This is a genomic window from Halostella limicola, assembly GCF_003675875.1.
In the GTDB taxonomy this organism is placed as follows: Archaea; Halobacteriota; Halobacteria; order Halobacteriales; family Natronoarchaeaceae; genus Halostella; species Halostella limicola.
The window spans coordinates 1-56,132 of sequence record NZ_RCDI01000004.1; the positions used below are offsets into that span (position 1 = coordinate 1).

Annotated in this window: 52 protein-coding genes and 1 pseudogene; 25 read left to right on the top strand and 28 right to left on the bottom strand. The window is 68.3% G+C overall.

The window, feature by feature from the left end:
- Positions 1 to 300: pseudogene (locus D8670_RS16920) on the bottom strand (7,8-didemethyl-8-hydroxy-5-deazariboflavin synthase subunit CofH); the annotation flags it as partial.
- Positions 301 to 496: 196 nt separating this feature from the next.
- Here D8670_RS16920 and thrC point away from each other — a divergent pair.
- Entirely contained in the window at positions 497 to 1,756 is a 1,260-nt protein-coding gene (thrC, locus tag D8670_RS16925; RefSeq protein ID WP_121819310.1) for a threonine synthase, read from the top strand.
- 124 nt (positions 1,757 to 1,880) lie between these two features.
- On the opposite strand, the gene D8670_RS16930 is transcribed toward thrC, so the two are convergent.
- A complete protein-coding gene (locus D8670_RS16930; RefSeq protein WP_121819311.1) occupies positions 1,881 to 2,918 on the bottom strand; it encodes an LLM class flavin-dependent oxidoreductase in 1,038 nt (345 codons plus the stop codon).
- A gap of 160 nt (positions 2,919 to 3,078) precedes the next feature.
- A complete protein-coding gene (locus tag D8670_RS16935; protein WP_121819312.1) occupies positions 3,079 to 4,719 on the bottom strand; it encodes an N-acyl-D-amino-acid deacylase family protein in 1,641 nt (546 codons plus the stop codon).
- 128 nt (positions 4,720 to 4,847) lie between these two features.
- Here D8670_RS16935 and D8670_RS16940 point away from each other — a divergent pair, with 128 nt between their 5' ends.
- Positions 4,848 to 6,080 carry a Zn-dependent hydrolase gene (locus tag D8670_RS16940; protein WP_121819699.1) on the top strand — a complete coding sequence of 411 codons (1,233 nt, stop codon included), beginning with the start codon at positions 4,848 to 4,850 and terminating at the stop codon, positions 6,078 to 6,080.
- 110 nt (positions 6,081 to 6,190) lie between these two features.
- Here the strand turns inward: D8670_RS16940 and phnE are convergent, their stop codons facing one another.
- The 4 genes from phnE to npdG all read right to left on the bottom strand — a co-directional run bounded on the left by phnE (position 6,191) and on the right by npdG (position 9,535).
- Positions 6,191 to 7,081, bottom strand: coding sequence for a phosphonate ABC transporter, permease protein PhnE (gene phnE, locus D8670_RS16945; protein WP_121819313.1), 891 nt, complete (start codon positions 7,079 to 7,081; stop codon positions 6,191 to 6,193).
- The gene (locus D8670_RS16950; protein ID WP_121819314.1) at positions 7,074 to 7,883 is read right to left on the bottom strand and encodes a phosphonate ABC transporter ATP-binding protein; all 810 of its coding nucleotides are present in this window, start codon (positions 7,881 to 7,883) and stop codon (positions 7,074 to 7,076) included. The genes phnE and D8670_RS16950 overlap by 8 nt, the downstream gene beginning before the upstream one ends.
- A complete protein-coding gene (phnD, locus tag D8670_RS16955; protein ID WP_121819315.1) occupies positions 7,880 to 8,785 on the bottom strand; it encodes a phosphate/phosphite/phosphonate ABC transporter substrate-binding protein in 906 nt (301 codons plus the stop codon). Before phnD ends, D8670_RS16950 begins: the two co-directional genes overlap by 4 nt.
- An 81-nt stretch (positions 8,786 to 8,866) precedes the next feature.
- Entirely contained in the window at positions 8,867 to 9,535 is a 669-nt protein-coding gene (gene npdG / locus D8670_RS16960) for an NADPH-dependent F420 reductase (protein WP_121819316.1), read from the bottom strand.
- A 225-nt stretch (positions 9,536 to 9,760) separates the two neighbouring features.
- On the opposite strand from npdG, the gene D8670_RS16965 reads away from it, so the two are divergent.
- The 8 genes from D8670_RS16965 (at position 9,761) to yqeB (ending at position 18,726) form a co-directional block, all read left to right on the top strand.
- The gene (locus D8670_RS16965; RefSeq protein ID WP_121819317.1) at positions 9,761 to 10,297 is read left to right on the top strand and encodes a (2Fe-2S)-binding protein; all 537 of its coding nucleotides are present in this window, start codon (positions 9,761 to 9,763) and stop codon (positions 10,295 to 10,297) included.
- Positions 10,290 to 12,737 (top strand): xanthine dehydrogenase family protein molybdopterin-binding subunit, encoded by a 2,448-nt coding sequence (locus D8670_RS16970; protein WP_121819318.1) that lies wholly within the window; start codon positions 10,290 to 10,292, stop codon positions 12,735 to 12,737. The genes D8670_RS16965 and D8670_RS16970 overlap by 8 nt, the downstream gene beginning before the upstream one ends.
- A gap of 363 nt (positions 12,738 to 13,100) precedes the next feature.
- Positions 13,101 to 13,646, top strand: a complete 546-nt coding sequence (locus D8670_RS16975; protein WP_121819319.1) for a (2Fe-2S)-binding protein — start codon at positions 13,101 to 13,103, stop codon at positions 13,644 to 13,646.
- A complete protein-coding gene (locus tag D8670_RS16980) occupies positions 13,643 to 16,108 on the top strand; it encodes a xanthine dehydrogenase family protein molybdopterin-binding subunit (RefSeq protein WP_121819320.1) in 2,466 nt (821 codons plus the stop codon). The genes D8670_RS16975 and D8670_RS16980 overlap by 4 nt, the downstream gene beginning before the upstream one ends.
- A 68-nt stretch (positions 16,109 to 16,176) precedes the next feature.
- Positions 16,177 to 16,548, top strand: coding sequence for a DsrE/DsrF/TusD sulfur relay family protein (locus D8670_RS16985; protein ID WP_121819321.1), 372 nt, complete (start codon positions 16,177 to 16,179; stop codon positions 16,546 to 16,548).
- Positions 16,545 to 16,898 (top strand): DsrE family protein, encoded by a 354-nt coding sequence (locus D8670_RS16990; RefSeq protein WP_121819322.1) that lies wholly within the window; start codon positions 16,545 to 16,547, stop codon positions 16,896 to 16,898. The genes D8670_RS16985 and D8670_RS16990 overlap by 4 nt, the downstream gene beginning before the upstream one ends.
- A 2-nt stretch (positions 16,899 to 16,900) precedes the next feature.
- The gene (locus D8670_RS16995; RefSeq protein ID WP_121819323.1) at positions 16,901 to 17,146 is read left to right on the top strand and encodes a DsrH/TusB family sulfur metabolism protein; all 246 of its coding nucleotides are present in this window, start codon (positions 16,901 to 16,903) and stop codon (positions 17,144 to 17,146) included.
- Positions 17,143 to 18,726, top strand: a complete 1,584-nt coding sequence (gene yqeB / locus D8670_RS17000) for a selenium-dependent molybdenum cofactor biosynthesis protein YqeB (RefSeq protein WP_121819324.1) — start codon at positions 17,143 to 17,145, stop codon at positions 18,724 to 18,726. The genes D8670_RS16995 and yqeB overlap by 4 nt, the downstream gene beginning before the upstream one ends.
- Here the strand turns inward: yqeB and selD are convergent.
- The gene (selD, locus tag D8670_RS17005; RefSeq protein WP_121819325.1) at positions 18,716 to 19,744 is read right to left on the bottom strand and encodes a selenide, water dikinase SelD; all 1,029 of its coding nucleotides are present in this window, start codon (positions 19,742 to 19,744) and stop codon (positions 18,716 to 18,718) included. The genes yqeB and selD overlap by 11 nt on opposite strands.
- A gap of 3 nt (positions 19,745 to 19,747) precedes the next feature.
- A complete protein-coding gene (locus tag D8670_RS17010; RefSeq protein ID WP_121819326.1) occupies positions 19,748 to 19,996 on the bottom strand; it encodes a sulfurtransferase TusA family protein in 249 nt (82 codons plus the stop codon).
- Positions 19,997 to 20,093: 97 nt separating this feature from the next.
- Between D8670_RS17010 and yqeC the strand changes: the two genes are divergently transcribed.
- The 4 genes from yqeC (at position 20,094) to D8670_RS17030 (ending at position 23,820) form a co-directional block, all read left to right on the top strand.
- Complete coding sequence (gene yqeC, locus D8670_RS17015; RefSeq protein ID WP_121819327.1) at positions 20,094 to 20,870, top strand: selenium cofactor biosynthesis protein YqeC; 777 nt, start codon at positions 20,094 to 20,096, stop codon at positions 20,868 to 20,870.
- Between the two features lie 80 nt (positions 20,871 to 20,950).
- Complete coding sequence (locus tag D8670_RS17020; protein ID WP_121819328.1) at positions 20,951 to 21,997, top strand: PLP-dependent cysteine synthase family protein; 1,047 nt, start codon at positions 20,951 to 20,953, stop codon at positions 21,995 to 21,997.
- 36 nt (positions 21,998 to 22,033) lie between these two features.
- Positions 22,034 to 22,678 (top strand): nucleotidyltransferase family protein, encoded by a 645-nt coding sequence (locus D8670_RS17025; RefSeq protein ID WP_121819329.1) that lies wholly within the window; start codon positions 22,034 to 22,036, stop codon positions 22,676 to 22,678.
- Between the two features lie 332 nt (positions 22,679 to 23,010).
- Positions 23,011 to 23,820 (top strand): GNAT family N-acetyltransferase, encoded by an 810-nt coding sequence (locus D8670_RS17030; protein WP_162994340.1) that lies wholly within the window; start codon positions 23,011 to 23,013, stop codon positions 23,818 to 23,820.
- Between the two features lie 16 nt (positions 23,821 to 23,836).
- Here the strand turns inward: D8670_RS17030 and D8670_RS17035 are convergent, their stop codons facing one another.
- The 3 genes from D8670_RS17035 to D8670_RS17045 form a co-directional block, all read right to left on the bottom strand.
- Positions 23,837 to 24,076, bottom strand: a complete 240-nt coding sequence (locus D8670_RS17035) for a DUF2061 domain-containing protein (protein ID WP_121819331.1) — start codon at positions 24,074 to 24,076, stop codon at positions 23,837 to 23,839.
- 254 nt (positions 24,077 to 24,330) lie between these two features.
- A complete protein-coding gene (gene ade, locus D8670_RS17040) occupies positions 24,331 to 25,995 on the bottom strand; it encodes an adenine deaminase (protein WP_121819332.1) in 1,665 nt (554 codons plus the stop codon).
- A 184-nt stretch (positions 25,996 to 26,179) separates the two neighbouring features.
- Complete coding sequence (locus D8670_RS17045) at positions 26,180 to 27,565, bottom strand: uracil-xanthine permease family protein (RefSeq protein WP_121819333.1); 1,386 nt, start codon at positions 27,563 to 27,565, stop codon at positions 26,180 to 26,182.
- 155 nt (positions 27,566 to 27,720) lie between these two features.
- Between D8670_RS17045 and D8670_RS17050 the strand changes: the two genes are divergently transcribed.
- Positions 27,721 to 28,938 carry a molybdopterin molybdotransferase MoeA gene (locus D8670_RS17050; protein WP_121819334.1) on the top strand — a complete coding sequence of 406 codons (1,218 nt, stop codon included), beginning with the start codon at positions 27,721 to 27,723 and terminating at the stop codon, positions 28,936 to 28,938.
- A gap of 37 nt (positions 28,939 to 28,975) precedes the next feature.
- Here the strand turns inward: D8670_RS17050 and D8670_RS17055 are convergent, their stop codons facing one another.
- Both D8670_RS17055 and D8670_RS17060 read right to left on the bottom strand, forming a co-directional pair.
- On the bottom strand, positions 28,976 to 30,178 hold the full coding sequence (locus D8670_RS17055) for an MFS transporter (RefSeq protein ID WP_121819335.1): 1,203 nt from the start codon (positions 30,176 to 30,178) through the stop codon (positions 28,976 to 28,978).
- A gap of 75 nt (positions 30,179 to 30,253) precedes the next feature.
- Entirely contained in the window at positions 30,254 to 31,645 is a 1,392-nt protein-coding gene (locus tag D8670_RS17060) for an NCS2 family permease (protein WP_121819336.1), read from the bottom strand.
- Positions 31,646 to 31,946: 301 nt separating this feature from the next.
- Here D8670_RS17060 and cofC point away from each other — a divergent pair, with 301 nt between their 5' ends.
- Both cofC and D8670_RS17070 read left to right on the top strand, forming a co-directional pair.
- Positions 31,947 to 32,591 (top strand): 2-phospho-L-lactate guanylyltransferase, encoded by a 645-nt coding sequence (gene cofC, locus D8670_RS17065; protein ID WP_121819337.1) that lies wholly within the window; start codon positions 31,947 to 31,949, stop codon positions 32,589 to 32,591.
- Between the two features lie 51 nt (positions 32,592 to 32,642).
- Positions 32,643 to 33,023 carry a Rid family detoxifying hydrolase gene (locus tag D8670_RS17070; protein ID WP_121819338.1) on the top strand — a complete coding sequence of 127 codons (381 nt, stop codon included), beginning with the start codon at positions 32,643 to 32,645 and terminating at the stop codon, positions 33,021 to 33,023.
- Between the two features lie 38 nt (positions 33,024 to 33,061).
- On the opposite strand, the gene D8670_RS17075 is transcribed toward D8670_RS17070, so the two are convergent.
- The 4 genes from D8670_RS17075 to D8670_RS17090 form a co-directional block, all read right to left on the bottom strand.
- Positions 33,062 to 33,322, bottom strand: coding sequence for a sulfurtransferase TusA family protein (locus D8670_RS17075; RefSeq protein WP_121819339.1), 261 nt, complete (start codon positions 33,320 to 33,322; stop codon positions 33,062 to 33,064).
- 159 nt (positions 33,323 to 33,481) lie between these two features.
- Positions 33,482 to 34,810: a 5'-deoxyadenosine deaminase gene (locus D8670_RS17080; protein ID WP_121819340.1), complete on the bottom strand. Its 1,329-nt coding sequence runs from the start codon at positions 34,808 to 34,810 to the stop codon at positions 33,482 to 33,484.
- A gap of 219 nt (positions 34,811 to 35,029) precedes the next feature.
- Positions 35,030 to 35,212 carry a 30S ribosomal protein S17e gene (locus D8670_RS17085; protein WP_121819341.1) on the bottom strand — a complete coding sequence of 61 codons (183 nt, stop codon included), beginning with the start codon at positions 35,210 to 35,212 and terminating at the stop codon, positions 35,030 to 35,032.
- Positions 35,213 to 35,419: 207 nt separating this feature from the next.
- A complete protein-coding gene (locus tag D8670_RS17090; protein WP_162994341.1) occupies positions 35,420 to 35,662 on the bottom strand; it encodes a hypothetical protein in 243 nt (80 codons plus the stop codon).
- A gap of 199 nt (positions 35,663 to 35,861) precedes the next feature.
- On the opposite strand from D8670_RS17090, the gene D8670_RS17095 reads away from it, so the two are divergent.
- A complete protein-coding gene (locus D8670_RS17095) occupies positions 35,862 to 36,053 on the top strand; it encodes a 30S ribosomal protein S17e (RefSeq protein ID WP_121819343.1) in 192 nt (63 codons plus the stop codon).
- A 262-nt stretch (positions 36,054 to 36,315) separates the two neighbouring features.
- Here the strand turns inward: D8670_RS17095 and D8670_RS17100 are convergent, their stop codons facing one another.
- Positions 36,316 to 36,693 carry a hypothetical protein gene (locus D8670_RS17100; RefSeq protein WP_121819344.1) on the bottom strand — a complete coding sequence of 126 codons (378 nt, stop codon included), beginning with the start codon at positions 36,691 to 36,693 and terminating at the stop codon, positions 36,316 to 36,318.
- A 364-nt stretch (positions 36,694 to 37,057) separates the two neighbouring features.
- On the opposite strand from D8670_RS17100, the gene paaI reads away from it, so the two are divergent.
- Entirely contained in the window at positions 37,058 to 37,450 is a 393-nt protein-coding gene (gene paaI / locus D8670_RS17105) for a hydroxyphenylacetyl-CoA thioesterase PaaI (protein WP_121819345.1), read from the top strand.
- Between the two features lie 20 nt (positions 37,451 to 37,470).
- Here paaI and D8670_RS17110 read toward each other — a convergent pair whose 3' ends face one another.
- The gene (locus tag D8670_RS17110) at positions 37,471 to 38,475 is read right to left on the bottom strand and encodes an LLM class flavin-dependent oxidoreductase (RefSeq protein WP_121819346.1); all 1,005 of its coding nucleotides are present in this window, start codon (positions 38,473 to 38,475) and stop codon (positions 37,471 to 37,473) included.
- 495 nt (positions 38,476 to 38,970) lie between these two features.
- On the opposite strand from D8670_RS17110, the gene D8670_RS17115 reads away from it, so the two are divergent.
- From D8670_RS17115 to D8670_RS17130, 4 genes are all read left to right on the top strand, one after another.
- Entirely contained in the window at positions 38,971 to 39,666 is a 696-nt protein-coding gene (locus tag D8670_RS17115) for a hypothetical protein (RefSeq protein WP_121819347.1), read from the top strand.
- A gap of 243 nt (positions 39,667 to 39,909) precedes the next feature.
- Positions 39,910 to 41,607 carry a thiamine pyrophosphate-binding protein gene (locus D8670_RS17120; RefSeq protein ID WP_121819348.1) on the top strand — a complete coding sequence of 566 codons (1,698 nt, stop codon included), beginning with the start codon at positions 39,910 to 39,912 and terminating at the stop codon, positions 41,605 to 41,607.
- 68 nt (positions 41,608 to 41,675) lie between these two features.
- Positions 41,676 to 42,638: an NAD-dependent epimerase/dehydratase family protein gene (locus D8670_RS17125; protein ID WP_121819349.1), complete on the top strand. Its 963-nt coding sequence runs from the start codon at positions 41,676 to 41,678 to the stop codon at positions 42,636 to 42,638.
- Complete coding sequence (locus D8670_RS17130) at positions 42,635 to 43,483, top strand: class I SAM-dependent methyltransferase (RefSeq protein WP_233752259.1); 849 nt, start codon at positions 42,635 to 42,637, stop codon at positions 43,481 to 43,483. Before D8670_RS17125 ends, D8670_RS17130 begins: the two co-directional genes overlap by 4 nt.
- 39 nt (positions 43,484 to 43,522) lie before the next feature.
- Here the strand turns inward: D8670_RS17130 and D8670_RS17135 are convergent, their stop codons facing one another.
- The 6 genes from D8670_RS17135 to D8670_RS17160 all read right to left on the bottom strand — a co-directional run bounded on the left by D8670_RS17135 (position 43,523) and on the right by D8670_RS17160 (position 50,535).
- Positions 43,523 to 44,107: an HD domain-containing protein gene (locus D8670_RS17135; RefSeq protein WP_121819350.1), complete on the bottom strand. Its 585-nt coding sequence runs from the start codon at positions 44,105 to 44,107 to the stop codon at positions 43,523 to 43,525.
- A gap of 8 nt (positions 44,108 to 44,115) precedes the next feature.
- Entirely contained in the window at positions 44,116 to 44,832 is a 717-nt protein-coding gene (locus D8670_RS17140) for an EthD domain-containing protein (RefSeq protein WP_121819351.1), read from the bottom strand.
- A gap of 101 nt (positions 44,833 to 44,933) precedes the next feature.
- The gene (locus D8670_RS17145) at positions 44,934 to 46,202 is read right to left on the bottom strand and encodes a M24 family metallopeptidase (RefSeq protein ID WP_121819700.1); all 1,269 of its coding nucleotides are present in this window, start codon (positions 46,200 to 46,202) and stop codon (positions 44,934 to 44,936) included.
- Positions 46,203 to 46,366: 164 nt separating this feature from the next.
- Complete coding sequence (locus tag D8670_RS17150; protein WP_121819352.1) at positions 46,367 to 47,983, bottom strand: sodium:solute symporter family transporter; 1,617 nt, start codon at positions 47,981 to 47,983, stop codon at positions 46,367 to 46,369.
- The gene (locus D8670_RS17155) at positions 47,980 to 48,213 is read right to left on the bottom strand and encodes a hypothetical protein (protein WP_121819353.1); all 234 of its coding nucleotides are present in this window, start codon (positions 48,211 to 48,213) and stop codon (positions 47,980 to 47,982) included. The genes D8670_RS17150 and D8670_RS17155 overlap by 4 nt, the downstream gene beginning before the upstream one ends.
- Positions 48,214 to 48,453: 240 nt before the next feature.
- Positions 48,454 to 50,535: an oxidoreductase gene (locus D8670_RS17160; protein WP_121819354.1), complete on the bottom strand. Its 2,082-nt coding sequence runs from the start codon at positions 50,533 to 50,535 to the stop codon at positions 48,454 to 48,456.
- Between the two features lie 235 nt (positions 50,536 to 50,770).
- Here D8670_RS17160 and D8670_RS17165 point away from each other — a divergent pair, with 235 nt between their 5' ends.
- Positions 50,771 to 51,541, top strand: a complete 771-nt coding sequence (locus D8670_RS17165) for an IclR family transcriptional regulator (protein WP_121819355.1) — start codon at positions 50,771 to 50,773, stop codon at positions 51,539 to 51,541.
- 220 nt (positions 51,542 to 51,761) lie between these two features.
- On the opposite strand, the gene D8670_RS17170 is transcribed toward D8670_RS17165, so the two are convergent.
- Positions 51,762 to 53,006 (bottom strand): hypothetical protein, encoded by a 1,245-nt coding sequence (locus D8670_RS17170; protein WP_121819356.1) that lies wholly within the window; start codon positions 53,004 to 53,006, stop codon positions 51,762 to 51,764.
- 109 nt (positions 53,007 to 53,115) lie between these two features.
- Complete coding sequence (locus tag D8670_RS17175; RefSeq protein WP_121819357.1) at positions 53,116 to 53,535, bottom strand: VOC family protein; 420 nt, start codon at positions 53,533 to 53,535, stop codon at positions 53,116 to 53,118.
- 797 nt (positions 53,536 to 54,332) lie between these two features.
- On the opposite strand from D8670_RS17175, the gene D8670_RS17180 reads away from it, so the two are divergent.
- Positions 54,333 to 55,652: an orc1/cdc6 family replication initiation protein gene (locus D8670_RS17180; RefSeq protein ID WP_121819358.1), complete on the top strand. Its 1,320-nt coding sequence runs from the start codon at positions 54,333 to 54,335 to the stop codon at positions 55,650 to 55,652.
- The last annotated feature ends 480 nt before the right edge of the window (positions 55,653 to 56,132 follow it).

The following is a 56,132-nucleotide window of genomic DNA, read 5'->3' on the forward strand; positions in this document are numbered from 1 at the left end:
GCCGGTGTTGCACGCCGTCGTCACGTTGTTGTTCAGGTTCGCGACGAACGTCACCTCCTCGCCGACCTCCTCCGCGCGGCGGCGGTCCGCGGCCTGCAACACCGCCTCCTTGCGCTCGTGGTCGATGCCGGGCGACTCGGTCCCCGTCGCGAGGAGTTCGACGCCGTCGGCGACGGAGAGGCGCTCGCCGTCGCGGGCCTTCGCCAGCGCGTTCTCGAACGACTGGTCGGTGTCGGGGAGGTGGACGTACTCCGTCCGACCGGACGGTCCCGTGACCGCCGACCGAAATGCGTTGGACATGCGACGGAGATGCGCACGCTCCACGATAAACCTGACCTCCGGCGGAGCGCCACACATTTGCCACGCCGAGATTGCGACGAAATGTGTCACGTGTTCACACCGTTTACGGGGCGAAAACGGCCCTCGCCCGGCGGTGAGCCCGTTCCCGCGCGCGGCGGCATATGGTTTTTAGTACCGGCCACGCCTGTTGGTCCGTATGGCGATGGAGCACGTCACCACGTTAGAGTGTACTATTTGCGAGAAGGAGTACGATCCGGACCAGATAATCTACACCTGTCCCGAGCACGAGGGGGTCAAGGGCATCCTCGAGGTCAAGTACGACTACGACGTCATCCACGACGAGTTCGACGCCGATCTCGACGGGAACATCCGGAGCCAGTGGAAGTACGAGGCGTTCCTGCCGGTCGACGACGACGCGGACGTCGTCACCCTCAACGAGGGCGGGACGGACCTGTTCGACGCGCCGAACCTGAGCGAGGAACTCGGCGTCGAGACGCTCGTCAAGGACGACGGCCGCAACCCGACGGGTTGTTTCAAGGACCGCGCCAGTTCCATCGCGGTGACGAAGGCGCGTCACGCCGGCCGCGACATCATCACGTGCGCGTCCACGGGGAACGCCGCCGCCTCGCTCTCCGGGTACGCCGCGCGGGGCGGCCTCGACTGCCGCATCTTCGTCCCGGGCGACGCGCCCGCCGGGAAGCTCGCCCAGCCGCTCGTGTACGGCGCCGACGTGCTGGCGGTCAACGGGTCCTACGACGAGGCGTACGACCTGAGCGTCGAAGTCACCGACGAGTACGGCTGGTACAACCGCAACGCGGCGATCAACCCCTTCCAGGTGGAGGGGAAGCGGACCGTCGGCCACGAGCTCGCCGAGCAGTCGAAGGTCCGCGGCGAGGTGCCCGACTGGGTCGTCTTCTCGATGGGCGATGGCTGCACCATCGCGGGGGCGTGGAAGGGCTTCAAGGAGTTCTACGACCTCGGCTACGTCGACGACTACCCGAAGATGCTCGGCGTGCAGGCCGAGGGCGCGTCGGCGATCCACGACGCGTTCCAGGGCCACGAGGACATCGACGACATCGCGGAGACCCTCGCGGACAGCATCGCCGTCGGCCGCCCGCGCAACACGATCAAGGCCTGCCGCGCACCGCAGCAGAGCGGCGGCGACACCCTGCTAGTCTCCGACGAGGAGATCCTCGAGGGCGAGAAGCTCCTGGGGAGCACGGAGGGCATCTACTCCGAGCCCGCGGGCGCGACGCCGGTCGCCGGCGTGAAGAAGGCGCTCGAGCGGGGCATCATCGAGGAGGACGAGACCGTGGTCGTCGTCTCCACCGGCTTCGGGCTGAAAGACACCGAGAGCGCGAAGAAAGCGACCGGCGATGTCAACCGGATCGACCCCGAAATCTCCGAGGTCGAGGCGCTGTTCGGCGGGGCAGAGGCCCCGGCGGCCGACGACTGACCGCGGCGCCGACGAGCCGACGGGCGGACTATTTTTCGCGGCGACCGAGCGAACGGGCGTCGCTGTTCGGCGTCGGACGCGGAGGGTGAACGTCGTCGGAGAAGTGAAGCCGCGAGCCCGTCGTCTACAGGTAGCCGTCGGCGAACTCGTCGATCATCAGTTCGCGGTCGTCGCCGAGGGGGTAGAGGATGGGGCACTGGCAGCCGTTCTGCGCGTACTCGCGGACCTTCTCGCGGCACTGCTCGGGCCGACCGCTAGCCGTCAGCTTGTGGACGACCTCGTCCGGGATGAGGTCCATCCCCTCCTTGATGTCTTCCTTGTCGGCCGGCCACCCGCCGATGGCCTCGCCCACCTCGTCGATGAGGTCCTGGCTGACGCCGCTTGCCTTCATGATGTGGGGCTGCTGTCCGAGGTACTGCGTGATGAGTTCGCGCGCGTTGTCGAGGGCCTTCTCCTCGTCGTGGTCCATCGAGCAGACGACCAGCTGCGGGCGGTCGATGTCCTCCAGCGAGCGGCCGCCGCGCTCCGCGCCGGTCTCGAGCGCGTCGAGCGCCTTCTGATTGTACTCCGGACTGACGAGGTAGTTCAGCAGCGCCCCGTCCGCGAAGTGACCGGTGAGTTCGAGCATCTTGAACCCCGTCCCGCCGACGTAGACCGGGACCGTTCGCGGCCCGGAGTCGCCGTGGACGACGTCGAGCTCCACGTCGCGCATCTGGACGAACTCGCCGTCGTAGGTGACGTTCTCCATGTCGAGCAGGTCCTGTGTCACCTCGACGCACTCGCGCATCGCGCGGAGAGCGCCGCTGCGGTCGATCCCGACCTTCTCCGCCAGCGGGTCCCACCAGGCCCCGATCCCGCACTGGATCCGGTCCGGTCCCGCGAGCTCTTCCAGCGTGCTCATCGTCTGCGCGATGAGCGCCGTGTTGCGCGTCCAGTTGTTGATGACGCCCGTCCCGAGCTTGATCTCGTCCGTGACGGCGGCGTACGCGCCGAGCGGCGTGATGCCGTCGCGCGCGAGTCGGGACTCGGCCTGCCAGATCTCGTCGATGCCCTGTTCCTCCGCGTACTGGACGAGTTCGAGGTTCTCCTGTAGCGAGTGCTTATCCTGCAGGTAGATGCCCACACGGTCGCCTCTGTCGAACACCTGTTTGCTATCGCTCATTGGGAATCCGTTCGGAAGTAACGCGACACCCGATAAATAAGTATGGGTGGGGAACACATGGCCCACGGCGCGGCGGCCGCGAGGCCGCTACGGCTCGATTTGCGACGGTTGTGGGCGCGTGTGGCGATGTGGCGGGACGGAGCGAGCCGCGCCGGGACGACTACTCGTCGGCAGACCGGTCGAGCGACGGTCTGGCGTCGCCGCCCCACTCGTCGGTCGACCGCAGCACGTCGCCGTTGCGCTCGCCGGTCGCCTCGCCGTCCTCGACGGCGACGCGGCCGCCGACCAGCACGTACTCGAAGCCGTCGGTGAGCTGGAAGGGGTCCTCGTAGGTGGCGTTCGCCGACACGGCGTCGAGGTCGAACGCGACGAGGTCCGCGACGTAGCCCTCCTTCACGTAGCCCCGGTCCCGCAGGCCGAGGATGTCGGCCGGGCGGCCGGCCGCCTTGTGCACCATCAGCGAAGGCGACAACACCTCTCGGTCGCGGACGTACCGTTCGAGGATGCGGCCGAACGCCCCGATGGCGCGCGGGTGGGGCTTCCCGCCGAAGATGCCGTCCGTGCAGAAGGTCCCGCGCTCGTCCGCGAGGTAGCGCTCGATGTCCCCCTCGTCCATCACGAAGTCGGCCATCGTCACGTCGAGGTCCTCGGCTATCAGCAGGTCGCACATCGCGTCGACCGGGTCGGCCCCCCGCCGTTCGGCTATCTCCTCGATCGTCTCGCCCTGACAGTCGCCGCTCGCGGTCCGGGTGATCAGGATGTTGTCCCACGTCCCGGCCGCCCGGGCGAGGTTCTCCCAGTCGCCGGGGGCAGCGATGTCCTCGGCGATCCGCTCGCGGTCCGCCTCGCTGCGGAGGCGGTCGACGATGTCGTCGGCCTCGCCCTGACGCGCCCACGGCGGCAGCAGCGCGGTCAGCATCGTCGATCCGGCGGTGTACGGGTACTGGTCGAAGCTCACGCGCTGGCCGCGGGCCTCCGCCTCGTCGAACAGTTCGACGACCTCTTCGGACTTCCCCCAGTTCTGCTTGCCGCCGACCTTCAGGTGGGAGACGTGGGCGTGACAGCCGCCGCGGTGACAGAGGTCGAGGTAGCGCTCGATCGACTCGACGACGCGGTCCGTCTCGTTCCAGACGTGGGAGATCATAAACGAGTCCCGCTCGGCGAGCGTCTCCGCGAGGGCCTCCAGCTCCGGCTCCCGGCCGTAGGAGCTCGGCGGGTAGATCATCCCCTTCGACAGCCCGAACGCGCCCCCGTCGATGGCCGCTTCGAGTCGCTCCCGCAGGTCGGCGACCTCGTCGTCGGAGAGCTCGCGGTCCTCGAAACCGGCGACGTGCGACCGGAGGTTCCCGTGGGGCGCGTAGTGGACGGCGTTGACCGCCGGGGCCGCCTCGTCGAGCGCGTCGAGGTACTCGGCGACGGTGTTCCACGGCCATTCCCGGCCGAGCGTGCCGTCGAGCGACTGGATGCGCTTCGCCCACTCCGACTGCAGGTCCTCCGGTACCGGGGCGACGCTGACGCCGTCCTGTCCCAGCACCTCCGTCGTGATCCCCTGGGTGAGCTTCTCCTCCGCGACGGGGTGCTCGAACAGCCGCAGGTCGGAGTGCGCGTGCATGTCGACGAACCCCGGCGCGAGGTACGACCCGCCGAGGTCGACCTCGCGGTCCGCGCCGGCGGGGTCGTCGCCGACGCGCTGGATCCGACCGTCGTCGACGAGCACGTGGGCGGTGAACGCCGCCCCGCCGCTCCCGTCGAGAACGCGGGCGTTCCTGAACTCGATAGAGTCCGTGCTAACTGAGGGCATGTATCGTGACTCGTGGATCGGAGGTTTTGTTCTTTCGGTCGGTTGCGCGGCGTGTGGCCCGTGTGTCGGATCGTTTCCCAGGACACCCAGCCGGAATGTTGAAGTTCGGCCCCGCGGTGGATCGTCGCATGGTGGACGTTACTGTCGACGAGCAGCGATTTCGCCGCCGGTTCGACGACTTCAGCGAGATCGGCGCGACCGAGCGCGACGGCGTGAACCGCCCCTCCCTCTCCGACGAGAACAGGGAGGCGAGAGACACCCTCGTCGAGTGGTTCCGGGAGGCCGGGCTGGAAGTCAGCATCGACGAGATGGGGAACATCTTCGGGCGGCGCGAGGGGGCGGACCCCGACGCGGACCCGGTGATGTTCGGCTCCCACATCGACAGCCAGTACAACGGCGGCCGCTACGACGGCGTGATCGGCGTCCTCGGCGGGCTGGAGGTCGTCGAGGCGCTGAACGACGCGGACGTGACCACCGACCGCCCGCTCGAAGTGGTCGCGTGGAGCAACGAGGAGGGGGTGCGGTTCCAGCCGGACATGCTCGGCAGCGGCGTGTTCTGCGACCAGTTCGACCTCGACTACGCGTACGAGCGCGAGGACAAGGACGGGAAGACGTTCGGCGAGGAGCTGGAGCGGATCGGCTACAAGGGAGACGAGCCCTGCGAGCCCCGCGACCTCCACTGTTACTTCGAGATGCACGTCGAGCAGGGGCCGTTCCTCGAACAGGAGGACACCCCGGTCGCGGCGGTCGAGGGCGTGTTCGGCTTCTCGTGGATGAACGTCACCTTCGAGGGGCAGGCGAACCACGCCGGGCCGACGCCAATGAACATGCGCCGCGACGCGTTCGTCGCGACGGCGGACGTGACCGAGAGCGTCCGGCGGATCACGGCGACCGAAGGGACGGACCTCGTCGGCACCGTCGGCAGCGTCGACGTGTGGCCGAACGCGATCAACGTGATCCCCGAGCGAGTCGAGTTCACCGTCGACTTCCGCTCGTACGACGACGACACCGTCGACGCCGCCGTCGAGCAGATACAGCGGGAGATAGCCCACGCCGCCGAGCGCGAGGGGCTGGAGTACGAGTTCGAGGAGATCATGCGCGTCGACGCCGACCCGTTCGACGAGGGCTGCATCGAGACGGTCGTCGAGGCCGCCGAGACGGTCGGCTGCGAGTACACGCGCCTCGTCAGCGGCGCCGGCCACGACGCGAACTACCTCAACAAGATCGCGCCGACGAGCATGATCTTCGTGCCGAGCGTCGACGGGATCAGCCACCGCGAGAGCGAGTACACCGAGTGGGAGGACATCGTCACCGGCACCGAGGTGCTCCTCGAAGCGGTCCGGAAGCGCGCGGCCGAGTGACGGGCGGGCCGTCGGCGACGGGCGCTTTGCTGTCTCTCTTCTGTCGGTCGTATGGTCGCGGTGAAGTTCGCGGCGGGACGCGAACCTTCACCCCGTTACGCCGCCCGCCGTCAGGTGAGCCGCTGGCGGAGCCGACTGGCCAGCGCGTCGCCGAGGGCGACCAGCGCGAAGACGGCCGCGATCGCCGTCACGAGTTTGGGGTACTGGAGCCGCTGGATCGTGATAACGAGGTAGTAGCCGATGCCGCCCGCGCCGACGAAGCCGAGGATCGTCGCCGAGCGAATGGTGCACTCCCAGCGGTACAGCGTGTAGGAGGCGACCGTCGCGGTCACCTGCGGGACCATCCCGTGACAGACCGCCTGGAACCGGGTCGCGCCGCTCGCGGCCACGGCCTCCGTCGTCCGCGGGTCGGTGTCCTCCAGGAAGTCCGCGTAGAGCTTTCCGAGGACGCCAGCGTTGTGGACGCCGAGCGCGAGCGCGCCGGCGAAGGGGCCGAGGCCGACCGCGGTGACGAAGAGGAAGCCCCAGACCAGCCCCGGCACCGAGCGCAGGAAGCTGAGGAGGAACCGGCTCCCGCCGGCGACCGCGCGGCCGACGGCCCGGCGGGTGCCGGAGGCGTCGGCGTACAGCGGCCCGCGGTGAGTGACCGGCGCCGCGCTCAGAAGCGCCAGCGGGACGGCCAGCACGACGGCGAGCGCGGTCGCGACGACGCTGATCCCCAGCGTCTCGACGACCGCCCAGAGCAGGCCGTCCCTGGCGGACCGGCCGAGGAGGTAGTCGCGGCTGACGTCGGGCGGGATCCCCTCGGCGACGAACGCCGCCATCTGCTCGCGCGCCCCCGGCGAGACCAGCGCGGCCGCGTCCACATCGACGACCCACGCCGAGAGCAGGACGAGGAGGGAGCCGCCTAGGAGCCAGCCGAGCCGCCGCTTCGAGAGGACGCCCGCGCCGGCGTCGCGCTCGAACGCCGGTGCCGGCCGGTTCGGCGCCCCGTCAGACATGCCACTCTGGCTCCTTCGCGGGGTAGTCGGTCGTCGCCGCGAGTGCTGGCTCACGGTCCGGTCGGGCGTCCCGGTCCGGAGTAGACGCCCCCGCCGCGAACAGGTCAGCGAGCAGGTCGTCGGTCACCTGAGCGGCCGGTTCGTCGAACAGCACGCGGCCGTCGGCCAGTCCCACCACGCGGTCGTAGCGCTCCAGCGCCAGGTCGACGTCGTGCAACACCGTCAGGAGCATGCGGTCGCCGGCGACCGCGTCCAGCACGTCGAGGACGTTCGACCGCGACGCGGGGTCGAGGTTCGCCGTCGGCTCGTCGGCCAGCACCGCCGGCGCGTCCTGCGCTGCCGCGCGGGCGAGAGCGACCCGCTGGCGCTCGCCGGCGCTGAGCCGGTCCGCCCGCACGTCGGCCTTCCCGCGAAGGCCCACGGCCTCCAGCAGTTCGAGGGCCGGACCGGGGTCGCTCGGCACCAGCGGTTCGAGCAGGCCGCGCCACCACGGCAGATCGCCGACCCGCCCGCTGAGGACGTTCGACAGCGCGGTCCGCCGGTCGACGAGCGTGTCGCCGCCGTAGGCGAGCGCGACCTCGGCGCTGGTCGCGGGCTCGCCGTCGAAGGTGACCCGGCCGGCGTCAGGACGGACCGAGCCGTTGGCGATCCGGAGCAGAGTGGTCTTGCCCGCGCCCGATGGCCCGACGAGCGCGACGCGCTCGCCGCCCTCGATCCGGAGGGAGACGTCCCGCACCGCTGGCTCCCCGTCGAAGGCCTTGCTAACGCCGTCGAACCGGAGTTCGTGCTCGGCGTCGGTCATCGCCCTTCCCCCCCGTCCTCGTCGAGCAGCCCGGCCATCTCGACGCCCTCGTTCAGCGACGCGAAGTCGTCGTGACTCGCGGGGACGTACTCGTCGACGTTCTGCTCGTCGAGGATCGCCGTCCGGTCGCGGTCGTCGAGTTCCGTGAACGCCTCGCGGATGCGCCGAGTCCGCTCCGCGTCGACGGAGGGGGCGACGGCCCACGGGTAGTCGGGAAAGCCCGGCGTGCGCCACAGTTCGACGACCTCGTTGCCGACGTCGCCCCGCTCGACGAGCGCGTCGTAGATGCGGGCGTTCAGCGCGCCCACGTCGCCGCTGCCGTTGCCGATCGCCTTCGCCGTGGCGTCGTGCGCGCCGACGTGCGTGGTCGAGCCGAAGTCCTCGGGCGCGGTGTCGTACTCCGTCCGGAGGTAGTAGGTCGGCATCACCGTCCCGCTCGTGCTGATCGGGTCACCGAAGACGAGGTCGTAGTCGCCGGGCGCGGCCGCCGCGTCCGACAGGCTCGACAGGTCCGTCGAGGCGTGGGCGACGAACGCCGACCGCCACTCCGTCGACCCATTTCGAGCGCCGACGGCGACGGGTTCCGCGCCGGCGCGGTGGTGGGCGAGGACGTAGGAGACGCCGCCGAAGTAGGCGAGGTCCACCTGCTCCGCGGCCATCGATCGGACCATCCCGGCGTAGTCCGCCGACGTGCTGAGGTCGACGGTCGCGTCGAGGCGGGACTCCAGATAGTCCGCGAGCCCGGTGTTCTGGCTTATCGCGGTGTCGGGGTCGACGTCGGGGACGACGCCCATCCGTATCGTGGGAGTGCTCGACCGGCCGAGGCAGCCGCCAGTCAGGAGCGTCCCGCCGACGGCGGCGAGGTAGGACCGGCGGCTAGTCGGGTAGCGCGTCCGCGCCATACGCCCACATACGACGGCCCCGAAATAACGGTTCGGGTCGACACAAGGCGGGGACGGCGACCGGCCGAGAAGGAGAGGCGCTTACTCGAACCGGACGCCGAGGTCGTGCATCCCGTCGTTGTTCATCGCGAGGTTGATCAGAAGCGGCGTCACGCTCTCGACGACCCCGCTGTTCGCGAGCGGACCGCCGTCCAGCGCCCGGATCCCCTCCACGTCCTCGGCCACCCGCCTGACCGTCCGCTTCGCGTCGGCGTCGTCGCCGGTGACGACGACGTCGGCGTTCAGGTCGTTGTCGAGATCGCTGAGCGCGCCCGCCGCGAGGTTCTGGAACGCGCCGACGACCGGCACGTCGTCCGGCGCGACCGCCGCGATGGCCTCCGCCACGGTTCCCTCCGCGGGCGGGTCGTAGTGGAACCCCGACGCGTCCCTGTCCATGCTGACCGCCGGGCTGACGAGGACGTCCTCGTCGTCGAGGACCGGCGCGACCGCTTCGACGGTGTCGGGGGCGTACTCGGGCGGGACGCTGACGACGACGACGTCGGCCAGTTCCGCCGCCGTCTCGTTGCCGTAGCCGGCGACGTCGGGGGTGACGCCGCGGTCTTTCAGCAGCGAGTAGTACTCGTTCGCCTTCTGCTCGGCCTTGTCGGACTTCCGCGAGCCGACGATGACCGAGTGGTCGGAGTCGCGGGCCCAGCGTAGCGCGAGCCCTTCGCCGATGTCACCAGTTCCGCCGAGGAGTGCGATCTCCATGGGGGAAACGATCCGGGGAGGCGTTCAAAACGTTATCGTCGGACTCGGACCGCCACGCCGCGGCCAACGGGCCGGCAATCGTTTGGCAAGCCTGTGTGGGACGCGTGGGGGCCGCGCGCGGCGTCGTGTGCGAAAGTGACCCATAGATATATGTGGCGCTGAGACCCACTGTTCGACCACGACGGGCGCGTGTCAGACGCGCCGAAACCTAACGGAGGAATTACCGTGGAAATCCAACTCACCATCAACGACGAACCGACGAGCGCGGAGGTCGGTCCCGACGACGACCTGGCGACGGTACTGAGACGGAACGGCTACACCGGCGTGAAGTGCGGCTGCGACGGCGGCGTCTGCGGCGCGTCGAAGGTGTTCGTAAACGACGAGGTGCGCATGGCCTGCGGCGTGGACGCCCGCGACGCGGACGACGCGGAGATAGAGACGATCGAGAGCCTGGGGAGCCAGGACGACCTCCACCCCATCCAGGAGGCGTTCGTGGACCACTTCGCCGTGCAGTGCGGCTTCTGCATCCCCGGGATGATCATCGAGGCGAAGTCGCTGCTCGCGGACAACCCGGACCCCTCCGAGGCGGAGGTCCGCGAGGCCATCGACGACAACCTGTGTCGATGCACCGGCTACCAGAAACCCGTCGAGGCGATCCTCGACGCGGCCGACCGACTGCGGGACGACCGCTCGGTCGCGGCCGACGGCGGTCCCGAGGCCGGGCCGACGAACGGCGCCGACGACGGTGATACCGATGACTGACGAACCGACAGACCCCAAGCCCGACGGCGGTACCGCGTCCCAGCCGACGACCGAGGAGCCGGACGACTTCGAGGAGCACCCGCTCGAGTGGGACGAGCCGGCGAACAACGACAAGGCGCCCGACGAGCGAAAGAGCGTCTCGCAACCGGCCGAGAAGTTCGACGACCGGAAGCTCGTCACCGGCGAGGCGAAGTACACCGCGGACTACGAGGAGCGGTTCCCGGACCTGGCGCACGCCCAGGTCGTGCGGAGCGAGGTCTCGCACGGCCGCGTCACGGCGATCGACACCGACGCGGCCGAGGCGATGGACGGGGTCCACGCCGTCCTCACGCCGTGGTCCGACGAGGTCCCGGACGCGAAGTACACGAGCGCGGGCCAGTCGTACCCCGAGCCCAGCCCGTGGGACATGAACGTGCTCAACGAGCACGTGCGCTACGTGGGCGATCCCGTCGCCGCCGTCGCCGCGGAGGACCGGGAGACGGCGGCGGCCGCGGCCAACGCCGTCGAGGTGGAGTACGAGGAGTACGACCACGTGGTCGACCCCGAGGAGGCGTTCGACGAGGACGCCCCGCAGCTGTTCGATCAGGACGAGGTGGAAAACGAGATCGTCGGCCACGACTACGACCGCAACCGGATGTCCAACATCGAGGGCGAGATCGGCGACGTGGACGCCGCCCTCGACCGCGACGACGTCCACGTCCACGAGACCGAGTGGGAGACGATCCGCCAGTCCCACGCGCAGATCGAGAAGCACACGTCGCTCGCCTACACCGACGAGGACGACCGCACGGTGCTCATCACCAGCACGCAGGTGCCGAACCACACCCGCCGGCAGCTGGCGCACCTGTTCGACATCCCGATCCGGGACGTCCGCGTGAAGAAGCCCCGCGTCGGCGGGGGCTTCGGCGGCAAACAGGCAATGGTCGTCGAGCCGATCCCGCTCGCGCTGTCGCTCGCGGCCGACCGACCCGTCATCTACGAGGCCTCCCGCGACGAGGAGTTCGGCGCCATGCGCTCGCGCCACCCGATGAAAGTCCGGGCGCGGACGGCCGTCACGGACGACGGCGAGATCGAGGCCATCGACCTGTACGCGCTCTCGAACACGGGCGCGTACGGGAGCCACGGCATGACGGTCGCCGGCAACGTCGGCAGCAAGCCGATGCCGCTGTACTCGAAGGTGCCGAACGCCCGCTTCGAGGCCGACATCGTGCACACGAACACGCCCCAGACCGGCGCGATGCGGGGCTACGGCGCGCCGCAGGGGACGCTCGCGCTCGAAGGCCACCTGGACGAGGTCGCGCGCGACCTCGATCTCGACCCGATCGAGTTCCGTCGGGACCACTACATGGAGGTCGGTGACCTGGACGAGATCGCCGGCATGATGGGCGGCGAGGGCGCCGAACGCCGGATCCGCTCCTGCGGGCTCGACGAGTGCATCGAGCGCGGCAAGGCGGCGATCGGGTGGGACGATATCGACCAGCCTGAAGAGGACCACCTGCACCGCGGCGTCGGCATGGCGCTGTCGGCGCAGGGGACCGGCGTCGCCGGCGACGAGCTCGGCGCGGCCCAGATCATGATGAACGAGGACGGATCCTTCCACCTCCAGGTCGGCGGCGTCGACATCGGCACCGGTGCGGACACGGCGTTCATCCAGATCGCCGCGGAGGTGCTCGGCTGCGACGAGGACGACATCATCGTCAAGTCCTCTGACACCGACAACACGCCGTTCGACTACGGCGCGTACGCCTCCTCGACCACCTACATCAGCGGCATGGCCGTGAAGAAGGCCGCCGAGGACGCCAAGGAGCGCATCCTCGACTGGGCGTCGCGGATGCTCGACGAGCCCGCGGGGAACCTGGAGACGGAGGACGGCGAGGTGTACAGCGAGGAGACCGGCGACTCGGTCACGATCGAAGACGTCGGCTACGAGTCGGTGTACGGCCACGACGACCGCGAGCACATCCTCGGGAAAGGCACCCACTCCACGGAGGAGAGCCCCCCGCCGTTCGCGGCGCAGTTCGCCGACGTCACCGTCGACGAGCGGACGGGCGAGTTCGAGGTGCACAAGCTGGCGGTCGCGGTCGACTGCGGCGTCGCGATCAACCCCGGGATGGCCGAAGGGCAGATCGAAGGCGCGAACCACATGAGCTACGAGATGGCCGTCAGCGAAGGGGTCACGGTCGACGACGAGGGGCGCGCCGAGGTATCCGACTTCGACGAGTACGGCCTCCCCTCGGCGTCGGAGACGCCGCCGATCGAGAGCATCCTCGTCGAAACCCACGAGCCGACCGGCCCGTTCGGCGCGAAGTCCGTCGCGGAGGTGCCGACCAACACCGTGCCGCCCGCGCTGAGCAACGCCGTCCGCGAGGCGGTCGGCGTCCGCATCAACGAGATGCCGATCACCGCGGAGAAGATCAAGGCGAAACTCGACGAGCGGTAACCCGCGGCACTTCTCCCGTCGTTCTCGACACTGCAGTGGCGCGTCGTGTCCGCGTGTGACGTTTGGCGCGCTCGTGGCGATCGGACCAACCGTTTGCCAACGTCTGTTTGCTCGTCGGGATCGCGGTTCGGACGGCGGGACACCACAGTTATCAGATACTATTTATTTCCGTGTCCGGACTGAGCTGGGAGATGGAAAGGCGTGTAGTTTCGGCGCTCTGAGCGGTTGAAATAGCCATTTTCTCCGGGGGAGCTCTCACCCTTCGTATTTTATTCCATATAGTTTCAGTAAAAAACCTCGATAACTATTAAGGCGACGGCGGAGATAGACGCTACAGAGAGACTGCCTATCAAGGTGAGCGTCATGCAAATCGAAATAGATCTCAACGGAGAACGACGGACGTTCGACGCGGCGAAGTCGGACGTCCTGCTGGACGTGTTGCGTCGGAACGGCTACACGGGCCCGAAGCGGGGGTGCGACACGGGGGCGTGCGGCTTCTGTACGGTGCAGATAGACGGCGACCCGGCGATGTCCTGCGTTACGCCGGTCGCGAAGGTCGACGGGGCGTCGGTAGAGACGATCGAGGGGCTGGGCGACCAGAGCGACCTCCACCCCATTCAGGAGGCGTTCGTCGACAACTCGGCGCTCCAGTGCGGCTTCTGCATCCCGGGGATGATCATGCGCTCGAAGGCGCTGCTGGAGGAGAACCCGGACCCGACGGAGACGGAGGTGCGGGAGGCGCTCTCGGACAACCTCTGTCGGTGCACCGGGTACAAGAAGATCGTCGAGGCCGTGCTCGACGCGGCGGACCGGATGGACGGCGACGCACCGGTCGCGGCCGACGGCGGGCGGGACCCGGTCGACTGCGCGGCCCCGCAATGCCCACACGTGGACGGTGATGCGGAATGAGCGACGCGGAGGAGACACAGGAACGTAACGACGGACCCGTCGGCGAACGGGCGGAGGAGGAGGCCGCGGAGACGGACGCGTTTCCGGGGGACGGCGAGGGCGAGAGCGAAGTGCCGGAGGACGAGCGGACACCCCGCGAGGATCGGGACCACCTGACCGAGGACGTCGAGAAGGACGACGCCCGGAAGATCGTCACCGGCGAGGCGCGCTACACGGCCGACTACCGCGAGCGCTTCCCCGACCTCGCCGCGGGGACGGTGATCCGCAGCGACGTCGCCCACGGCTACGTGACCGATATCGACGCGAGCGAGGCCGAGGCGATGGACGGCGTGTACGCCGTGATCACGCCGTGGGACGACGTGGTGCCGGACAAGGCATACTCGAGTTCGGGCCAGTCCTACCCCGAGCCCAGCCCGTGGGACCTGCGCGTCCTCCGGGAGCACGTCCGGTTCGTCGGCGACCCCGTCGCGGCGGTCGCCGCGGTGGACGGGGAGACGGCGGACCGCGCGGCCCGGAAGGTCGACGTGGAGTACGAGGAGCTGGAGCCCGTCCTCGACCCCGAGCGGGCGACTGACCCCGACGCGCCGCAGCTGTTCGACCCCGACGAGGTCGAGAACAAGCAGACCGGCGCCGACTACGAGCGCAATCTCGAATCGCACTTCGAGGGGGAGATCGGCGACGTCGAGCGCGCGTTCGAGCGCGCGGACGACGAGCGGGTGATCGAGACGGAGTGGGACACGCCGTACCAGTCCCACTGCGTCCCCGAGCCCCACACCACGATCGCCCACACGGACGAGGACGACCGGTACTCGTTCATCACGGCCACGCAGGTCCCCTTCCACACGCGCCGCCAGATAGCGCACCTGTTCGACGTGCCGATCCGCGACGTGCGGGTGAAGAAGCCGCGCATCGGGGCCGGGTTCGGCGCGAAACAGGAGATGGCGATCGAACCGATCGCCTTCGCGCTCCACCTGGCGGCGGACCGACCCGTCAAGCTGGAGATGACCCGGCGCGAGGAGTTCTACGCGCTGCGGTTCCGCCACCCCATGGACATGCGGATGAAGACGGCGGTGTCCGAGGACGGCGACATCGAGGCGATGGACCTCTACACGCTGTCGAACTCCGGCGCGTACGGGACCCACGGCATGACCGTCGCGAACAACGTCGGGACGAAGCCGCTCCCGTTGTACCCGCGGGTACCGAACGTCCGGTTCGAGGGGGACGTCGTCCACACGAACCTCCCGATGGGGGCGGCGATGCGGGGGTACGGCGCACCCCAGGGCCACTTCGCGGTCGAGGCCCACATGGACGAGGTCGCGCGCCGGCTCGACCTCGACCCGATCGCCTTCCGCGAGCGCAACGCGGTCCGCGAGGGCGACGTGGACCGGAGCGTCGCCATCCTGAAGGACGGCGACAGGTTCGCCCGCGAGATCCGCTCCTGCGGCCTCCGCGAGTGCATCGAGCGCGGCCGGGAGGCCGTCGGCTACGACGAGATCGAGCAGCCCGAGGCGGACCACCTGCACCGCGGCGTCGGCATGGCGCTCATCGCGCAGGGCAGCGGCGTCGCCGGGCGGGAACTCGGCGCGGCCCAGATCAAGATGAACGAAGACGGATCCTTCCACCTCCAGGTCGGCGGCGTCGACACCGGCACCGGCGCGGACACGATGTTCAGCCAGGTCGCCGCGGAGGTGCTCGGCTGCGAGCCGGAGGACGTCGTCGTCACCGCCGCCGACACCGACCTGACGCCGTTCGACTACGGCGCGTACGCCTCCTCGACCACCTACATCAGCGGCCGGGCCGTCAAGAACGCCGCAGAGGACGCCCGGGACCGGCTGCTGCACTGGGCCGCGAAGCTGCTCGACGAGCCGGCGTCGACCCTCGCCACCGGCGACGGGGAGGTGTACAGCGAGGCGACCGGCGAGAGCGTGACGCTGGAGGAGATCGGCTACGAGGCGACATACGGTCACGACGAGCGCGAGCACATCCTGGGCAAGGGGAACCACTCGACCGACGAGAGCCCGCCGCCCTACGGCGCGCAGTTCGTCGACGTCACCGTGGACGAGGATACCGGCGAGTACGAGATAAACGAGATGGTGTTCGCCGCCGACTGCGGCGTCGCCATCAACCCCGCCCTGGTGGAGGGCCAGATCGAAGGCGGCGAGCACATGAGTCTGGAGTTCGCCACGAGCGGCGGCCTGGAGTTCGACGACGAGGGCAACCCCGAGGTACTCGGGTTCCGGGGGTACGGGATGCCGCGCACGACCGACCACCCGCCGATGGAGACGATCGTCGTCGAGACCCACGAACCGACCGGTCCCTTCGGCGCGAAGTCGATCGCCGAGCTGCCCACGAACGGCGTCCCGCCCGCGCTCAGCAACGCGATCCGCGACGCCGTCGGGGTCCGCGTGACCAGCCTCCCCATCACCGCCGAGAAGGTGAAGGACGCGCTCGACGCGAGATGAGGCCTGCGGGCGGGGAGCCGCACAATCGAACGAACGCTTATTACCGGCGAAACGAATAGAGCCAACATATGGCACACCTGGGGTTTCTCCTCACCGGCGGCCCGTTCGACAGCGAGCGGTGGCGAACGGCGTACGAGCTGGGAAGGGCGGCGCTGGACGAGGGTCACGAGGTCTCGTACTTCCACTACCTCGACGGCGCTCTCGTCCCGGTCGAGGGGCAGTCGTTCCCGGACTGCTCCGACAGCGGCCTGTACACCGAGATGCCGACGGAGAAGTTCCAGGAGCTCGTCGACGACGGCGCCGACGTGATCTGCTGTGGCCTCTGCGTCGACGCGCGCGGCATCGACGCGCCCGACGACTACCCCGAGGGCGTCGAGGTCGGGCTCCTCCCAGATCTGGCGGACATCGTCGGGGAAGCGGACCGGGTGGTCTCGCTATGAAGCGAGACGTCGTCGTGTTGCTGACCAAGGCACCGTACGGCCGCGTTCACGTCCCGGAGGGCCTCCGGGCGGCCCGCGGCGTCGCCGCCGGGTTCGACCAGCACGACGTCACCGTTGCGTTCACGCGCGACGCCGCCTACGCAGCGCGAGCGGCCGTCGACCGGGACGCCCTCAATATGCACGGGCACGTCGCCGACCTGCTGGAGCAGGGCGGGGAGATGGTCGTCGACGCCGCCGCGATGTCGGAGCGCGGCGTCGACCCCGCGGAGATAGCCGACGACGTGTCGGTCCGCTCCGGCGACGAGATAGCGACCATGATCCGAACCGCCGACCGCACACTGGACTTCTGACAATGCTGTACCTGATAGACGAACCAATGGCCGATATCGGACTCCGAACAGCCGCCGGCGACCCGGAAGCCGTCGTCGTCCTGCTACAGGACGGCGTCTACCTGACGCCCGAGATCGACGCGGACCTCTACGCCGTCGAGAAGGACGTCGCCGTCCGGGGCGTCGACCTCCCGACGGAGATCGAGTCGGTGTCATACGACGCCGTGGTGGAACTGATAGTCGAGAACGAGGTGAAGAACTTCGCATGAGCGTGTTCGACCGAGTGACGGAGCTGAAGGAGCGCGGCGAGCCGGCCGCCATGCTGACGATCGTCGAGAAGGACGGGAGCGCGCCCCGGGACGTCGGCGACCGGATGCTCGTCACCGCGGACGACGAGTACGGGACGATCGGCGGCGGAACCGTCGAGCACCTCGCCGTTGAGGACGCGCGAGCGGTGCTCGCGGACGAGGCCGTCCCCGGCGTCAGGACCTACGAGCTCGAACCCGGTGGCAACACCGGCATGGTCTGTGGCGGGTCGATGGACGTCTTCGTCGAGCGGATACGCGGGAGGGCACGGCTCTACGTCGCCGGCGCCGGCCACATCAGCGTCGAACTGGCCCCGCTCGCACAGCGGCTGGGCTACGACGTGACGGTCGTCGACGACCGCGAGGAGTACGCCGACCCCGAGAACTTCCCGGACGCGACGGACGTGATCCACGGGGACTACGGGGAGACACTGTCGGAACTGCCGATGACCGCCGAGACCTCCGTGGCCGTCGCGACCCGGAGCGGGACGTTCGACCGGCGCGCCGTCGCCGCCGCGCTCGACGGCGGCGCGGGCTACGTGGGCCTCGTCGCCAGCGAGACGAAGACGGACCACGTCGTCGAGTCGCTCGCCGAGGAGGGGTACGACCGCCGCGACCTCGCCCGCGTCAGGGCGCCGGTCGGCCTCGACCTCGGCGGGAGCGGCCCGGCGGACGTCGCGCTCGCGATCCTCTCGGAGGTGAACGCGGACCGCTACGGCGCCTCCGGGCGGCGTGCGACGCGGCTGGACCTCGACGACCTCGTCGTGGTCCGGGGCGGCGGCGACCTCGGGAGCGGCGTCGTCTACCGGCTGCATCAGGCGGGGTTCCCGGTCGTGGTGACGGAGGTCCCGCGGCCGACCGTCGTCCGGCGGGCGGTGGCGTTCGGCGCCGCGATGTACGAGGACGAGGTCTCGATCGAGGGCGTCGACGCCCGGCGGGCCGCGGACGTGGACGAGGCGATCGGGGTCCTCGAAGACGACGCAGTGCCGGTGCTCGCGGACCCGGACGCCGCGATCGCGTCGGAGCTCGACGCGGCCGTGCTCGTCGACGCGATCATGGCGAAGGGACGCACAGACACCGGAACGCGCCGCGACGACGCGGACGTGGTTATCGGCCTCGGACCCGGGTTCGAGGCCGGCGAGGACGTCGACGCGGTGGTCGAGACCGACCGCGGGCACGAGCTCGGGCGGGCCATCTACGAGGGGCGGGCGAACCCGTACGACGGAGAACCGGGCGAGCGCCGCGGCTACACGCACGAGCGCGTGCTGCGCGCCCCCGGCGAGGGGCCGTGGGAGCCGGTCGTCGAGATCGGCGACCTCGTGTCCGCGGGCGACACCGTCGGTCACGTCGGTGAACGCGCCGTGAAAAGCGAGATAGACGGCCTCGTGCGCGGGCTCGTCCACGCCGGGCTCGACGTCGAAGAGGGGACGAAACTCGGCGACGTCGACCCGCGCGGCGAGGACGTCGACCCCGCGAAGATATCGGACAAGGCGCTCTGTCTCGGCGGCGGCGCGCTGGAGGCCGTGCTGAAGCTCAGCGACTGATCCGCTCTATCGTCGGGTCCGAGAGCGCGACACCGGATCCCTCCGTGACGCGGCCGACCCGCCAGTAGAAGACGCCGGCGTCGTCGAGGCGCGCTTCGAGGTCGGCGGCGCGCTCGTCAGGGACCGACAGCAGCAGGCCGCCGCTCGTCTCCGCGCTCTCGCCGTCCTCCAGCCCGTAGCCGAACAGCCGGGAGAGCTCCGGGCTCCCCGCCACGACCGGTAGCCGCGTCACCTCGACCCCGACGCCGGAGTTCTCCGCGAGGACCCGGGCCTGCCCGGCGAGGCCGAACCCGGTGACGTCCGTCGCCGCGGTCGCGAGGCCCCGCGCGGCCGCGGCGGCGTCGCGATTCGGGGTCGTCATCCAGGCCAGCGCCTCGTTGCCGATCCGCTCGACGGGCCGGCCCGCGGTCTCCCGCACGAGGTCACCGAACTCGTCGTCGGAGACGCGGAGCGCGCCCATCGCCGACTGCGTCCCCAGCGGTTTCGTGAGGTACAGGCGGTCGCCGGGCGTCGCCCCGCGCGAGGTGAGCAGGTCCTCGGGCGCGGCCGTCGCCGAGACGGCCCCGCCGGCGAAGGGCCACGGGTTCGTGATCGTGTGACCGCCGGCGACCACGCCGCCCATCCGGTCGATGGCGTCGGTGATGCCGGCCAAGATCGCGGGCGCCGCCTCGGTCACCGCCCGCGGGAGCCCGAGGACGACGAGACAGTCGAGGTTCTCCGTCGCCCCGGTCGCGAAGGCGTCGCTGGCGGCGTTGCACGCGGCGACGCGGCCGAAGTCGTACGGGTCGTCGACGATCGGGGTGAAGAAGTCGACCGTCGAGACCAGCGCCAGGTCGTCGGTCAGCCGCCGCGCCGCGGCGTCCTCGCCGACGCCGAACAGGAGCTCGTCTCGGTCCTCGGTCAGGCCCGCTTCCCCGAGCAGCGAGTCGAGTTCGCCCTGGCCGACCTTGCAGGAACAGCCGTGCAGGTCGGCGTACTCGGTGAGGCGGACGGGCCCGTCGTCGGGGGTGTCGGCCATCGATCACCCCTCCGGTATCTCGGCGTCCTCGGTCACCTCGATGTGCAGCTCGAAGGCGTCGCCGTCGCCGCTCTCCTCGGCGTCGGTGACGACGAACCCGCGCTTGCGACACATGCGGCGGAGGTTGCGCTCCGCGGGCGGGTAGTCGCCACGCACTTGGAGTTCGTCGCCCGCCTCCAGTTCGGACAGCTGCTGACGGACGATCAGCGCCGGGCGGGGGCAGATCTCGCCGCGGACATCCACGCGCGTCATGTGCGACCAATACGCGGACCGTTCGCAAAACGGTATCGGCTCGGGCCCCGCAGCGTGCGCCACAAAGGTATTTGTCCCCCGGCGCGGGAGAGGAAGTATGCGACTGTCCGACGCGCTGGAGCTCGGCGACCGGGAGCTCGTCGCGTTCGTCGGGGCCGGCGGGAAGAAGACGGCGATGCGGCGGCTCGCGTCGGAGGGCGACGAGCGCGGCCGCGACGTGGGCTACACGACGACCACGCAGATGCCGCCCCCGCCCGACCTCCCGCTGACGGTGACGGACCTGAACGCGCATCCGTACGCGCTCGCCGAGCGCGAGCCCCCGGTCGCGTTCGCGAGGGAGTGGGTGCGCGACCCGGAGCGGGTCGACCGCAAGGTGCGGGGCTTCGACCCCTCGACGCTGAAGTCGGCGTTCGACAGGGGGACGTTCGACTGGCTCCTCGTGAAGGCCGACGGCGCGCGCATGCGGGAGTTCAAAGCGCCCGGCTCCGGCGAACCGGTCGTGCCGGAGGGGACGACCCGCGTCGTCCCGGTCGCCTCCGTCGCGGCCGTCGGGGAACCGCTCACGGCGGAGGCGGTCCATCGCCCCGAGCGCGTCGCGTCGATCGCCGGGTGCTCCGTCGGCGACACGATCACCCCGGAGGTCGTCGGAGCGGTGCTCGCCAGTCGGGACGGCGGACTGAAGCACGCGCCCGACTCGGCGACCGTCACGCCGGTCGTGAACAAGGCCGACACGCCCGACGCGCGGGAGACCGCGCGGGCGATCCTGGAACGCGCGTTCGAGGGTACTGCCCGGTTCTCGCGGGGGCTCGTGACGTCGTTCGAGGCGGACGTCTGCCTCGCCGTGGACGGCCGCCCGCCCCGTCGACGGGCCTGACCGACGAAGTCCCCCTGTCCGCCGACAGTTCCTGCCGTCACCACGGAATACTTTTGTTTCGCCGGTGAGATCCTCACCGAATGACCGTGAGAGATCCGAGTGCGGACGGCGAGGGGACCCACATCTTCGACTGCATCGGCGACACGCCGCTGGTCGAACTGGAGAACGCGAGCGCGGGCGTCGACGCGACGATCTACGCGAAACTGGAGTTCGTCAACCCGTCGGGGAGCGTCAAGGACCGCATCTACCGCGAGATGATCACCGCCGCGGAGGAACGGGGCGACCTCGACGGCGACACGGAGATCCTGGAGTGCTCGACGGGCAACGCCGGGATCGCCTGCACGTTCGTCGGGACGAGGCTCGGCTACGACGTGACGATCGTCATGCCGGAGGGGATGAGCGAGGAGCGCAAGAAGTGCATCCGAGCGTACGGCGGGACGCTCGTCGAGACGCCGGGCGGCGAGAGCGACGTCGACCTCGCCATGGACCGCGTCGACGAGCTCCGCGAGGAGAACCCCGGCCGCTACTGGTTCCCCAACCAGTTCAGCAACGCGGACAACCCGGCGGCTCACGAGAAGACGACCGGCCCGGAGATCCTCGACCAGCTCGGGGGAGCGCCGGACGCGTTCGTCGCCGGGCAGGGGACCGGTGGGACAGTCACCGGCGTCGGCCGCGCGCTCGTCGACGAGGACCCCGACACCGCGATATACGCGCTCGAACCCGCCGAGGCGCCGCTGCTCTCCTGCAAGCAGTGGGGCACGCACGAGATCGAGGGCATCGGCGACGGGTTCGTCCCGGAGAACCTGGACCCGACCCTCATGGACGGCGTGGTGTCGCTCGAGAGCCAGGCGGCCATCGACAGGGCCCGCTCGCTGGCCGAGTCCGAGGGGATCTTCTGCGGGATATCGAGCGGCGCGAACGTGGAGGGCTGCCGCCGCCTCGCGGAGGAGCGAGAGGACGTCGACGAGATCGTCACGATCATCTGCGACACCGGCCACCGGTACTTCACGACGAAGCTCTTCGAACCCGACCACGAAATCGACGTCCCCGACCGCGACCACCCCCTCGACGACTACTCGAAGGAGGTACTGGCGGAACACCAGGACGACTGGCACATCGTGGAGTAGGAAAAGAACCAGTACGGTTCGCCTCGAAGCGACGGTATGCCCAACGCTCAAAACGTTCGCTCCGACGCCGCGGAGGGAGACCGGAACGACGGGCCGCGCCGGGTGGGCGGCGTGGTGCTCGCGGCGGGGAGGAGCAGCCGCTTCGAGGGCGGGAACAAGCTCCTCGCGGAGGTCGACGGCGTCCCCATCGTCGAGCGCGCGACCCGGACGCTGCGCGAGTCGACCGTCGACGACGTCGCGGTCGTCGTCGGGCACGAGGCGTCGGCGGTCACCGACGCGCTCGCCGGGGTCGACGCGTCGGTTCTCCGGAACGAGAACTACGACGAGGGCCAGAGCACCTCGGTGCGGATCGGCGTCGAACTCGCCGAGCAGGAGGGCTGGGACGCCGTCGTCTTCATGCTCGGGGACATGCCGTTCGTCAGCCCGTCCACCGTCGACGCGGTGCGGGACGCGTACGAGGCGGGCGACGGAACGATCGTCGCCCCCGCGTACGAGGGGAAGCGAGGGAACCCCGTCCTGTTCGGACAGCCCCACTTCGACGACCTCGCGGCCGTCACCGGCGACCGGGGCGGTCGGCGGCTCATCGAGGAGTCCCCGGACGCTGCGCTCGTCGAGACCGACGACCCGGGCGTCACGAGAGACGTCGACTACGAGGCCGATCTGACCGCGTACACGGAGTGACGAGGCACCGGAGCCTCGGATAGCGGTGCGGACGGGGCGACACCGCACCTCTGAGGCCGCCGGCCTGCGATCTCCCTGACACCGGGCGAACCCCGACGAGGCTTGCCACAGATCTGCCAGAGCGTCGACCCACAGTTCCTCCCTTCCCGCCTCACACCGTCCCAGACAGAGAGCGACGCGCGACCGCCGCCGCGGCCCGTGTCGATCGTGTGGCAGCAGACAACCGGATCGACAGACGTTCGGACCGAGATCGCCTGTTTTTGGCTCGGATGGTACTAAGTAGCACAGTCGCGTCCCCACTGTCGAAGGCGCGAGCGGAGGCGTATCCAACCATGGCATCAGGAGAGACCACCGGAAGTTCGAACGGCGAGGCGAGGGCGGTACAGGCGACCGCGGCGGGCGACAACCCGCTGCCGAACGACGCGCAGCGGCGCGTGTACGAGTACGTAGCAGAGCGCGGGCCGGTACGGACCGACCGCGTCCGGCGGGCGCTGTTCCCCGGCGACAGGCGCGCGCTCCGCCAGCACCTGACGATGCTGAAGCGCCAGGGCGTCCTCGCCGAGGACGGCGACCGCGTCAGCGTCGCCGTCGACCTTGAGTATCTCGCGTCCCCGAAGACGGTCGATCCCGCCGGGCTCGACGGGCCGCTTCGGCTCCGGCCGGCGAACGAGGCCGACCGCGCGGAGCTAGTCGAGGTCGTGGAGTCGGTCGCAGGAGAGGGGACACACGTCGACGCGGCGGAGTACGCGGCGGCGCTGTCGGCCCGCGGCGCGCTCCACCGGCGCGACGCGGAGCGCACCCGCGCCGTCTACGTCGCCACCGCCGACGACGCGCTCTGCGGGTGGGCACACGTCGAGGCGTCCGCGAAGTCGCGCCCCCGCCACACGGGCCGGCTCGCGGTCGGCGTCGTCGGGGACCGCCGCGGCGCGGGTGTCGGGACCCACCTGCTCGAGTACGCCACGGAGTGGGCCGCGTCACGTGACTACGAGAAGCTCTACCAGAACGTCCCGCGCTCGAACCAGTCGGGGATCGACTTCCTCACCGACCGCGGCTGGCAGGTGGAGGCGACGCGCGAGGACCACTACCGCCTCGACGGGAGCTACGTCGACGAAGTGATCCTGTCCCGCGCGATCGGCGACTGACGCCCAGAGAGAGGGCCTATTCGGCGACCACGACGCCCCAGGAGATACGGTCCCAGAGCCGCTCGTAGCCGTAGTACGTCCCGGTCTTCACGAGGTTCGCAGCGAGTCCGATGTTCAGCGCGTCGCCGGCGTCGCCGACGACGACCCACGCGACGGCGACGGTGATCAGGAGCATGAGCAGCCGGTAACAGAGAGTCTTCACGATCGCCCGCAGGCGGTTCTGGTGCGGGCGCCGGAACGCGCTTCCCGTGGCCATGCCCACATCTTTCGAAGCGAGGGAGAAAAAAGTAACTCACGGGGATTACTCTACCCCAATTACGAAACTTGTTTCGGTTACACAATCGGCCACGCCCCCCATCCGTTCCCGAACGGCCTGTGTCGATAGCTCGCGGGTGCCGCCGCGACACATCGTCCGCAACCGGTTTGCCACGGCGTTTGCGAGGCCGCGGCGACGTGGCCGGTCGGCGAGAAGAAGGGGCGACTCGATGCGGTCGCCCCGTCGGCGCGGACCTACAGCGTCACGTCGACGTAGCAGCCCGCCTCGACGTCGACGAGCCCGTTGTTCGTGAGCCGCACCTTCGGGATCACCTCGAGCGCCAGGAACGAGAGCTCCATGAGGCCGCTGTCTCGCACGCCGAGCGTCGCGGCCCGCTCCTCGACGGCCTCGAACTGCTCGTACGCCGCCTCTATCGGCTCGTCGGTCATCAGGCCGGCGACGGGCAGCGCGATGGCGGACAGCTCGTCCTCGAGCGGGTCGTACGCGGCGACGCCGCCGTTCAGCTCCCGCAGCCGGTTCGCGACCGTCGCCATGGACGCGTGGTCGGCGCCGGCGACGACGCAGTTGTGGGCGTCGTGAGCGATCGTCGACCCGACCGCGCCCCGCTCAAGCCCGAGGCCGTGGACGAAGCCGCGACCGATCCCGCCGCCCCCGCCGTGGCGCTCGATCACCGCGAGCGAGAGCACGTCCGCGTCGGGGTCCGCGATCAGCGTCCCCTCCTGCACGGGGACCTCGGCGACCATCTCGTCGGTCTGGAGCCCGCCGACGGCGTCGATGACGCGGACCCGCTCGGCGCTCTCGTTGCCGTCGGGTACCGCGATGGCCAGATCCGACTCCGAGACCGGGTCGAAGTCGACCGTCTCGGTCGCGACGTTGGTCGACGGCGGCGACGAGGCGTCGTCCGTGGGGTCGACCTCGCCGTCGACCAGCACGCGGTCGACGTCCCACGTTTCGAGGTCGTCGAGGAGCACGAGGTCCGCCGGCGCGCCGGGCTGGATGCGGCCGAACGGGAGGTCGTAGCTCTCCGCGGTGTTTATCGTCGCCATCTGGACGGCGGCGACGGGGTCGGCGCCCTCACGGATCGCCTTCCGCACCGCGAAGTCGACCCCGCCGTCGTCCACCAGGTCCGTTACCTCGCGGTCGTCGGTACAGAGCGAGAGGCGACGCGTGTCCACCTCGTCGACGAGCGGCAGCAGGTCGGCGAGGTTCTTGCTGGAGGAGCCCTCGCGGAGGTACACGCGGAGGCCGACGTCGGCCTTCTCGCGCGCCTCGGGCAGCGAGATGCTCTCGTGGTCGTTGTCGAGGTACCGCGCGGCCTCCTGCAGCCGCGAGCCGGTGACCCGGGGCATGTGCCCGTCGACGGTCAGGCCGCGCTCCCGCGCGGCCCGGATCTTCGCGTGGACCTCGTCGTCGCCGTCGAGCAGCCCCGGGACGTCCATCACCTCGCCGAGGGCGACGACGTTGGGTTCGTCGAGCAGTTCCGTCACGGTCTCGGCGGGGAGCGTCGCGCCGCAGTCCTGCAGGTCGGACGCCGGGACGCTAGAGGGGACGGTGAACCGCGCCTTCAGCGGCGTGTGCTCGGCGTCGCTGATCACGGCGCGGACGCCGGACGCCCCGACCACGTTCGCGATCTCGTGCGGGTCGTGCACGACGCTCGTCACGCCCCGCGGAACGACGGCCTCCCCGTACCGAGGGAGCGTCACCATGCTCGACTCGACGTGCATGTGCGCGTCGATGAGGCCGGGAGCGACGTAGTTCGCTTCGAGTTCGCGTTCCGCGGGCCGCTCTTCCAGCGCGACCACGGTGCCGTCGTCGATCGCCACGGCTCGGTTCTCCAGATTCCCGGTGTTCACGTTCACCAGCGTCCCGCGGACGAGCGTGTCGACGCGGTCCGGCACTATCCCCACCTCCCGCGAGGCGCGGTCGTGGCCGGCCCGGCGTCGCCGAGACGCCGGCGGCTGCGATCGCCGACTGCCGAGTTGTCGAACTGCATAGTGGAGAGTGCAGTTCGCCGATGAAATAGTTTGGTGTGAAATACCGTGCCACAACCGGCGACCCGGGACGGTCCTTCGGACGAACGGGTCAGTCCTCGCTCGTCGTGACCGCGTCCGGTCCCAGGTCGTCGTCGACGTCGCCCGAGACCTCGGCCGAGTCGATGTCGGTCTCCGACTCCCGCGGCACCAGCGTGTTGAGCACGATCGCCGCGATGGCGGTCATGATGATCGCGTTGCCGAAGAAGATGGTCGCGCGGTCCGGCAGCGCACTGAGCGCGTCGGGACGCACCTCCACGCCGAGACCGAGCCCGATCGACGTCGCGATGATCACCATGTTCCGGCGGTTCATCCGCTCGTTGAGGAAGATGAGGCGGAGGCCGCTGGACATGATCATGCCGAACATGACCAGCACCGCGCCCCCGAGCACCGCGCTCGGGATCGTCGTCACGACGGCGCTGACCTTCGGGATGAACCCGAGCACCAGGAGGACGGCGCCGCTGATGCCGACGACGTAGCGGCTCATCACGCCGGTGAAGTTGATGAGGCCGACGTTCTGGGAGAACGTCGTCAGCGGGAACGCGCCGAACAGCGCGCCGATCGCGCTGCCCAGCCCGTCGGTGAAGAGGCCGCCCGATATCTCCTCGTCCGTCGGGTTCCGGCCCTCCGCCGCTGTGATCCCCGAGATGTCGCCGATCGACTCGATCGCCGCCGTGATGTGGATCGCCGTGAACGTCAGGATCGGGATCGGTTCGAACGAGAACCCGAACTTGCCGGGGACGGGGAGCGCGAACCAGCCCGCCTCCGCGACCGGCGAGAAGTCCACGACGCCTAACGCGATCGCGGCGACGTAGCCCACGCCGATGCCGATGAGGATGCTCAGTATCCGCGCCGCGCCGTCGCTGAAGAGGTTCAGCCCGACGGTGACCCCCAGCACGAGCACCGCCAGCCCGATGTTGTGGTACGCGCCGTAGTCGGAGGCGCCTACCCCGCCGGCGGCGTAGTCCATCCCCACCGGGATCAGGTACAGCCCGATGATCATCACGATGAGGCCGGTGACGAGCGGCGGGAAGAACCGCTTGACCCGATCGAACTGCCAGCCGATGAGCACTTCGACTAGCGCCGCGATGACGATCGACCCGAACACTGCGTCGAGGCCGTACTGGGTGCCGACGGCTATCGACGCGCCGACGAAGGCGAAGCTCGTCCCCATCACGACCGGCAATCGCGCGCCGACCGGACCGATCGGGAACACCTGTACCAGCGTGGCCAGCCCCGAGAACACCAGTACCATCTGCACCAGGAACGACGTGTCCCCGGAACTCAGCCCGACACCGCCGCCGACGATGAGGGCCACCGCGGTCGCCGGCACGATCATCGCCGCGACGTGCTGAACGCCGAGGAAGAACGCCTTCAACGCCGGCGGTTTGTCTTCTAATCCGTACGCCAGGTCTATGGATCCGTCCCTCTCTGTCATGTGCTGCCGGTTAGCATAGACAGGAGACCAATATAAATTTCTTACCACTCATTTATAATTTGACATTATTATTCGTTTGCCAGCGAGCGCTTCGTCAGCGCGGTCGCACCGAACCGTCCGAAAACGGTTTGTAACCGGGATCGAGATCAGCTATCATGAGTCACGATCACGGGGTGATGTTGCCACGCTCGGACGCCGTGGACGAAGTTCTGGACCTCCTCGACGACGTCCTCGCCGACCGCGGGACGGTCGAGCGCCGCATCGAAGACGATGCGGCCGGGCGGTTGCTCGCCGAACCGATCGACGCGCCGCGGGACGTTCCGGCACACGACCACGCGACGATGGACGGCTACGCCGTCGACGCGACGGAGCCGTACCCGCTTTCCGTCGCCGGGGAGGTCTTCCCCGAGGACGAACCACCGTCGATGGCGGCCGGTGAGGCCGTCCGGATCGCCACCGGCGCGCCGCTGCCGGAGCGCGCGAACGCCGTCCTCAAGGTCGAGGAGGCGAGCGTCACCGACGGCGAACTCACCGGGAGCGCGCTCGACCCGGGGACCTACGTGTACGAGCGCGGCAGCAACGTCGCGGCCGGCGAGACGCTGTTTCGCCCCGGCGAGCGACTCTCCGCGAAGGACCTGATCCTGCTCAGAGACCTCGGTTTCGACGAGGTGAGCGTGTACGAGCCCTTCTCCGCGGGGCTGCTCGCGACCGGGTCGGAGATCCACGAGGGGACGACGCGCGACCTCGACTCCCCGATGCTGGCGGCGCTGGTCCGGTCCTGGGGCCACGACGCGACGATCGAGGGGACGGTACCCGACGAGTACGACCGGACGAGAGACCGGATCGCCGAACTGGCCGACGAGCACGACGTGGTCGTCACGACGGGCGGGACGAGCGTCGGGGAGAAGGACTACGTGATCCGGGCGCTCGAATCGCTGGGCGAGGTCCGCTTCCACCGCGTCAGGATCCGACCGGGGAAACCGATCGCCGTGGCGGATCTCCCCGACCACGACGCGGTGGCGTTCGCCATTCCGGGGAAACCGGTCGGCGCGCACACGGTAACGACGCTGGTCGCGCGCCCGTTCTTCGTCGGCGGGTCCGAACCGCTGCCGACGGTCGGTGCGACGCTGGCGTGCGACGTCGGCATCGGCACCGCCGGCTTCGAGTACGCCGTGCCGGTGACGCTGAACGACGGCGACGCCGTCCCGCTGGGGCACGTCGACTCCCCGCTGTCGGTCTACGACGAGACGTTCGACCCGAGCGTCCTCTCGTCGAGCACCCGCGCGACGCGGGCCGACGGGTTCGTGATCACTGAATCGGACCTCGCGGCCGGCGAGGAGGTGCGCGTGGTCCCCTACCCGGTCGTAGAGTGACGGTCACGGGGCGGGACCCGCCGGCCGCATCTGGCGGTCAGTCACGGCGGACGAGCGCGAGAAAGAGCGGGAGGCCGACGGCCAGCGACGCAGCCCCCCAGAACAGCAGCAGGAAGCGGTAGCCGGCCACGGCGTCCTCGAACGCGAGGCCCGCGACGCCGGTGAACGCGACGGGGCCGACGGTCTGCCCGAGCCAGAGAGTGCTCGTCAGGACGCCGAGCGTCCCCGCCCGGAGCTGGCCGGGGACGAGGCCGGCGGCCGTGGTGTTGAGCGACGGCATCACGAGGCCGAACCCCAGCCCGAAACAGAGGAGCATCCCGCCGACCGCCGCGATCGACGGTGCGGCCCGGACCCCGAGGAGGCTGATCCCGAACGCCGCGAACCCCAGCGCGATCAGCTCCTCCGGTTCGAAGCGGTGGGAGACGCGGCCGTACTGGGACGCCATGCTCGCGTTGGCGACCGAGACCGCACCGAACAGCAGGCCGATCCGCCCGGGCGATAGCCCGTACACGTCGCTCAGGAGCAGTGAGAGCGCGGTGAGCACGCCGCCGTAGAAGAGGAAGAACGTCAGGAACGCGGCCGCCCACAGGGAGAGCGCCTTCGGAACGAGCACCGCGGCCGCCATCCGCCGCAGATACCGACCGAACGCCGGGGGGTCCCCGATCTCGGGCTCCTCGAGCGTGACGAACGCGACGGCGCCGGCCGCGATCCCCACGCCGAAGAACGCGAACGGGGCGTTCCAGCGGACGCCGGCCAGCGCACCGCCGAGGAGGGGGTACGCGGCGGCGGCGACGCCGATGGCGCTGCCGTTCGTGCCCATGGCCGCGTCCCGCCGCTGCCCGTCGTAGAAGTCCCCGATCAGCGTGACCGCGAGCACCATCAGCCCGCTCCCGCCGACGCCCTGCAGGAACCTGAGGAGGAGCACGACGCGGAACGGCGGCGCGAGAGCGATGGCCCCGCCGGCGACGCCGAAGAGGAACAGTAGCGGCAGGACGACCGCGCGCCGCCCCAGCCGGTCGGACAGCAGGCCGACGAACGGCGTCAGGAACACACCCGGGAGCGTGTACGCCGTGATGAGCAGCCCCGCCCCCGCGTCGCCGACGCCGAACACCGATCGCAGGGTCGGCAGCAGCGGGCTGATGAGCGGCACGCCCATGATGCCGACGAGCGAGCAGGCGAGTACCGTCCGAAGCGCGCCGGATGAGTCGGTAGCGTCGGCGCGCTCTCGTGGTGGGGACATGGAGACGAAACGGGGTCGACGTTCGGGTCGGCGGTTCAGCCTCGGGCCGCGAGAGTCGGAACCGGGCCGCGAGCGTTACCCGACGACACCTCCGGACGTGACGTAGAAGTAGAGGACGAACGATCCGGCGAGGACCCACTGCGCGGCGTGGACGTCCTGCCGTTCGCCCTGCGCGGCCTTCACGATGGGGTAGCTGATGATGCCGGCGGCGATGCCGTTCGCGATGGACGCCGTCAGCGGCATCATCACCATCGTCAGGCCGCCCGGGACGAGCCAGCTGGACCGCTCCCACTCGACGTCGGTGATGCCCTGCAGCATGATGAGGCCGACGACGACGAGCGCCAGGTACGACGCGTACGTCGGGATGGCGGCGACGAGCGGGATGACGGCGAGCGACAGCAGGAACAGGACGCTGACCACGAGCGCGGTCATCCCGGTGCGTCCGCCCTCCTCGATCCCCGTGGAGCTCTCGACGTAGGTCGTCACCGTCGTCGTCCCGATCATCGCGCCGAACGTGGTCGCGACCGCGTCCGCCATCAGCGGCTTCTCCATCTCCGGGAGGTTCCCGTCGTCGTCGAGGAACCCGCCGAACTGGGAGACGCCGATGAGCGTCCCGGCGGTGTCGAAGAAGTCCACGAAGAAGAACGTGAACACCACGATGGCGAACGTCACGGGCTCGATGTTCTGGAACCCCTCGACGAACGCCCCGATCAGCGGCGTGATGTCGTAGTGGGGCTCGGGGACGCTCGACGGCGTGAGCAGCCCGTCGTTCACGACCCCGCCGAGCGTCAGCGCCCAGCCGGCGACCGCCGTGGTGAGGATACCGATGATGATCGACCCCGTCACGTCACGCGAGTACAGGACGAGCGTGAACGTCAGACCGGCGAGCGACAGGAGCGCGACCGGGTCGGAGGCGACGCTCCCCAGGGTGACCAGCGTCGTGTCGTGCGCGGTCGCCACGTTCATCTCTATCAGCCCGAGCAGGAGGAGGAACAGGCCGATGCCCGCCCCGACGGCGAACTTGACCGGTTGCGGGAAGAACTCGATGATGTACCGGCGCGCGCCGACCGTCGACATTGCCATGAAGATTATCCCCTCCACGAACACCGCCGCGAGGGCGGTCTGCCACGGCACGCCGAGCGTGATCACGACCGTGAACGCGAAGTACGCATTGAGCCCCATACCCGGGGCGAGACCGAACGGGCGGTTCGCGTAGAAGGCCATGACGGCCGTCCCGACGACCGCGGCGAGGATCGTCGTTATCGCGAGCATCTGGAACACCTCGCCGTCGGAGTACCCGTCGATGCTGATGGCCGCCGACAGGATCGCCGGGTTGATCACGATGATGTATGACATCGTGAGGAACGTGGTTATCCCGGCGATGACCTCCGTTTTCGTGTCGGTGCCGTACTGCTCGTAGTCGAAATAGTCCGCTACCCGTGACCGCTCCCCGCCAGTGTCTGCCATACGGGGTACGGTACCATGCTGGATAATAGAAGTTACGCATATTATGGAGCAAGATGATATAATCACAGACAAACGCACACCAATTGAAGTATTTGGCAAATGTGTACCCACATCCGAGCCCGATCCGCGTACGATACCGATAGACGGCAGTACGCGTAGCGGCCGGCAGTGCCGGTTCGACGAATGTGGGAACGAGTGCGAGCGAGTCGGGAATGTGCGATCTTTGTGAACGGATGGCTAGATGTGCGAGCGAGTCGGCGGCGCGATTATGTAGTCGCGCCGTCGACCCCGAAACGACCCCATGCGAGTTATCGTTCCCTACGACGGGCGAGACCCCAAGACGAGGCTGTCCCCGGTACTCGACGAGCGCGAGCGGAAACAGTTCTCGCGAGCCATGCTTCGGGAGGTCCTCTCCGTCGTCCGTCGCGTCGGCGCGAACCCCCTCGTTGTGTCGCCGACGTCACTCGATATCGAGGACTGTCCGGTACGCGTCGACGACCGCAGCCTGTCCCGAGCCGTCAACGCGGCGCTTCGGTCCTCGTCGGGACCGACGGCTGTCGTCATGGCCGACTTGCCTCTGTTGACGCCAGAAGCACTGCGAGAACTGCTGACCCGCACCGGCGACGTCGTGCTCGCCCGCGGGTGGGGCGGCGGGACGAACGCGCTCGTCTCGCGGACGAACGAGTTCGCCGTCGACTATCACGGCCACTCGTACCTCGACCACCGGGCCGCCGCCGACGAGGTCGGGGCGACGGTCGCCGAAGTCGACTCGTACCGACTCGCCACGGACGTGGACGAACCCGACGACCTCGCCGAACTGCTGTTGCACGGCGACGGCCGCGCGACCCAGTGGCTACGCGAGCAGGGGTTCCATCTGAGCGCCGGGGCCGGGCGGTGTGACGTACAGCGGGCGGGGACTGAAGTCGCGGACGGCACTCCACGGTAGTCGTCCTTGTCCGGGGGAATCGTTAAGGGGAGCTACGGAGACGACGTTCGTATGAAGCGAGTTATCAACTCGTCGGAAGCACCGGAGGCGGTCGGCGCGTACAGTCAGGCGACGACGAACGGCGACGTCGTGTTCACCGCGGGGCAGATACCGATGACGCCCGACGGCGAGTTGCTCGACGACGAGCCGATCGCCGCGCAGGCAGAGCAGTCGCTCTCCAACATCCAGGGGATCCTCTCCGAGGAGGGCCTGGACATGAGCGACATCCTGAAGGTGACGGTGTTTCTGGACGACATCGAGGACTTCGACGAGATGAACGAGACGTACGCCGAGTTCTTCGACGGCGAACCGCCGGCTCGCAGCGCCGTCGAGGTGGCGAACCTGCCGAAGGGCGTCGGCGTCGAGATCGAGGCGATCGCAGCGAGTAACTGAGCGGCGCGGCCCGCGATCGGACCGTTTTCACCGCGAATTCAGGAGGTTTCCGGCGCCGCGTTTTCGGGGTTCGCGGCGCTTGGCACCCGGATCCGGAGGGCGAAGTCCGTCTCCGGGTCCCGGACCGGCGCGGACGACACGTCGAACCCGTGCTTGTGACACGACCGCCGGATGCTGCGCTCCGCCGGGGGGTAGTCACCGACGACCCGGAGCTCCTCTCCGGGGTCGAGCTCCGCCAGACAGCGCCGGACGATCAGCACCGTCTGGGGACACACTGTTCCGCTCACGTCGATCTCCATGTGTCACGGGTGCGCACGGACGACCATAATCCTGTCCCCGGTCGGAGCGTGGTTGCGTCGTTCTCAACCGAGCGCGGAGGCTGCGTGTACTCCGCGTGGTCGATAGGTAAACGCGAAGAGAACGGATCAGAGACTCGGTTACGAGGGGGCTCGGCCGTCCTACGGTTTGACTTCCTTCGCGGCGTCGCGGTGCTCCTCCAGAGAGAGGCCGACGTCGCTCGCGCGCTGGCGGATCGCGTCGGCGTCGACGGTCGCCACCTCGCCGTCGTCGACGAGCACCTCGCCGTCGACCATCGTGAACCGCACGTCGTCGCCGTGCGCGGCGAACACGAGATGCGAGAGGACGTCGTGCAGCGGCGTCGCCCGCGTCACGTCCGTGCTGAGCCCGACGATGTCGGCTCGCCAGCCCTCGCGGATCGCGCCGAGGCGGTCGAAGCCGGCGGCTTTCGCCCCGTTTATCGTCGCCATCTCGAAGATCTCCTTCGCCGGGGTCGCGGTCGGGTCCAGCCGGTCCACCTTCTGCAGGAGGCTCGCCTGGCGCATCTCGGTGAACGGGTCGAGCGTGTTGTTGCACGGCGGGCCGTCGTTGCCCAGCGCGACGTTGATGTCCCGGTCGAGGTAGTCCCAGACGGGCGCGATGCCGCTCGCCAGCTTCATGTTCGAGGAGGGGCAGTGGGTGACGTGCGTCCCCGTCTCGGCGAGGACCTCCCGTTCGCTCTCGTCGGTCCAGACGCAGTGGGCCAGCACCACGTCCTCACCGGTGAGCCCCACCTCGTCCAGCCAGTGGATGTTCCGCATGCCCGTGTCCTCCTTGACCGTCTCGATCTCGCTCTGGTTCTCGCTGGCGTGCGTGTGGATCCTGACTCCGTCGTACTCGTCCGCGAGCTCGCGAGCGCCGCGGAGACACTCCTCCGTACACGACACCGCGAACCGCGGCGTCACCGCGTACCGGATGCGGTCGTCGAACGACCCGTGGTACTCCTTGATGAGCCGCTCCGACTCGTCGAGCGCGTCCTCGGTGTCCTCCTGTAGCCCTCGGGGCGACCGCTGGTCCATCATCACCTTCCCCAGGACGCCGCGGATCCCGATCTCGCCGGCCGCCTCGAACGCCTGGTCCGCGTGGGCGACGGAGAGGTGGTCGACGCAGGTGGTCGTCCCGCTCTCGATCATCTCCAGGTAGCCCAGTTCGGCGGCCACCGACATCTCCTCGGCGGAGAGCGACGCCTCCATCGGGAGGATGTAGTCGAAGAGCCAGTCCAGTAGCTCGGTGTCGTCGGCGATGCCCCGCCCCAGGCTCTGCACGGAGTGGATGTGGCCGCCGACGAGGCCGGGGAGGAGCACGTCGTACTCCCGCCGCTCGTGCTCCGGGTAGCGCTCCGCAAGCTCCTCGTGGTCCCCCACGGCCTCGATCTGAGACCCCTCGACCACGACCGCGCCGTCGTGGACGACGGTGGTCGAATCGGCCACCACGGTTCCGGCTAATAACATACGTCTTCGAGAAGCCGATCCACCGTGAAAAACTTTGCTTCCGGGGCCGAGCCCGCGTACGGCGGCGAACGCGGACGGCTTCCGCGGATCGGTAGCCAACGAGATTCGGCTACGAGAATTAACACCCTTAGCCCGTTTAACGTTACGGCCCGTACACGGGCGAGTCGTTCGGGCGAACCGGACTGGTACGACTCCCCAGACGCGGACTCGGGGCGGCAGTTACGGTCCGACCTTCTTCCTCGTGATGTACCCCGCGATGCGGTTGCGGAGTCGGATAGACCCGACGTTGGTCATCTTCGTCACCATCTGCTTGTTCTTGCTGAACTGCCCGGAGAAGGAGTCCGGATGCTGTCGCAACAGCCTGTCGCCGACACTGATGATGTCCTCTGGATCGGCCGTCATGGACCGATATCTTCGGGGATAGCAATCTTAAGTGCTTTGTTCGCAGAGGTCTGGACCGCCGCGTTCGCGCTGGCTGCAGCCTGGGCCATAGAGGTTTCCCGTCGCTCAGGAGGCGTAGAGGGACGGGAAGGAAGCCCGGGGTGGCGCCGCCGCGAACCGTGGAGCGTCAGTCAATGAGGGCCGGACTGACTGGCCGACACGGGACTATCAGGCGGAAACGGACCCGCTGACGCGCGGGTCCGAGAGCTGGACGTCGTAGTACTCGACGAACTTGATCAGGTCGTACGTCACCAGTTCGGTCGCGACGTCGGGGTCGACGCCCGCGACTATCTCCTGGTCGACCATCTCCACGAGACAGTCCTTCGCCTGCTCGGACAGTTCGTCGAAGTGGCACACCTGCGTCTGATCGGCGGCGGGCTCTGCGCTCGAAACCGTGACTCTTAGTGTCATGGTAGTCGCTCGCAAGACAGTAGCGACCGCCGGGTAATCAAGATACCGGCGACACACGCGGTTGCCCATCCGAGGTTGCGTTTGCTCGGATCGCCTCGCAATGCCTCATCACTGCGACACCACATCGGGCGCCGCAGCGAGGCACAGATCTCGCAGACGTTTGCCAAAGAACTATGGCCAGTGATAACGACTGACACCTATGGCATCGAACTCGAACGAGATCATCAACATCGGCGAGTCGCTCATCGAGCGGCACCCGGACTCGTTCACCGAAGACTTCGAGGAGAACAAACACCGGGTCGAACAGCTGACGGACGTCGAGGCGAAACGCGTACGAAACCGGATCGCGGGGTACATCACGAGGAAGAAGAAAGAACGCGTCCTGCAGTGATCCGGGTCCGGCGTTTCGCGTCGGCTACGCCGCGGCCGGCATCTGTACTCTCTCCCCTCCACGGAACGCTACATCGGCGTGATCGCCGCCCGTACTCGCGCGCCGCCTGAAGGAGACAGTGATGTGAACGGCGGCTCGGCGGTCGAGCGGCCGTCCGTCCGGGAAGAGACGGTCGACGCCCCTATACTTTCAGGCTCGCACGTCGCACTCGTCGCTTGGCAAACGCCGTGGCAGGTTCCGGAACCGACGAACCGCGTCACCTTCACTCCGATGCCGTGAGTGACTCCCCGAGGAAGACGGCGACGGCGATGACGAGAAACGCCGCGAGTAGTAGCTCCTGGCGGTGATACAGACTGTCGACGCTGTAACCGATCATCAGACAGCCCGCGGCGACCTCGTAGTAGGTGCTCGTCCGGACCCGATGAGCGGAGCCGAGAACGAACAGGACGAACGCCGCGGCGGCGATCAGCGCGATCACCGGTCCCTCGGAGTAGCTCCCCGCAGCGAGCAGTCCGTACACGACGTACCCGTAGAGGAGAGCCGCGACGAACCAGCCGGAGTTCGCGAGGACCGTCTTGTTGCGCGAGAGTTGCACCAACGCGCCGTCGTTCGCCGCGCCGGTCCGGAGTGAGCCGAGCATGGGATGTGCTATTGCGTGTCGTACTATAATGGTTTGTCCTCGGATCCCGATCCTCGTTCGCCGAGATGTCGTGCCGGCGGTAGGACCGGTTACTTCCACGGTTGCTCTACGATCCTTCTTTAAACTCCAAGATCGGCGTGAGGCGCTCGTATTTCCCGTATTTTCGTCCCATACCGTTTTTCACCGATCGAACCGCATCAGCTCCACGAACCGTAGAGCTGGTCACGCGTCTAAGAGAGCCGAATCTGCCGTCACGAAACTGTTTCTCGGAGGGGGCACCCCCGTTTTGACCACCGCTGGATTCCGATCGTTCCCATCACTGATTCGCCGGTACCTTCTTTGGCCGGCCCGGCGACGACCGAGTATGACCGAGGCGGACGAGACGGTCCGGGCGCGCATCGCCGACGACCCCTTCTGCGAGTCGGTGGGGATAGAGCTCGCGTCGCTCGAACCCGGTCGCGCGGAGACGACGCTCACCGTCGAGGAGCGACACCTGAACTTCCACGGGACGCCGCACGGGGGCGCGGTGTACGCGCTGGCAGACGCGGCGTTCGCCGCGGCGTCGAATAGCCGGGGCGAGACCGCGGTAGCGCTCGAGACCAACGTCTCGTACCTCGCGGCGGCCGAGGTGGGAGACCGGCTCACCGCCGTCGCCGAGGAGACCCACGCCGGCGACAGCACCGCCGAGTACGGGGTGGATGTCTCCACAGAGGACGAGCGGGTCGCCACGTTCCGGGGACGGGTGTACAAGCCCTAAGTCGCAGGGATGGAGACGGCTCAGTCCAATCGCGGCGCGACCTCGGATCCGAGACGGTCGATGCAGTCGAGCATCGCGTCGGTCCCGATCCCCGGATGGTACGTCCGGAAGATGAAGTGGACGTCGTCGCCGAGCGCGTCGCGGTACGTCTCCAGTTCGTCGACGACCTCGTCCGGTGCCCCGAAGATCGCCTGCTCCTTCAGCTCCCGCTTTCGCTCCTCGTCGAGTTCGTCGACCGGCTCGCCGGAGAAGATCTCGGCGTAGCGGCGCTGGAGGAAGAAGTAGCCGTCGCGCATCCGCTCCCAGGCGTCCTCGCGCGAGTCTCCGACGAACCCGTGCTGGAGGACGTACACTGTGAAGTTGCCGTCGAGGCCCTCCTCATGTCGAACGCGCCGAATGTCCTCGACGCGCTTGCGGATGCCCTCGACGGAGAGCGCGGAGGGGGCGCACCACGCGTCGGCCGTCCTCGCGGCCCGCCGCACCGCCGGTTTCGCCGCGCCACCGAGCATGATCGGAACGTTGTCGTCCGGCTTGGGTGTGACCGACACGTCGGGGTCGGCGTCGTGGAACGCCGACTCGCGGTCGATCGGTCCCGGCGACCACGCGCCGCGGAGCACGTCGACGGCGTCTTCCAGCCGGTCGGCGCGCTCCTCGACCGGCACGCCGAACCCCTCGAACTCCCGCGGGTTCGACCCGATGGCGAGGCCCAGCGTCGTCCGCCCGCCCGAGAGCAGTGACACCGTCGCCGCGTCCTCCGCGAGGCGGACCGGGTCGTACAGCGGCGCCAGCGCGACGCAGGTGCCGATCTCTATCTCACTGGTCTCGGCGGCGAGCGCTCCCAGCGCCGGCATCGTCCCCGAGAGGTAGCCGTCCGGCTGGAAGTGATGCTCCGACACCCACGCGCTCGCCAGGCCGGCGTCGTCTATCGCCCGCCCGAGCGTCAGCATCTCTTCGTAGATCTCGCCCGTCGACCGGTCGTCGTCGGGCCGTCGCTGGCACGTGAACAGGCCGGTGCCGATCTCCATACGGAGTACCTCCGGATCGACCGGCATAATTCTTCGGTCCCGAGGGGGCCGACGTGCGTAGGACCACGCCGCCATCTGAGAAGAACAGTGTTCGAAACACTCGAACGTAGGGACAGGAGCGGGTCTCACGGCGACCGCAAGAACGCCTTTCCCGGTCGAACGCGCAGCCAAAGTTACGACGATCGGAGTGGGCGGTATTCCTAATATTCGAGTTACTCGAACGAGTGAGGACGCCGACACATTACAGGTATAATTCTGTAAAGCCGCCCGCTCGCGGTATCGGATCCCGGCATACAGAGCGAACCAGATACGTCGCGGGAAACTAGGACGTCGCCCGATTCAGGGGCTCTTCGACGCGACGAACTGCTGTCCGCCCGTAAGGAGAACCGATCGGAACCGCGCGCGGAGGAGCGCGGTCCGAGGGTATCCTGGGCGTTTCGTTCTTTCGAACGAAGGGAAAAATACATATTGCACGCCCGTTGATACTGCGGCGACATGAACGAAACGACACAGTTCGGATCGAAAACCGCTCTCGGGACGCAGAACGTCTCGCGGATCGTGGGGATAGCCACGGGACTCGTCACGTTCAACGTCGTGTTGATGCTGGTCCTCTCGTACACCCCGGTGGCGGGTATCGGGCTGCTCCTGTTCTCGAACTTCTTCGTCGGCATCGCGGTGTTCGCCGTCACGGTCGGTGGCGGGTTCTGGATCGCCAGCAAGGGGACCGAAAAAGGGAGCCTCCCGCTCGCCGGCGCAGGCGTCGCGCTGACGCAGGCCGGCTACTCCCTGATCGGGTCGGCGATCCTCCTGCTGGCGCCGTCCGGGAGTCGCGTGCTCGCGATCGGCGTCGCCGCCGTCGTCACGGGGGCGATCACGGCGGGCGTCGTGGTCGTCGTGTTCAACACGGCTCGGTCGTTCGAGGGGTGGCAGCGGTACGCGGGCGGGCTGTTCATCGGCGGCTTCGCGCTTGGCGCTGTCGGCTACTTCGTGAACCCGACGCTCGTCGTGGTCGCCGGCCTGCTGTTCTTCCTCGGGTTCGTCGTCGACCTGACCTACGAGGTCTGGGCGGTACGCGAGAACCGGTTCGCCAGCAACCTCCGGAACGCCATCGGCATCTACGTCGCCGTGATGGGCGTGTTCATCCACGTCCTCCAGTGGGTGATCCGGATGCTGTCGATACTCGACAACTGACTCCCGCACCGCGAACGGCTCTCCTCGCCGTCTGACCCGACCGGCCGGATCTCCGAGCGACCGAAGCGGCCATTCGAAAGAGCCGAACGGAGATCGTCCATGTCGTCGCCCAGGCCGGGGGTAAAGCCAAAGTGACCCGGCGGGGAACTCGGTACCATGCCCGACCAGCCTCTCCCTTCCGCGGAGCGACAGTCGCGCGGCTCTGCCGCGAAAGCGTACGGCGTCGCCGGGGGGATCTGACCGATGGAGACGAGCGAGCGCCTCGTCGAGACCCTCTCCGCCCTCGACGTGGACCGCGTGTTCGGCTACCCCGGCGGCCGCGTCATCGAACTGTTCGACGCGCTCCCGGAGTCGGACGTGGACGTAGTCCGGCCGCGCGACGAGCGCGAGGCGAGCGTGATGGCGGAGATGCACGGCCGGCTGACGGGAGAACCCGGCGTCCTCGCCGGACAGGGACCCTGGATCGGTAGCCTCGGCGGCATCGGCCAGATGGAGGCGCGGCTGGGGTCGTCGCCGATGGTGACGATCACGGAGGCGTCCGAGCGCGGCGACTACTCGACGGTCGCGCCGTACCAGCAGTCACGCGGCGACTACGGCGGCCTCGAACTGCCGAAGATCCTCGACGCCATCACGAAGGAGCACTGGTTCCCCCGCTCGCCGACGGAGACCGTCCGGAGCCTCCAGCTGGCGTTCAAACACGCCGTGGCGGGCCGACCGGGGCCGACGGCGGTGATCCTCGACGGCGACGCCGTCACCGAGGAGTTCCCGGAGGAAGCCGTTCCGCCGGTGTGGGACGACCGCGAGCAGACGCGGACGTGGCAGTCGAGACCGACCGCGGAGGACGTCGCCGCCGCCGCCGAAGCGCTGGCCGACGCCGAGCGGCCGGTCATCGTCGCGGGCAACGGCGTCCACGCGGCGAACGCGTACGACGAACTCCGCGAGGTCGCGGAGGCGTACGACGCCGCCGTCGCGACCTCCTACCTCGGCAAGTCGACGGTCCCCGAGACGCACCCCCTCGCGGCGGGCGTCATCGGCTCGTTCGGCCACGAGGGCGCGAACCGCGTCGTCAGCGAGGCCGACGTCCTCCTCGTCGTCGGCTGTCGGCTCAACCCCATGGACACGAACTGGCAGGCCCCGGAGTTCATCCGGCCGGACGAACAGACGATCGTCCACGCCGATATCGACTCGCGCAACGCGGGGTGGGTCTACCCCGCCGACGTCGGACTCATCGGCGACGCCGCCGAGAGCCTTCGCGAACTCGCCGCGGCCGGCGGCGACAACGACTGGGCGGAAGCGCGGGCGGCCGACGCCCGGGAGTCGTTCAGCGCGCCCGAGTGCGAGTCGGACGCCTCGCCGATCCTCCCCCAGCGCGCCGTGAAGGAGATCGAAGCGGTCGTCGACGAGGACACGGTAGTCACGGCGGACTCGGGGAACAACCGGTTCTGGCTGCTGAACTACCTCCAGACGCCCGCCGTCCGGACCTACTTCGGGAGCGGCGGCGTCGGCGGGATGGGGTGGGCCACCCCCGCAGCGGTGTCGGCTGCGCTCGCGACCGGCGACGACGTAGACGTGATCGGCGTGGCCGGCGACGGCGGGTTCGCGATGACGATGACGAGCGTCGAGACGGCGGTCGAACACGGCGTCGCGCCGACGTTCGTCGTCCTCAACGACACCAGCCTCGGCATGGTCCGCCAGATGCAGGACGGCGCCGACGACATCGCCGGCGTCGAGTTCCACGATACCGACTTCGTCCGCGTCGCGGAGGCGCTCGGGGCGACCGGCGTCCGGGTGACGACGCCCGACGAACTCGGCGACGCCCTGCAGGACGGGAAGCGGGCGGACGTGCCGACGGTCGTCGACGTCCGGATCGACCGCGGCCAGGACATGGCCGAGACGCTCCAGTCGTCGTTCTACGCGTCGGTCGGCGGCCTTCACGAGTAAAGCGTCGGCCGGCGGACGTGCGAATCGCGAGAAACACTTTTCATCCTCGACACGGGAGAACGGATCACATGTCGCCATCGACAGTGCTCGTCACCGGCGGTACCGGATTCATCGGGTCGTACGTGGCCAGGGACCTCGTGGAACAGGGCCACGACGTGGTCGCGTACGACCTCTCGACGGACACCGACATCCTGGAGAAACTCGGCATCGCCGAGGACGTGACCGTCCGGCGCGGCGACGTCACCGACCCGACGGACGTGGTGCGCGCGGTCCGAGAGACGGGGACGACGCACGTCGTCCACCTCGCCGCCCTGCTGACGAACGCCGCCGAGGAGAACCCGCGGGCGGCGATGACGGTCAACGTCGAGGGGACGAACAACGTGTTCGAGGCGGCGCGCACGCTCGACGACCAGGTCGAGCGCGTCGCATGGGCGTCGAGCGCCGCCGTCTACGCCCCGCCGGAGAACTACGACGACTGGGTGACCGAGGACGACCTCGTCAGGCCCGACACGCTGTACGGTGCGACGAAGGAGTACAACGAGCACCAGGCCCGGGTCTACCGCGAGGAGTTCGGCGTCTCCGACGTTGCGCTCCGCCCGACCGTCGCGTACGGCCCCTACCGCGAGACCGGTGGCTCGGCCTTCCTCGCGAACATCGTCGAGAAGCCGGCGCTCGGGGAGTCGTTCAGCGTCGACTACGGCGACCAGGCCATCGACTGGCAGCACGTCGACGACATCGCGCAGGCGTTCCGTCGCGCCGCGTTCGCGCCCGAGGAGGACCTGAGCCAGCGCGTGTACAACGTCCGCGGTGAGCTGGCAACTATCCGCGAGGCGGCGGAGACGGTGCAGGAGATCATCCCGGACGCCGACCTCACCGTCTCGGACGAGGGCGAACTCCCCTGGACGCAGAACCTCGACATGAGCAAAGCGCAGGAGGACCTCGGGTACGAGCCCGAGTACGACCTCGAACGCGGCTTCCGGCAGTACATCGACGTGCTCCGGGAGGAGGCCGGACTCGAACTGCTCGGATGACCGAAGACGCCGACGACTCCGACGCCCATGGCGACCACGCCGGCGACGCCGACCGCACCGGCGACCGCGAGACCTTCGCCAGCGCCGAGTCCTACTACGCCGAGTACCGCCCCGGCTACGGCGACGACGCCCTCCGATACCTCCGCGATCGATTCGACCTCGGCGAGGGCGACCGCGTCCTCGACCTCGGCTGCGGCGCGGGGCAGATCGCCGTTCCGGTGGCGGCGCACGTCGGCGAAGTCGTGGGGATGGACCCTAACGAGGCGATGCTGCGGGAGGCACAGGAGCGAGCCGACGCGGTCGGCAGGGACAACGTCGAGTGGGTCGTCGGGTCCGACGCGGACCTCTCCGACGAGCTCGGCACCTTCGCGCTCGCGACGATGGGCCGGTCCTTCCACTGGATGGACCAAGAGGCGACGCTGGAGACGCTGCACTCGCTGATCGAACCGGGCGGCGGCGTGGCAATCCTCAACGACGAGGAGTGGTTCACGCGGGGGACGCGGGCCTGGCAGGACGACGCGTACGACCTCGCCGCCGAGTACCTCGACGACCTGCCCGAACGGACCGGTCCGGTCGACTACTCAGACGACCCGTGGGACGAGCTAATAGCGTCGTTCGGGTTCGTCGACGTGGAGACGGAGACCTGCCGGGCGGAGCGCGAGTGGACCGTCGACGAGGTGGTCGGCTACGTCTTCTCGCTGTCGTTCTGCGCACCCGAGAGATTCGCAAACGAGGCGGAGCAAGAAGCCTTCGAGGCGGCCCTGCGCGACCGTCTGCGGAACAGGGCGGAAGAGACGTTCAGCCAGACCACCGCAGTGACGGTGATCACGGGCCGGCGGGAGTGAGGCCCCGGACCGCCGGGGCATTGGGCCGGCGGGGTCCCGTTACTGCGTCTGCGAGTACTCGTCGACCCACTCCTGGAGGCTGATCCCCATCGCGGCCTGCGTGATGGCGTTGGAGGAGGCGGAGTTGGCGCTCTTGACGAGTTCCGCTTCGAGCGTTCGGGTGGGAATCTCACCGATGAAGTGCGGGATCGCGCGCTGGACCGCGAGCGGACAGCCGACCTCGTGGGCGAGCGCGTAGCCCGACATGGAGTGGGGGATCTCGTCCGTGGCGTACTCGGGGTCCGGGTCGACCAGTTCGTCGTCCACGTGGTCGACGTACTCGTAGCACTTGCCCACGTCGTGGAGCAGACAGGCAGCGCGGACCACGTCGAAGTCGGGGTCCGCGCCGTGGAAATCCCGCTGCTGCTCGGCCGCGTCGACCGCGATGCGGGTCACCCCGCGGACGTGCTCGACGTTCGTCACCTCGTGGATGTTCCACGCGTACGGAACGTCGGAGATATCGCGCCAGCCGCCGCGGGCGAGGCCGAGCCGCCACGCCTCCACCACCTTCTCGCGGAGGTCGTCGTCCTCGATGTCCTCGAGTTCGGGGAACGCGTCGCGGACCTGCTGGTCGTGGTCAGTCATCTGGAGACTCAGGTCTCGTCCTTCTGCACCGTCTCGCGGCCGATGAACCGCGGGCGCTCCTCGACCGCGAGGAAGTTGTCCACGTCCTCGCGGGCCTCCTTGGCCTTGCCGCGGTCGGGGTCGTAATCCCGCGACCCCTCGCTCCCCAGCGCGTCGTAGAGCGCGTCGAGGTCCTCGAAGTACAGTTCGGCGACGCCGTCGAATTCGGCGTTCTCCGGGTCGGTCGGGAGGACGGTCGCGTACCGGACGACGCCCTCGATCTCTCGGGCGATGGGCGTGTGGTTCTCTTGCCAGTAGTCCACGAACTCCTCGTGAGTCATCCCCTGCTGACGTACGAGGAACGCGGAGTGCTTGTACAGCCCGGTGGTGTCGCCGTCGGTCTCGTCCTTCTGGACGATCTCCTCGCCGATGAACCGGGGTCGTTCCTCCACCGCGAGGAAGTTGTCCACGTCATCGCGGGCCTTCGCCGCGACCTCCTTCGTCGGGTCGTAGTCGCGGCTCCCCGGGCTACCGAGCGCGTCGTGGAGGTCCTCCAGATCCTCGAAGTACAGTTCCGCGAGGCCGTCGAACTCCGCGTGCTCCGGATCCGTCGGGAGGACGGTCTGGTACCGCGACACCCCCTCGATGTCGCGGGCGATCGGCGTGTGTTCGGTCTGCCAGTAATCCACGAACTCGCCGTGGTCCATCCCCTCCTTGCGGACAAGCAGGGCTACGTGCTTGTACATGCGTTCACCCGAGTCGTCGCCGTCTCGGATTATAAATCATTGGCCTCCTCGCGGTACGACGAGGCGCGCGGTACGACCGCGACCCGAAAGCAAGCGCGGCGTCAGTAGTCGATCCGCGTTATCTCCTCGACGGGCCACTGGCTGAGGATCTCGACGCCGTTCTCGCGGACGACGACCATCTCCTCGACGCGCACGCCCTGATTCTCGGCGGGCTGCATCGTCTCGACGGCCATCGTCATCCCCTCCTCGATCTCGATTGGGTGGTCGGGGGAGAGCCCCCGCCAGATGAGCGGCACCTCGTACAACTGGAGGCCGAGGCCGTGCGCCCAGTGGTTGGTCGTCATCTGCCAGAACTCGTCGGCGTCGTACCAGTCCATGTGCTCGCCCTCCTCGTCGGGGAACCCCTGACAGATCTCGTCGGTCGTCGCTCCGGGTTCGATGCGTTCGAGCACGTCGTAGAGATCGTCTCGGGCCTTCTCGTAGGCGTCCTGCTGGGCCTGCGTCGGTTCGCCCATCGAGAACGTCCGGTAGTAGCAGGAGCGGTAGCCGAGGTAGCCGACGTTGTAGAAGTCCGCGTAGACGATATCTCCGGGCCGGATCGCGCGGTCGGTCGTGTTCGCCTGATGCTTCGGCCACGTGTTCGGCCCGGACGTGACGTAGCCGCCCTGGACCATCGCGCCGTGACGCCACAGTTCGCGGACGGCGTCGCCCCACACCTCCGACTCCCGGACGCCCGGGCGGGCGCTCTCCTTGATCGCCTGGAACCCCGCCTCGCAGATGGCCGCGACCATCCGCAGGCACTCGATCTCGTCGCGTGTCTTCACCTTGCGCGCGTCGTGCATCAGGTCGACGCACTCCTTCGTGCGGACCTCCACGTCGTTGTTCTCGAACGCGGAGATGAGGCCCCGATTGCCCACGTCGATGCCCATCGGCTCCTTGTCGACGCCGTACTCGGCCATCGCCTCGGTGACGATGTCCGCCATCTTCTGTTTGAGCCAGTCCCGCGCGGAGTCGCGGCCGGACGCCCGCGGGACGTTGCCGAGGCCGGGGCAGGCGTACCGGATATCGTTCAGCCACGGGCAGTTGTACCGCTGGTTGCTCGCGTGGTCGGCCGTGTCCCAGTGGACCACGTCGCCGTCCTCCGTCAGCAGGGTGTAGTGGTCCGCGCCGGACCCGCCCGTCATGGCGAGGCCGGTGACGTAGCGGATGTTGGGGTCGGAGACGAGGAGCACGCTCCCCAGTTCGCTGTCCCGCAGTCGTTCGAGCGCCCGCTCGTACCGCTCTCGCCGGAGGCGCTTGACGTCGATACGCTCCTCCCAGTCGACGGCCTGGGTGCCGCGAGTCCCCTCCATGAAGTCCCGCTGGTACAGCGTCATACGGATCCTACCGACGCCGTAGCGGCACTAAGAACCACCGGTACGGGGGCTGCGTGATCGCCTGACCGCCGGCGTGGGAACAGCCGACCGCCGCCTCGCGGCCGCGGAGGCGGTGCGGGGGGTCGGGAGGAGGGGAGCGCGAGGGGAGGAGAGAGGATTCAGTCGTCGTCGCTCGCGCGCTCGCCGGCGACGCCGGGCGAAGAGACGGTGCCGCCGCGGGTTCGGCCGAGGTCCACGATCTCCTGAATGTCGGGGTCGAGGTCCTCGTAGGTGCTCGTCGACGTGACGGCGGAGACGCCGACGAACACGACGTACCCGATCACCATGGCGAGCTGGCCGCCGAGGACGCCCATCGGCAGGCTGATGCCGAAGTACTCCACCCCGTACGCCAGGACGAGCGTGAGTCCGAGGCCGGTGCCGCCGCCCCAGAGCGCGCCCTCGGCGGTCGCGCCCTTCCAGTTGTAGGCGATGGCGACGCAGGGGAAGATGACGGCCGCGAAGATGGCCCACCCGGCGGCGCCCAGCACGAAGATGAGGCCGGGGAACGTGGCGGCGAGGACGCCGGCGGCGATCAGGACGGCCACCGTCGTTGCGCGTCCGTACAGCACCTCCTGGTCGTTAGAGAGGTCCCGACTGAGGTGTTCGATGAAGTAGTCGTGGACCACGGCGGCCGACGCCATGTTGAGGAAAGAATTGCTCGTCGACATGATCGCCGCGATGACCGACGTGAGGACGAACGCGACGACGACGTCGGGCGCGAACGCCACCAGCGCCAGCGGCAGCGCCGCGTCGGGGTTCCCGGGATCGGGGACGTGCCCCGCGAGGATCCCCGCGCGGACGAACGGCGCGGTGACCCAGTAGAGCGCGGTGAGCATGTAGCTGACCGCCGTGACGAGCGCGCCCCACTTCAGCAGGGAGACGTCCCGGATCATGTAGAACTTCGTCGTTGCGTGGGGCTGGCCGGCGACGGTCAGCTGGATGACGACCACGGAGAGCATCAGCCCGAGCCCGGCGATGCCGTCCATGCCCAGCAGCGTGAAGTCGAAGAACGCCGGCTGTTCCGCGGAGATGGTCGACACCATGCCGTCGACGCCGCCCGGGTACCGCGTGACGGTGTAGTACGCGGTCAGCGCCGCGCCGAGCACCATCATCGCGCCCTGGATGGCGTCGGACCAGATCGCCGCGAGCATGCCGCCGATGACGGTGTAGAAACCGACGATGGCGAGGCCGATGATCAGGGCCTCGAAGAAGTTCACCGGGAGGATGAGCGCGCCGATGATGCCGAGCGCGGCGTACTGCGCCGCGAGATAGCCCATGCAGCCGAGGATCACCGCGACGATTCCCAGCAGGCGAACCCGCTCGTCTTTGAACCGGTAGTACATCGCGTCGGGTGCCGTCATGGCGTCGCGCAGTTCGCCGAGCATCCGCATCTTCCGGCCCAACAGCCAGTACGAGAGAACGAACCCGAACGGCGTTCCGACGGCGATGACGATCAGGTACTCCAGACCGATGACCGAGCCGGTCCCCGTGACGCCGACCATCCCCCACCCGCTCTGGATGGCGGCGAACATCGAGAGCGCGATGACGACGAGGCCGCCCCGCCTGCCGGCCGCGAAGTACTCTTCCTGGTCGGTCTGGTACCGACTGGCCAGGACGCCGATGCCGATCATCAGGAGCGCGAAGAGGACGAGGAAGACGACTGCTGTCTGCGAGTAGTACTCGACGCCGATCTCGCCGCCCCATGTCTGAGCGGGTGCGAGCAGCGCCCCGGTCATCCTCCGATCTCCCCCATGCGTTCCTCGTCGGTCTCGCGGTCCTCAACCGGTACCTCGTCGGACACGTCCACGTCCTCGAACGAGAGGCCGAAGTAGAGCGCGAACCCGACCACGACGGCGGCCAGCAGCAGGTAGATCTCGACGACCGGCGTCGGGAACCCGAGCAGGTACGTCGGCGTCGCGACGCCGAACAGGGACGCAGTCGCCGCCGAGCAGAGTTGCGACAGCATCGTTACCCACCTCCCTCGGTCGGACGCCGAGTCCCGTCAGACCCCTCGGTCGGTCCCGGAGTTCCGTCACTCCCATCTGGCGTGCGGTACCGCCCCGTTTCGTGCCGATAGCTAGCGCTCGGCATACGATCGGATCGGCGTCATAAAACTCTATAAAACTTTCTCCGAGTGGGACCCGTTCGTGGGTGAACCACCGGTTTGCGTGGTGCTGGCAGTGTGAGGGGTTTCTGTGCGAGCGAGCTATCCGAACAGTTCCCGCACGGCGCGTTCCCCCTCGTGGATGGCTTCCATGATCGTTCGCGGGGCGGCGGCGTCGCCGACCAGTTCGATCGGGCGGTCGTCGACGGCCCGCCAGAGGTCGTCTTCGGCGCGGCGAAAGCCCGCGAGGACGACGGCGTCGACGTTCTCGACCCGGACCGAGCGGCCCTGTTTGTCGAGGACGACGTCGGGCCACTCGACGGCATCCACCGTGGCGAACGTGTGGAGTTCGACCGGGTCGTCCAGCGAGAACAGGTCGGCGCGGAGCTTCGCTTTCGTCGGCCCGGTGAGGTCGGCGCCCGGGTCCGCGCCGGGCATGGCGAAGTGGACGTCGCGGCCGGCCTCCGCGAGCGTCTTCGCCGTGCCGATCCCCTTCCAGTGGTGCTCGCCGTCGTCGACGACGAGGACGCGGTCGCCGGGAGCCGTCGGTGGGTCGTCGCCGGAGCCGGAGCCGGAGCCGGAGCCGTTCAACACGTCCGCGGCCGACAGCACTCGCGCCTCGTCCCAGCCGGGCACGTCCTCGCGTTCGATCCCGAAACTGCGGTACCCCCTGGGGAACGACGGGGAACTGGACCCGGTTGCGACGACGACCGCGTCCGGGTCGCGTTCCTCGATCAGGTCCCGGGTAACCTCGGTGTCGGTTTCGACGGCGACGCCCTCCCGGTCGAGCGCGGCCCGCAGCCAGAGGATCGGTTTCTCGAACTCATCGCGGCCCGAGATCTCCTTGGCTGCGCGAACCTGCCCGCCGAGGGTTTCGTCTCGCTCGCACAGCGTCACGTCGTGGCCCATCCGTGCGGCGACCTCGGCGGCCTTCATTCCGCCCGGCCCGCCGCCGACCACGAGGAGCGAACGGGGCTCGTCGGCCTCCGGAAGCGTCCCCATCCCGAGGTCGGCCTCGAATCCCGTCGCCGGGTTGAGCACGCAGCGACACTCCGCGCCGTCGTAGATGCGCTCGATACAGCCCTGATTGCACCCCATGCACTCGATCAGTTCGTCGAGTCGCCCCTCCTTCGCCTTCTTCGCGATGGCGGGATCAGCGATGTGGCCTCGCGTCATCGCGACCAGATCGACCCCGCCCTCGCCGAGGATCCGGTCGGCGTCCCGTGGGTCGGTGACGCGGCCGACGGTGGCGACCGAGACCTCCGGGTCCTCCGACACGACGGTCTCCGCGATGCGGTTCGCCAGCGGGGCGTACAGTTCCTGCTCGTGTTGCATGTCGGGGACGATGTAGTCCTGCCGGAGGTAGGTCCCGGCCTTCACGACGAGGTAGTCGACCTGTCCCGTCGCGGCGAGGCGTCGGGCCACCTCCGCGTACTCGTCGACGTCCATCCCGCCCGGCGCGAAGTCCTTCGCGTTGACCTGCAGGCCGACGACGAAGTCGTCGCCGACGCGGTCGCGCGTGGCGTCGAGCGTCTCGCGGACCACCCGGAGCCGGTTCTCCAGGCTCCCGCCGTACTCGTCGTCGCGGTCGTTGGAGTACGGCGAGATGAACTGCGAGAGGAAGTAGCCGCCGTAGCCGGAGTGGATCTCGACGCCGTCGAAGCCGCCCCGCTGGATGATCTCGGAGGTGTGAGCGTACGCCTCGACGATCTCGGCGATCTCGTCGGTCGTCAGTTCGTGCGGCATCTCGCCGTTGACGGGTCCGGGGATGTCGCTGGCCGAGACGACTGGCCGCTCGGACTGAAGGCTCGTGATCTGGCGCCCGTAATGGAGGTTCTGACAGAATATCTTCGCGCCGGCGTCGTGGACAGCGTCGGTGAGTTCGCGGAGCTGGGGCACCATCGTCTCGGCGTCCCAGCCGCGGATCGCGCTCCCGCTGACCGACGACGGGTGGTTCGCGAGGTACGCCATCACGATGAGGCCGATGCCGCCCTCCGCGCGCTCGACGTAGTAGTCGATCAGCTTCTGCGTTATCTCGTCCCCGCTCGCGTAGTTCGTCGTGTGACCGGTCATCATCAACCGGTTCCGCAGGTCGACGTCGCCGACCGCGGTCGGTTCGAAGAGGTTGTCGAACTCGTACTCGTCGGGGATACCGTCGGCTAAGACCGCCTGATCGGGGTCCATGGTCAGTGGTGATCGTTGACGATCGCCAAAACCGTTGTGGATGGACAGATCGGGCAGAAGGAATGTGGCGCTGGGAGCGGGAACGGAACACAGTACGTTGGAGAGGTGACGTCGAACGGAATAGAGAACGCCGCGCTGCGAAAGGATGGAAGCGGGACCAAATCAGGACGGACTCGCTGCGAGCGGTCCGAATTACTCGAATACCTTTATTGTGTCGGCGGTCGGACAGCACGGCATGGAAGGCGACCGCGAGCACCCCCGGCCGGTTCAGACGGTCGAAACGGCGTCGACGCTCCTCGAACGCATCAAGGAGCGCGGCGGCGCGACGCTCCCCGAACTGACGGCGGAACTCGACCTCGCGAAGAGCACCGTCCACCGTCACCTCGGGACGCTGGAGGAACTCGACTTCGTGGTCCGCGACGGCGACGAGTACCGAGTCGGACTACGGATGCTCGATTTCGGCATTCACGCGCGCGAACAGCAGGACGTGTTCCACGAGGCGACGGACACCGTCGACGAACTGGCCGCCGAGACGGGCGAGAAGGTCTGGCTGATCACTCACGAGCACGGGCGGAGCGTCCACCTCTACGGCGCGACCGGGAAGCGGTCGGTCCGGACGCCCGCGCGCGAGGGCGAACAGGGGTACCTGCACCAGCTCGCCGCGGGCAAGGCCATCCTCGCGACCTTCCCACGGGAGCGCGTCGAACGGGTCGTCGACGAGCACGGGCTCCCGGCGGCGACGGACAGAACCATCACCGATACGGAGCCGCTGTTCGAGGAACTCGCCGCCGTTCGAGAGCGGGGGTTCGCGTTCAACCGCGGCGAGTCGATCCCCCGGCTCAACGCCGTCGGCGCGGCGATCACCGACGACGAGGGGGAAGCCGTCGCGGCGATCAGCGTCTCCGGTCCGTCGAACCGCGTGAAGGGGGACTTTCTGACCAAAGAGCTCCCGGACCTCCTGCTCGGCGTGACGAACGAGGTGGAGATCAATCTGAGTTACACCTGACAGCACCGAAATAGCGCTTTCGACGTCCCCGATGGGTCATAATCGGGTCGTTAGTGCTGGACGCTATCGTGTCATCAGGGCTGGACGCTTTCGGTGTTTCCGGTCTTGCGCTTCGTGCAAGGGGGAGTTTTCGGGATAGCTTTGTAGCCACTTTGTGAAGACTCCAGAGGCGCAGTCGTATCGGTCCGAGTACCTCGTTAGAGGAGGCCTCGCAGATTCGTTAGAGGCGTTCGCGCAGGGTCCAGACGTCCGCCGTGGGGTCCAAATTCGACGGTTCCGCACCTCGTTCCGTGAGGATACCCGCGTGAAACAGTATCGCCTTCAGCTGGAACACCGTCGGCGAGTGATACACGTCGCCGTCCGCGAGTTCCGCTGTCCGGAGGTCGCCGTCCGCGGTCAGAACGCGCTCGCGCACGGTGTCGTCGCCACGGACGAATAGCTCGATCGCGAACGTCGGATGAAGTTCGTGGAGGTACTCGACGAATTTGCGGAGGCTCGGTCGTTCAGAACCGTCCTCGTGGAGACGCTGGAGTTCCTCGACGAGCAGTTGCGTCGCCGGGTAGTGATAGACGATCCGGCGGGTCAACAGGCCCCACTTCGGGGCCAGGTCGCGGAAGCGCTGCCGCGACCGCTTCCAGGCGTCGAACTCCCGGAGCGCGGCGTCGACGGTGCCGTACTCGGCGCGGGCGAACCGGACGACTTCCCGACCGAGCGGCGTCAGGCTCACCCGCGGCGGGTCGACGTCGACGAGGTTCAGAAACGACGCGCCCGTTCGGGCGCCGTCGATGGCATCGACCACGTGATCGCTGAGCACCGCCGCGGTCTCGTCCGGATGATACAGCGCGAGGGGGTACGCGAGGTAGTTCTTCGGGTGGTTCAAGCTAAACGACTTGTTCGCGACGCCCTGCGCGCTCGCCTGAAATCGGATCGACGACGCCTCGTCGGGGTTGCGGTTGCCGACGACGCGGGGGACCTCCAGCGTGCGAACGTCGCCGTCGGCGGAGACGCCGAGCACGCCGACGTTCAGTTCCCGCGCCAGTGTCCGGTCGGACTCCGAGACGGCGTCGGTCGGCGCGGCGACGAACGCCGCGTTCGCCTCGTGGAGGCGGTCGTACGCCTGGACGACGCCGCGTCCCACGTCGACGCCGCCCCGGCCGACGTACCCCTTCGCTTCCACGACGACCAGCGGCGGGTCGTCGCCGAACCGCTCGACAGCGAGGAGATCCGAGTCGACGTTCCGGACGCCGACCAGGTCGGGATACCCCGATCCGACGCGAACGTGATTGAACGGTGCGAGCGCCGCCTTCACTTCGTCTCGGACGGGCCGGTCGTCGATCCAGTGGTCCGTCGCGAACTGGGTGTCGACGACCGCGTACGATCCCTCCGCGTCGGCCTCCGGAAAGATCCGTCGCTTGGCGTGGGCCAGCACGGTCGGCTCCGTCAACTCCCTCGTCGCGCCTGCCATGAGCTGGAGATCGAAGCGGTCCGGCAAGAGCGTTCGGGCCGCTGTCCGTCACTTGCCGCCGGTGAATTACGTTCGTTGGTGGATTACGTTCGTCGACGGATCTCGTCGCTCACGCTTCGAGGACTTCGACGAGGTTGTTCTCGGGGTCGCGGAGAAAGAGGATACGCGTGCCGCTGGCGGTAGTCTGGGGCTCGCTCACCGTCTCGACGTCTTCGGGGAGGCCCTCGAAGAACGCGTCGAGGTCGTCGATGGCGAAGCCGAGATGTTTCGCGCCGGCCTGGTTGACGCTCTCGGCCGTCGCGTCGTCGCGGGCGGGGTCGTACTCCACGAGTTCGACGCGAGCGCCACCCGCGTCGAGGTGGGCGAAGTTCCCGGCGGCCCCGTCGACCCCGACGCCGGTCGCGAACGATTCGCCCGATACCGAGAAACGGTCCAGGACGTCGAGACCGAGCACGTCCTCGTAGAACTCGACGGCCTCGTCCAGATCAGTCACCGTCACGCCGTAGTGGTGCGCTTCGAGTCGCGACATACTCTGTCGAGAGCGCGAGAAGGACAAAGTCGCTTCGTCTCGACGGAGAAGGCTCCGGCTCGATGGGACGGGTCCCGTGACGGGAGCAGCCGTGGACGGTGTGACGGACGGCGGGACGGTCTACGGTCGCCGTTGCTGACGGACAGACACCTCTATCGATTTGTTCGAGGTGGCGACGACGGACCGTCGCGACGAAACGACCCACCCACGCCTCTATCGATTTGTTCCGTCGGGGATGCGGGGACACCCACACACCTCTATCGATTTGTTCGAGATGAAGAGAACGGGGAGGACCGGGAACAGTCGAACAGCCGCGATCTAACGAGGGTCTGAGGAAGGAGGATTTAAGTATCCACGAACAGCGAAAATCCACGGACTGCACGCTAATGGAACAAATCGATATCGGGGTGTGTTCTTCTAGTCTTCTAGAACTAGACTAGAAAGAAGAAGAGAAAGAGTAGAACCGAACCAACCGAAACGACACGGATACGTCCACCGTACCGCGCGTTCCGTCTTCTACACCCCGCCCCTTTCTCACGCCGGAACAAATCGATAGAGGTGTGTCTGTGTGTCCTCGATACGTCTAGCTGCACTGAGACGACACTGACCCCTCATCCCGACCTCCCAAGCTCTCTCATCCGGAAGCGACGACGTACCTTCGCCGAGGTCGAACAAATCGTCGGAGGTCCCACGGAGAGGACCGCATACGTCGGTATTCTCCCCGAAGAACGGCTATTCGGCGGCAAAACAAATCGACAGGGGGAACCTTTTTGCCGGGGGAACGGAATGGGGTAGGTATGTCAGGTCCCGGCGACGGCGACTCCAGGAACGCAGGGTCGATAAAGGACATGATCCTGGAGCAAGAGGAGACGGCGACGCTCATCCGCGACCGGACGCTGCTCGACCCGACGAAGATCGTCGACGAGGACCGGATCGTCGGCCGGGACGAGCAGCTGTCGGCGATAACGCGCCATCTCCGCGTCGCGATAAGCGGCGAGCGACCGCCGAACCTGTTTCTCTACGGCCCGTCCGGGACGGGCAAGTCCCTGATCATCAACGCGGTCTGTCAGAACATCGTGGACCTCACCGAGAACCGCGACACGAACTTCGGCGTCTTCCAGATGAACTGCCAGAACGTCGGGACCCTCGGGTCGGCCGTCTACGAACTCGCGCGCAAGGTCGCGGACGACGCCGGCGTGGAGGTGGGCGTCCCCGAGCACGGCATCCCGACGAAGAAGAAGTGGAACGAGCTCTACCGGCTCGTCAACGAGCACTACGACATCGCGGTCTTTGTCCTCGACGAACTCGACATGCTCGTGGGCCGCCGGGACAAGGACGAACCGGCCTTCTCACGGCTTCTCTACCAACTCTCCCGTGCAGGAAGCACCAACGAGATCACGGCGAAGATCTCCGTCGCGGCGATCTCAAACGACACGAAGATGATGGAGGACGTCGGTTCCCGCGCGCTGAGTTCGTTCACTCCGGAGGACGTCCACTTCGACGACTACGACGCCAACCAGCTCCGCGAGATCCTCGAACACCGCCGCGACGCGTTCCACGACGGCGCGCTCTCGGGCGACGTCATCCCGCTCGCGTCTGCGTTCGCCGCTCAGACCCACGGCGACGCCCGCAAGGCGATCGACCTCGTCCGGACCGCGGGTTCGATCGCCGAGCGCGCCGGCGCCGAACAGGTCCGCGAGGAGGACGTCCGACGGGCACAGGACAAGGTCGAGAAGAACCGCGTACTGGAGGTCACGCGCGGCATCTCGACCCAGAAGAAGCTCTGCCTGTACGCGACGGCCGCCGTCGCGACGGAGACCGGGGACAGCGCCGCCAAGAGCCCGCACGGGTACACGGTGTACCAGTACCTCACACAGACGCTCGACGCCGAGCAGTACCATCAGGAGACGTACGTCAACAAGATGAAGGAACTGACGACGTACTCGCTGGTCGAGTCCGAGCGGAAGAGCCAGGGACCGAACTCCGGGAGCTATCTGGAGTTCACTTTCGGCGAGGACCCGGACACCATCATCGAGACGCTCCGGGAGGATTCCCGCATCGAAGACGTCCACGAGGACGAGCTCCGCGCGGTCGTGAACGCGCAGCTCCGGGAGTGAGCGCGAACAAATCGATAGAGGTGTGTGGGCGTCCCCGCATCCGCGGCGAAACAAATCGATAGAGGTGTGGGGGAGCGCGGACGACGCCCCGAACAAATCGATAAGGGTGTGCTGACGCCGTTTACCGAAGGACGAACTGTCCGACGTGTTGGTGTCGGAGGCGTCTTCAAGTGAGGCCGAACAAATCGATAACGGCGTCTCCGTGGCGGCGATGACCTTCCGAACAAATCGATAACGGTGCGATCGGTCACCTATCCTGATCACCGTAGCAAGGTCTAAACCCCGGTCTAAATCGGGACAGGTGAGTCGATGGCCCCTACCGGTCGTCCGAACGGGCAGCCCAAACAAATCGATAGAAGTGAGACGGGAAACCAGGGGACAGTCGGAACAAATCGATAGAGGTGGGCGGTTGACCCCGAGCGTGGAAAGCCGAGATCGAACGTAGTATACCGCGCCCGAAACTCGAAGACGGTGGCTATC

Bases quoted from the DNA above. Each gene is read 5' to 3' on its own strand.
- thrC (WP_121819310.1), top strand. From the start codon at position 497: ATGGCGATGGAGCACGTCACCACGTTAGAGTGTACTATTTGCGAGAAG.
- D8670_RS16930 (WP_121819311.1), bottom strand. From the start codon at position 2,918: ATGAGCGATAGCAAACAGGTGTTCGACAGAGGCGACCGTGTGGGCATC.
- D8670_RS16935 (WP_121819312.1), bottom strand. From the start codon at position 4,719: ATGCCCTCAGTTAGCACGGACTCTATCGAGTTCAGGAACGCCCGCGTT.
- D8670_RS16940 (WP_121819699.1), top strand. From the start codon at position 4,848: ATGGTGGACGTTACTGTCGACGAGCAGCGATTTCGCCGCCGGTTCGAC.
- phnE (WP_121819313.1), bottom strand. From the start codon at position 7,081: ATGTCTGACGGGGCGCCGAACCGGCCGGCACCGGCGTTCGAGCGCGAC.
- D8670_RS16950 (WP_121819314.1), bottom strand. From the start codon at position 7,883: ATGACCGACGCCGAGCACGAACTCCGGTTCGACGGCGTTAGCAAGGCC.
- phnD (WP_121819315.1), bottom strand. From the start codon at position 8,785: ATGGCGCGGACGCGCTACCCGACTAGCCGCCGGTCCTACCTCGCCGCC.
- npdG (WP_121819316.1), bottom strand. From the start codon at position 9,535: ATGGAGATCGCACTCCTCGGCGGAACTGGTGACATCGGCGAAGGGCTC.
- D8670_RS16970 (WP_121819318.1), top strand. From the start codon at position 10,290: ATGACTGACGAACCGACAGACCCCAAGCCCGACGGCGGTACCGCGTCC.
- D8670_RS16975 (WP_121819319.1), top strand. From the start codon at position 13,101: ATGCAAATCGAAATAGATCTCAACGGAGAACGACGGACGTTCGACGCG.
- D8670_RS16980 (WP_121819320.1), top strand. From the start codon at position 13,643: ATGAGCGACGCGGAGGAGACACAGGAACGTAACGACGGACCCGTCGGC.
- D8670_RS16985 (WP_121819321.1), top strand. From the start codon at position 16,177: ATGGCACACCTGGGGTTTCTCCTCACCGGCGGCCCGTTCGACAGCGAG.
- D8670_RS16990 (WP_121819322.1), top strand. From the start codon at position 16,545: ATGAAGCGAGACGTCGTCGTGTTGCTGACCAAGGCACCGTACGGCCGC.
- D8670_RS16995 (WP_121819323.1), top strand. From the start codon at position 16,901: ATGCTGTACCTGATAGACGAACCAATGGCCGATATCGGACTCCGAACA.
- yqeB (WP_121819324.1), top strand. From the start codon at position 17,143: ATGAGCGTGTTCGACCGAGTGACGGAGCTGAAGGAGCGCGGCGAGCCG.
- selD (WP_121819325.1), bottom strand. From the start codon at position 19,744: ATGGCCGACACCCCCGACGACGGGCCCGTCCGCCTCACCGAGTACGCC.
- D8670_RS17010 (WP_121819326.1), bottom strand. From the start codon at position 19,996: ATGACGCGCGTGGATGTCCGCGGCGAGATCTGCCCCCGCCCGGCGCTG.
- yqeC (WP_121819327.1), top strand. From the start codon at position 20,094: ATGCGACTGTCCGACGCGCTGGAGCTCGGCGACCGGGAGCTCGTCGCG.
- D8670_RS17020 (WP_121819328.1), top strand. From the start codon at position 20,951: ATGACCGTGAGAGATCCGAGTGCGGACGGCGAGGGGACCCACATCTTC.
- D8670_RS17025 (WP_121819329.1), top strand. From the start codon at position 22,034: ATGCCCAACGCTCAAAACGTTCGCTCCGACGCCGCGGAGGGAGACCGG.
- D8670_RS17030 (WP_162994340.1), top strand. From the start codon at position 23,011: ATGGCATCAGGAGAGACCACCGGAAGTTCGAACGGCGAGGCGAGGGCG.
- D8670_RS17035 (WP_121819331.1), bottom strand. From the start codon at position 24,076: ATGGCCACGGGAAGCGCGTTCCGGCGCCCGCACCAGAACCGCCTGCGG.
- D8670_RS17045 (WP_121819333.1), bottom strand. From the start codon at position 27,565: ATGACAGAGAGGGACGGATCCATAGACCTGGCGTACGGATTAGAAGAC.
- D8670_RS17050 (WP_121819334.1), top strand. From the start codon at position 27,721: ATGAGTCACGATCACGGGGTGATGTTGCCACGCTCGGACGCCGTGGAC.
- D8670_RS17055 (WP_121819335.1), bottom strand. From the start codon at position 30,178: ATGTCCCCACCACGAGAGCGCGCCGACGCTACCGACTCATCCGGCGCG.
- D8670_RS17060 (WP_121819336.1), bottom strand. From the start codon at position 31,645: ATGGCAGACACTGGCGGGGAGCGGTCACGGGTAGCGGACTATTTCGAC.
- cofC (WP_121819337.1), top strand. From the start codon at position 31,947: ATGCGAGTTATCGTTCCCTACGACGGGCGAGACCCCAAGACGAGGCTG.
- D8670_RS17070 (WP_121819338.1), top strand. From the start codon at position 32,643: ATGAAGCGAGTTATCAACTCGTCGGAAGCACCGGAGGCGGTCGGCGCG.
- D8670_RS17075 (WP_121819339.1), bottom strand. From the start codon at position 33,322: ATGGAGATCGACGTGAGCGGAACAGTGTGTCCCCAGACGGTGCTGATC.
- D8670_RS17080 (WP_121819340.1), bottom strand. From the start codon at position 34,810: ATGTTATTAGCCGGAACCGTGGTGGCCGATTCGACCACCGTCGTCCAC.
- D8670_RS17085 (WP_121819341.1), bottom strand. From the start codon at position 35,212: ATGACGGCCGATCCAGAGGACATCATCAGTGTCGGCGACAGGCTGTTG.
- D8670_RS17090 (WP_162994341.1), bottom strand. From the start codon at position 35,662: ATGACACTAAGAGTCACGGTTTCGAGCGCAGAGCCCGCCGCCGATCAG.
- D8670_RS17095 (WP_121819343.1), top strand. From the start codon at position 35,862: ATGGCATCGAACTCGAACGAGATCATCAACATCGGCGAGTCGCTCATC.
- D8670_RS17100 (WP_121819344.1), bottom strand. From the start codon at position 36,693: ATGCTCGGCTCACTCCGGACCGGCGCGGCGAACGACGGCGCGTTGGTG.
- paaI (WP_121819345.1), top strand. From the start codon at position 37,058: ATGACCGAGGCGGACGAGACGGTCCGGGCGCGCATCGCCGACGACCCC.
- D8670_RS17110 (WP_121819346.1), bottom strand. From the start codon at position 38,475: ATGGAGATCGGCACCGGCCTGTTCACGTGCCAGCGACGGCCCGACGAC.
- D8670_RS17115 (WP_121819347.1), top strand. From the start codon at position 38,971: ATGAACGAAACGACACAGTTCGGATCGAAAACCGCTCTCGGGACGCAG.
- D8670_RS17120 (WP_121819348.1), top strand. From the start codon at position 39,910: ATGGAGACGAGCGAGCGCCTCGTCGAGACCCTCTCCGCCCTCGACGTG.
- D8670_RS17125 (WP_121819349.1), top strand. From the start codon at position 41,676: ATGTCGCCATCGACAGTGCTCGTCACCGGCGGTACCGGATTCATCGGG.
- D8670_RS17130 (WP_233752259.1), top strand. From the start codon at position 42,635: ATGACCGAAGACGCCGACGACTCCGACGCCCATGGCGACCACGCCGGC.
- D8670_RS17135 (WP_121819350.1), bottom strand. From the start codon at position 44,107: ATGACTGACCACGACCAGCAGGTCCGCGACGCGTTCCCCGAACTCGAG.
- D8670_RS17140 (WP_121819351.1), bottom strand. From the start codon at position 44,832: ATGTACAAGCACGTAGCCCTGCTTGTCCGCAAGGAGGGGATGGACCAC.
- D8670_RS17150 (WP_121819352.1), bottom strand. From the start codon at position 47,983: ATGACCGGGGCGCTGCTCGCACCCGCTCAGACATGGGGCGGCGAGATC.
- D8670_RS17155 (WP_121819353.1), bottom strand. From the start codon at position 48,213: ATGCTGTCGCAACTCTGCTCGGCGGCGACTGCGTCCCTGTTCGGCGTC.
- D8670_RS17160 (WP_121819354.1), bottom strand. From the start codon at position 50,535: ATGGACCCCGATCAGGCGGTCTTAGCCGACGGTATCCCCGACGAGTAC.
- D8670_RS17165 (WP_121819355.1), top strand. From the start codon at position 50,771: ATGGAAGGCGACCGCGAGCACCCCCGGCCGGTTCAGACGGTCGAAACG.
- D8670_RS17170 (WP_121819356.1), bottom strand. From the start codon at position 53,006: ATGGCAGGCGCGACGAGGGAGTTGACGGAGCCGACCGTGCTGGCCCAC.
- D8670_RS17175 (WP_121819357.1), bottom strand. From the start codon at position 53,535: ATGTCGCGACTCGAAGCGCACCACTACGGCGTGACGGTGACTGATCTG.
- D8670_RS17180 (WP_121819358.1), top strand. From the start codon at position 54,333: ATGTCAGGTCCCGGCGACGGCGACTCCAGGAACGCAGGGTCGATAAAG.